The sequence below is a fragment of the Methylobacterium sp. J-078 genome (assembly GCF_022829285.1).
GTDB lineage: Bacteria > Pseudomonadota > Alphaproteobacteria > Rhizobiales > Beijerinckiaceae > Methylobacterium.
In genome coordinates, this window is sequence record NZ_JAKSYI010000141.1 from 56,850 (window position 1) to 114,520 (window position 57,671).

The 57,671-nt window shown below is 70.0% G+C and carries 48 protein-coding genes and 1 riboswitch (1 of these 49 only partly in view); of the genes, 23 read left to right on the forward strand and 25 right to left on the reverse strand.

Annotated elements, in window-relative coordinates:
• Positions 1–67: 67 nt before the first annotated feature.
• From MKK58_RS25045 to MKK58_RS25055, 3 genes are all read right to left on the reverse strand, one after another.
• A complete protein-coding gene (locus tag MKK58_RS25045) occupies positions 68–394 on the reverse strand; it encodes a DMT family transporter (protein ID WP_243915663.1) in 327 nt (108 codons plus the stop codon).
• On the reverse strand, positions 391–1,545 hold the full coding sequence (locus MKK58_RS25050; protein ID WP_243915664.1) for an SDR family oxidoreductase: 1,155 nt from the start codon (positions 1,543–1,545) through the stop codon (positions 391–393). Before MKK58_RS25050 ends, MKK58_RS25045 begins: the two co-directional genes overlap by 4 nt.
• A 346-nt stretch (positions 1,546–1,891) precedes the next feature.
• Positions 1,892–2,101 carry a multiprotein-bridging factor 1 family protein gene (locus MKK58_RS25055; protein ID WP_243915665.1) on the reverse strand — a complete coding sequence of 70 codons (210 nt, stop codon included), beginning with the start codon at positions 2,099–2,101 and terminating at the stop codon, positions 1,892–1,894.
• Positions 2,102–2,305: 204 nt separating this feature from the next.
• Here MKK58_RS25055 and MKK58_RS25060 point away from each other — a divergent pair, with 204 nt between their 5' ends.
• Both MKK58_RS25060 and MKK58_RS25065 read left to right on the forward strand, forming a co-directional pair.
• A complete protein-coding gene (locus tag MKK58_RS25060) occupies positions 2,306–2,665 on the forward strand; it encodes a c-type cytochrome (RefSeq protein WP_238278186.1) in 360 nt (119 codons plus the stop codon).
• A 274-nt stretch (positions 2,666–2,939) separates the two neighbouring features.
• Positions 2,940–5,366 (forward strand): MASE4 domain-containing protein, encoded by a 2,427-nt coding sequence (locus MKK58_RS25065; protein ID WP_243915666.1) that lies wholly within the window; start codon positions 2,940–2,942, stop codon positions 5,364–5,366.
• 27 nt (positions 5,367–5,393) lie between these two features.
• Here the strand turns inward: MKK58_RS25065 and MKK58_RS25070 are convergent, their stop codons facing one another.
• Complete coding sequence (locus MKK58_RS25070; RefSeq protein ID WP_243915667.1) at positions 5,394–6,620, reverse strand: acyl-CoA dehydrogenase family protein; 1,227 nt, start codon at positions 6,618–6,620, stop codon at positions 5,394–5,396.
• A gap of 242 nt (positions 6,621–6,862) precedes the next feature.
• On the opposite strand from MKK58_RS25070, the gene MKK58_RS25075 reads away from it, so the two are divergent.
• From MKK58_RS25075 to MKK58_RS25090, 4 genes are all read left to right on the forward strand, one after another.
• Positions 6,863–9,202, forward strand: coding sequence for an ATP-binding protein (locus MKK58_RS25075; RefSeq protein ID WP_243915668.1), 2,340 nt, complete (start codon positions 6,863–6,865; stop codon positions 9,200–9,202).
• A 27-nt stretch (positions 9,203–9,229) separates the two neighbouring features.
• Positions 9,230–9,694: a response regulator gene (locus tag MKK58_RS25080; protein WP_243915669.1), complete on the forward strand. Its 465-nt coding sequence runs from the start codon at positions 9,230–9,232 to the stop codon at positions 9,692–9,694.
• Positions 9,676–11,454, forward strand: a complete 1,779-nt coding sequence (locus MKK58_RS25085; protein ID WP_409565317.1) for a response regulator — start codon at positions 9,676–9,678, stop codon at positions 11,452–11,454. The genes MKK58_RS25080 and MKK58_RS25085 overlap by 19 nt, the downstream gene beginning before the upstream one ends.
• A 133-nt stretch (positions 11,455–11,587) precedes the next feature.
• The gene (locus MKK58_RS25090) at positions 11,588–12,694 is read left to right on the forward strand and encodes an alkene reductase (protein WP_243915670.1); all 1,107 of its coding nucleotides are present in this window, start codon (positions 11,588–11,590) and stop codon (positions 12,692–12,694) included.
• Positions 12,695–12,928: 234 nt separating this feature from the next.
• On the opposite strand, the gene MKK58_RS25095 is transcribed toward MKK58_RS25090, so the two are convergent.
• The gene (locus MKK58_RS25095) at positions 12,929–13,234 is read right to left on the reverse strand and encodes a hypothetical protein (protein ID WP_243915671.1); all 306 of its coding nucleotides are present in this window, start codon (positions 13,232–13,234) and stop codon (positions 12,929–12,931) included.
• Entirely contained in the window at positions 13,231–15,528 is a 2,298-nt protein-coding gene (locus tag MKK58_RS25100) for an FdhF/YdeP family oxidoreductase (protein ID WP_243915672.1), read from the reverse strand. The genes MKK58_RS25095 and MKK58_RS25100 overlap by 4 nt, the downstream gene beginning before the upstream one ends.
• A 304-nt stretch (positions 15,529–15,832) precedes the next feature.
• Here MKK58_RS25100 and MKK58_RS25105 point away from each other — a divergent pair, with 304 nt between their 5' ends.
• On the forward strand, positions 15,833–16,138 hold the full coding sequence (locus MKK58_RS25105; protein ID WP_243915673.1) for a hypothetical protein: 306 nt from the start codon (positions 15,833–15,835) through the stop codon (positions 16,136–16,138).
• A gap of 93 nt (positions 16,139–16,231) precedes the next feature.
• Complete coding sequence (locus MKK58_RS27020; protein WP_313899300.1) at positions 16,232–17,296, forward strand: hypothetical protein; 1,065 nt, start codon at positions 16,232–16,234, stop codon at positions 17,294–17,296.
• Between the two features lie 111 nt (positions 17,297–17,407).
• Here MKK58_RS27020 and MKK58_RS25115 read toward each other — a convergent pair whose 3' ends face one another.
• Entirely contained in the window at positions 17,408–18,496 is a 1,089-nt protein-coding gene (locus MKK58_RS25115; protein WP_243915674.1) for a quinone-dependent dihydroorotate dehydrogenase, read from the reverse strand.
• A 30-nt stretch (positions 18,497–18,526) separates the two neighbouring features.
• Positions 18,527–18,886, reverse strand: coding sequence for a DUF952 domain-containing protein (locus tag MKK58_RS25120; protein ID WP_243915675.1), 360 nt, complete (start codon positions 18,884–18,886; stop codon positions 18,527–18,529).
• A 206-nt stretch (positions 18,887–19,092) separates the two neighbouring features.
• On the opposite strand from MKK58_RS25120, the gene MKK58_RS25125 reads away from it, so the two are divergent.
• The 3 genes from MKK58_RS25125 to MKK58_RS25135 all read left to right on the forward strand — a co-directional run bounded on the left by MKK58_RS25125 (position 19,093) and on the right by MKK58_RS25135 (position 22,081).
• The gene (locus tag MKK58_RS25125; RefSeq protein WP_243915676.1) at positions 19,093–19,725 is read left to right on the forward strand and encodes a helix-turn-helix transcriptional regulator; all 633 of its coding nucleotides are present in this window, start codon (positions 19,093–19,095) and stop codon (positions 19,723–19,725) included.
• Positions 19,726–19,813: 88 nt separating this feature from the next.
• Positions 19,814–20,929, forward strand: coding sequence for an ATP-binding protein (locus MKK58_RS25130; protein ID WP_243915677.1), 1,116 nt, complete (start codon positions 19,814–19,816; stop codon positions 20,927–20,929).
• 141 nt (positions 20,930–21,070) lie between these two features.
• Positions 21,071–22,081: a TIM44-like domain-containing protein gene (locus MKK58_RS25135; RefSeq protein WP_243915678.1), complete on the forward strand. Its 1,011-nt coding sequence runs from the start codon at positions 21,071–21,073 to the stop codon at positions 22,079–22,081.
• Positions 22,082–22,331: 250 nt separating this feature from the next.
• On the opposite strand, the gene rsmA is transcribed toward MKK58_RS25135, so the two are convergent.
• From rsmA to lptF, 5 genes are read right to left on the reverse strand one after another with little or no spacing between them, the layout of a single operon-like run.
• A complete protein-coding gene (gene rsmA, locus MKK58_RS25140; RefSeq protein WP_243915679.1) occupies positions 22,332–23,192 on the reverse strand; it encodes a 16S rRNA (adenine(1518)-N(6)/adenine(1519)-N(6))-dimethyltransferase RsmA in 861 nt (286 codons plus the stop codon).
• The gene (gene pdxA, locus MKK58_RS25145; protein WP_243915680.1) at positions 23,189–24,211 is read right to left on the reverse strand and encodes a 4-hydroxythreonine-4-phosphate dehydrogenase PdxA; all 1,023 of its coding nucleotides are present in this window, start codon (positions 24,209–24,211) and stop codon (positions 23,189–23,191) included. Before pdxA ends, rsmA begins: the two co-directional genes overlap by 4 nt.
• Before the next feature lie 34 nt (positions 24,212–24,245).
• Positions 24,246–26,846, reverse strand: a complete 2,601-nt coding sequence (locus MKK58_RS25150) for an LPS-assembly protein LptD (protein ID WP_243915835.1) — start codon at positions 26,844–26,846, stop codon at positions 24,246–24,248.
• Between the two features lie 56 nt (positions 26,847–26,902).
• Complete coding sequence (gene lptG, locus MKK58_RS25155; RefSeq protein WP_243915681.1) at positions 26,903–27,991, reverse strand: LPS export ABC transporter permease LptG; 1,089 nt, start codon at positions 27,989–27,991, stop codon at positions 26,903–26,905.
• A 16-nt stretch (positions 27,992–28,007) separates the two neighbouring features.
• Positions 28,008–29,177 carry an LPS export ABC transporter permease LptF gene (gene lptF, locus MKK58_RS25160; protein WP_238278766.1) on the reverse strand — a complete coding sequence of 390 codons (1,170 nt, stop codon included), beginning with the start codon at positions 29,175–29,177 and terminating at the stop codon, positions 28,008–28,010.
• A gap of 291 nt (positions 29,178–29,468) precedes the next feature.
• On the opposite strand from lptF, the gene MKK58_RS25165 reads away from it, so the two are divergent.
• The 4 genes from MKK58_RS25165 to msrP all read left to right on the forward strand — a co-directional run bounded on the left by MKK58_RS25165 (position 29,469) and on the right by msrP (position 34,547).
• Positions 29,469–30,965: a leucyl aminopeptidase gene (locus MKK58_RS25165; RefSeq protein ID WP_243915682.1), complete on the forward strand. Its 1,497-nt coding sequence runs from the start codon at positions 29,469–29,471 to the stop codon at positions 30,963–30,965.
• Between the two features lie 5 nt (positions 30,966–30,970).
• Positions 30,971–31,675 carry a hypothetical protein gene (locus tag MKK58_RS25170; RefSeq protein ID WP_243915683.1) on the forward strand — a complete coding sequence of 235 codons (705 nt, stop codon included), beginning with the start codon at positions 30,971–30,973 and terminating at the stop codon, positions 31,673–31,675.
• Between the two features lie 85 nt (positions 31,676–31,760).
• Complete coding sequence (locus tag MKK58_RS25175; protein WP_243915684.1) at positions 31,761–33,455, forward strand: AMP-binding protein; 1,695 nt, start codon at positions 31,761–31,763, stop codon at positions 33,453–33,455.
• A gap of 135 nt (positions 33,456–33,590) precedes the next feature.
• Positions 33,591–34,547 carry a protein-methionine-sulfoxide reductase catalytic subunit MsrP gene (gene msrP / locus MKK58_RS25180; RefSeq protein WP_243915685.1) on the forward strand — a complete coding sequence of 319 codons (957 nt, stop codon included), beginning with the start codon at positions 33,591–33,593 and terminating at the stop codon, positions 34,545–34,547.
• Between the two features lie 366 nt (positions 34,548–34,913).
• On the opposite strand, the gene MKK58_RS25185 is transcribed toward msrP, so the two are convergent.
• The 8 genes from MKK58_RS25185 to carA all read right to left on the reverse strand — a co-directional run bounded on the left by MKK58_RS25185 (position 34,914) and on the right by carA (position 44,754).
• Positions 34,914–35,804: a LysR family transcriptional regulator gene (locus MKK58_RS25185; RefSeq protein ID WP_243915686.1), complete on the reverse strand. Its 891-nt coding sequence runs from the start codon at positions 35,802–35,804 to the stop codon at positions 34,914–34,916.
• A gap of 232 nt (positions 35,805–36,036) precedes the next feature.
• The gene (gene trxB, locus MKK58_RS25190) at positions 36,037–37,011 is read right to left on the reverse strand and encodes a thioredoxin-disulfide reductase (protein WP_243915687.1); all 975 of its coding nucleotides are present in this window, start codon (positions 37,009–37,011) and stop codon (positions 36,037–36,039) included.
• 15 nt (positions 37,012–37,026) lie between these two features.
• The gene (locus MKK58_RS25195; protein WP_243915688.1) at positions 37,027–38,058 is read right to left on the reverse strand and encodes a mitochondrial fission ELM1 family protein; all 1,032 of its coding nucleotides are present in this window, start codon (positions 38,056–38,058) and stop codon (positions 37,027–37,029) included.
• Positions 38,059–38,139: 81 nt separating this feature from the next.
• Positions 38,140–38,667, reverse strand: coding sequence for a hypothetical protein (locus MKK58_RS25200; RefSeq protein WP_243915689.1), 528 nt, complete (start codon positions 38,665–38,667; stop codon positions 38,140–38,142).
• Positions 38,668–38,674: 7 nt separating this feature from the next.
• Entirely contained in the window at positions 38,675–39,151 is a 477-nt protein-coding gene (gene greA / locus MKK58_RS25205) for a transcription elongation factor GreA (RefSeq protein WP_181017364.1), read from the reverse strand.
• Between the two features lie 124 nt (positions 39,152–39,275).
• Positions 39,276–42,761, reverse strand: a complete 3,486-nt coding sequence (gene carB / locus MKK58_RS25210) for a carbamoyl-phosphate synthase large subunit (protein WP_243915690.1) — start codon at positions 42,759–42,761, stop codon at positions 39,276–39,278.
• Positions 42,762–42,921: 160 nt separating this feature from the next.
• Entirely contained in the window at positions 42,922–43,299 is a 378-nt protein-coding gene (locus MKK58_RS25215) for a hypothetical protein (protein WP_243915691.1), read from the reverse strand.
• A gap of 213 nt (positions 43,300–43,512) precedes the next feature.
• On the reverse strand, positions 43,513–44,754 hold the full coding sequence (gene carA / locus MKK58_RS25220; protein ID WP_243915692.1) for a glutamine-hydrolyzing carbamoyl-phosphate synthase small subunit: 1,242 nt from the start codon (positions 44,752–44,754) through the stop codon (positions 43,513–43,515).
• 210 nt (positions 44,755–44,964) lie between these two features.
• Between carA and MKK58_RS25225 the strand changes: the two genes are divergently transcribed.
• The 8 genes from MKK58_RS25225 (at position 44,965) to MKK58_RS25260 (ending at position 54,252) form a co-directional block, all read left to right on the forward strand.
• Positions 44,965–45,426: a GatB/YqeY domain-containing protein gene (locus MKK58_RS25225; protein WP_238278742.1), complete on the forward strand. Its 462-nt coding sequence runs from the start codon at positions 44,965–44,967 to the stop codon at positions 45,424–45,426.
• An 86-nt stretch (positions 45,427–45,512) separates the two neighbouring features.
• On the forward strand, positions 45,513–47,447 hold the full coding sequence (gene dnaG / locus MKK58_RS25230; protein WP_243915693.1) for a DNA primase: 1,935 nt from the start codon (positions 45,513–45,515) through the stop codon (positions 47,445–47,447).
• 203 nt (positions 47,448–47,650) lie between these two features.
• Positions 47,651–49,645 (forward strand): RNA polymerase sigma factor RpoD, encoded by a 1,995-nt coding sequence (rpoD, locus tag MKK58_RS25235; RefSeq protein ID WP_243915694.1) that lies wholly within the window; start codon positions 47,651–47,653, stop codon positions 49,643–49,645.
• Positions 49,646–49,845: 200 nt separating this feature from the next.
• Positions 49,846–51,096: an adenylate/guanylate cyclase domain-containing protein gene (locus MKK58_RS25240; protein ID WP_243915695.1), complete on the forward strand. Its 1,251-nt coding sequence runs from the start codon at positions 49,846–49,848 to the stop codon at positions 51,094–51,096.
• A gap of 46 nt (positions 51,097–51,142) precedes the next feature.
• Positions 51,143–51,270: riboswitch (TPP riboswitch) on the forward strand.
• A gap of 77 nt (positions 51,271–51,347) precedes the next feature.
• Positions 51,348–52,556: a glycine oxidase ThiO gene (gene thiO, locus MKK58_RS25245; protein ID WP_409565318.1), complete on the forward strand. Its 1,209-nt coding sequence runs from the start codon at positions 51,348–51,350 to the stop codon at positions 52,554–52,556.
• On the forward strand, positions 52,553–52,765 hold the full coding sequence (gene thiS / locus MKK58_RS25250; RefSeq protein ID WP_243915696.1) for a sulfur carrier protein ThiS: 213 nt from the start codon (positions 52,553–52,555) through the stop codon (positions 52,763–52,765). The genes thiO and thiS overlap by 4 nt, the downstream gene beginning before the upstream one ends.
• A 4-nt stretch (positions 52,766–52,769) precedes the next feature.
• Complete coding sequence (locus MKK58_RS25255) at positions 52,770–53,561, forward strand: thiazole synthase (RefSeq protein ID WP_243915697.1); 792 nt, start codon at positions 52,770–52,772, stop codon at positions 53,559–53,561.
• A 34-nt stretch (positions 53,562–53,595) separates the two neighbouring features.
• Positions 53,596–54,252 (forward strand): thiamine phosphate synthase, encoded by a 657-nt coding sequence (locus MKK58_RS25260; protein WP_243915698.1) that lies wholly within the window; start codon positions 53,596–53,598, stop codon positions 54,250–54,252.
• Positions 54,253–54,556: 304 nt separating this feature from the next.
• On the opposite strand, the gene MKK58_RS25265 is transcribed toward MKK58_RS25260, so the two are convergent.
• The 4 genes from MKK58_RS25265 to MKK58_RS25280 all read right to left on the reverse strand — a co-directional run.
• Positions 54,557–55,312 carry a peptidase gene (locus MKK58_RS25265; RefSeq protein WP_243915699.1) on the reverse strand — a complete coding sequence of 252 codons (756 nt, stop codon included), beginning with the start codon at positions 55,310–55,312 and terminating at the stop codon, positions 54,557–54,559.
• A 29-nt stretch (positions 55,313–55,341) separates the two neighbouring features.
• Positions 55,342–56,169: a transglutaminase family protein gene (locus tag MKK58_RS25270; protein WP_243915700.1), complete on the reverse strand. Its 828-nt coding sequence runs from the start codon at positions 56,167–56,169 to the stop codon at positions 55,342–55,344.
• Between the two features lie 37 nt (positions 56,170–56,206).
• Complete coding sequence (locus MKK58_RS25275; protein WP_243915701.1) at positions 56,207–57,151, reverse strand: alpha-E domain-containing protein; 945 nt, start codon at positions 57,149–57,151, stop codon at positions 56,207–56,209.
• Positions 57,152–57,279: 128 nt separating this feature from the next.
• Positions 57,280–57,671, reverse strand: the end of a protein-coding gene (locus tag MKK58_RS25280; protein WP_243915702.1) for a circularly permuted type 2 ATP-grasp protein. It continues 1,048 nt past the right edge of the window; the window shows 392 of its 1,440 coding nt (coding positions 1,049–1,440); its start codon lies off the right edge, out of view; it ends in the stop codon at positions 57,280–57,282.

Consider the following 57,671-nt stretch of genomic DNA (forward strand, 5'->3'; position numbering starts at 1 on the left):
GTGCGGCACTGGCCTCGGGTCGCACCGCGTCGAATTTGAGGCGCGGGGCGATGCGGCGCCTTTCGCCTCAGTGGCTCGTCTGTGCGGAGGCCAGGATCGCGACCCCGACCGCGATCACGCCGATGCCGACGATCATCGTCGGGCTGACCGGCTCGTCGAACAGGAGGGCGCCCCCGAGCGCAGCCCCGACCATGCCGACGCCCGCCCAGATCGCGTAGACGACCCCGATCGGCAGCATGTCCATGCTGGTGGACATCAGCCAGAGGGCCGTGCCGTAGCCCAGCGCCACCAGCACGGTCGGTCCCGGCCGGGTCAGGCCATCGGCCGCCTTGAGGGCGAGGGTGGCGGTGATCTCGGCGCCGATGGCCAGGGAGAGGATGAAGAAGGGGTTCACGCGATGGCCGTCAGCGCCGCGGGCGCGCTCGGCACGGGGGCCGTGAACATCTCGAGGTCGTCGGCGAACTGCTCGACGATCTCGCCCGAATTGGCGAGGCAGGTGGCGAGGTAGGCCGGCAGGGACGGCGGCGGCGCGAAGCCCTCCGCCAGGAGCCGCGTGTTGTCGAAGCTGAGGTCGAGGGAGCAGAACGCGTAGTAGGCCCGGGTCGCGCGCAGCATCGCCTGCTTGAGGGAGCCGTCGAGCCCGAACACCTCCGCGAAGCGGGCGCGCAGGGTGGCGCGGTCGGACAGGTCGAAGCGCCGGAAGGCCCGCACGCCGTCGGACGGCTCGGCCGCCTCGAAGGCGCCGATGAGGTCGCGCCAGGAGGCGCTGGACGCCGCCCCGCCGGAGACGTGGTAGAGCCGGTGCGCGAGGTTCGGCTTGAACAGCAGGCCGTGCAGGGTCTCGGCGACCCAGTCGGAGGGCACGATGTCGACCCGGCTCTCGTCGCTGCAGGGCAGCATGCGCAGGCGGTCGGCGGCGCGGACCACCCACAGGATGCTGGAGCTCGGGCCCGCGCCGAGGGTGGAGTGGCCAACCACGATGGAGGGCCGGGCCACCACGACCGGCAGATCGGAGAAGTGCTCGGCGAGCGAGGTCTCGGCCGCCGCCTTCGACACCGTGTAGGCCACGAGGTGGCGGGCATCGACCGCCGGGTAGGCGGCCTCTTCCACCTGATGGGGCGCGTTGGCGCCGCAGATCATCGCGGTGCCGACGTGGAGGAAGCGTTCGAGCCCCGCCATGGCGCGGGCGCGCCGGGCCAGGGCCAGGGTTCCGTCGTGGTTGGTCCGGTTCACCCGCTCGTCGCCCCACCAGGACGTGTCGGCGGCCAGGTGCAGGATGTGGGTGACGTCGTCGAGGCGCGGATCCATGTCGAGGTCGGCGCGGGTGAAGTCGCCGGGCACGATCTCGACCTTGCGGGCGAGGCGCTGGGCCGTGAACGGATCGGTGAAGCGGGCGAGGCGGGCCGCGACGCGCTGCCGGCCCTGATCGATGCTGGCGCAGCGCACGAGACAGACCCACGTGACGGCATCGTCCCGGTCCAGGGCCTGATGGAGCACGGCGCCCCCGATGAGACCGGTCGCGCCGGTGAGCAATACGCGTTTCAAGTGACGCCCCCCTGATTTGCAGGGGTATGTGCCAGAAAAAATTAGAAATAATCCGTGCGGTTGCGGCCCATTTCGGAATTAAATCGCATAGATGCAAATATGCATCATCGGCTCACGGGTTCGTGTCCGCGCCGGCTCGTGCCGCCTTCGCGGATCGCCGGGCGATCGGCGTTTTCCGCGGGCGATCCCGACTGCCGCCGAGGGGCCGGCGGGTCACCGCGCGGACCGCACGCCTCCGCTCTCGGTTCGAAGGCGGGACGGGCCCGGTCCTTTCGCGTCGTCCCGGGGTTTGGGGCCTGCGGTGGCGAATCGGATGTCCTGACTGCGCGCCGTGGCCAGGGCGCGGTCAATCCGATCGCGATGTGGGGGCTCCGGCGCGGGGATCGTGCGCGAAGAACGTCTCCAGCGCCGCCTGAAGCTGCGGATTGGGCTTCTTCAGCCCCGTGATGAACCGCGAGATGCGCGGCTGGTTGATCCCCAGCGTCCAGGCAAGCTGCGCCTGACTCCAGCCGGAGCGATCGAGAAACCGGGAGACGTCGGCTGGCTGGATCGGCATGGCCCCACCCCTTCGATGCGCCATCGTGCGATGCGAGATCGGTGGAAAAACTCTATGGGCGATGCCGGCGCTTTCCAGGGACGATCGCGGCTAATCCCGGCGCTCTTCTTCAAATTACCGTGATATCGCCGGGCGTTCGGATACGTTTCCGGGGCTGCGCCTTAGGTTCCTCAGCGCAACGACAATCATCGGAGAGGAAACCCCATGCGGTACATCATGCTCGGCGCGATCGTGGCGGCACTGCTTCCCATGGCGGCGCAGGCCGAGGGCGATGCGGCGGCCGGCGAGAAGGCCTTCGCGCCCTGCAAGGCCTGCCACGCCTTCGGCAAGAACGGCGTCGGCCCCAACCTCACCGGTGTCGTGGGCCGCAAGGCGGCGTCCGAGGAGGGCTACACCTACTCGGCGGCGCTGAAGGGCTCGGGCATCACCTGGGACGAGGCCAACCTGCACGAGTGGCTGAAGAACCCGAAGGCCAAGGTGCCCGGCACCAAGATGGTGTTCGCCGGCTACCCCGACGACAAGAAGATCGACGACGTCATCGCCTACCTCGCCTCGAAGAAGTAAGCCCGCTTCGCTCCGCCCTGGCGGCGCGCGGTCGGCCCTTCCCGGAGGGAGAGACCGGCGGCCTGCGACCGGGGCGGAGTCTCTGTTCCGGCGTGCTTCGCGTGACGGGCCCGGCCGGACGTCTGTCTCGCGGCGGCAACAGCCCCCGCACGGCATGGTCGCGCGACGCGTGAACCGATGCTGCCGGCATGGCGCGGAATCCGGAAGGTGCTAGACTCGCCTCGGTCCTGACGGCCGGGCGACCTGCCCGTGAGCACGGCCCGGAGCCCTCCTCGTGCCGGAAGCGTCTGGACGCCTCGACCTCTCCACCCTCGCGACCGCGGCCCCGAGCCGTCGGAACAGGCGGTTCGCGGTCGCCGTCGCGGTCGCCTTCGGGCTTCTCACCCTCGTGCTCGTCCCGATCGCGGGAAGACCCATCGGGGCGATGCCGGGCTTCGTGGCGAGCTATCAGACCGCGCTGATCACCGTCTACGCCGTCACGACCGCCCTGCTGTTCACCCAGTACCGGCGCACCCGCTCGGTCTCGCTCCTCGTCCTCGCCGCCGGCAGCCTCTACACGACGCTCATCGTCGCGGTGCAGCTTCTCAGCTTTCCCGGCATCTTCGCGCCGGGGCGCATCCTCGGGGCCGGCCCGGCGACGACGACGTGGCTGTGGACCCTGTGGCACCTCGGGCCGCCGCTCTTCGCGCTGCCCTACGCGATCATGGAAGGCGACCGGCGCCGGCGCTTCGTGCCCGCCGGCTCCGAGGACCGGGTCGGCACCCGCGCGGCCCTGGCGATCCTGGCGGCGGTCGGCGTCCTGTCGTGGATCGTGATCGACTTCGTGGACTACCTGCCGCGCACCGTCGCGGGCGACGATTACTGGCTTCTGACCACGTCGGGCATCGGGCCGGGCGTCGTCTTCCTCACCGTCCTGGCCCTGGCGATCCTGTGCTGGACCACTCGCCTGCGCAGCGTGCTCCACCTCTGGCTGGCCGTCTCGCTGCTGCTGCTGGTCTTCGACAACCTCGTCACCCTGCCGGGCGCGGCGCGCGGCACCGTGGGGTGGTTCGCGGGACGCCTGGAGGCGCTCGCCGCCGGCATGATCCTCCTCGGGGTCTACCTCCGGGAGGTCGACGGGCTCTACGGCGCGGCCGAGCAGGCCGCGGAAGGCCGCGAGCGGGAGCGGGCCGAGCTCGCCATCGCCCGCGACAACCTCCTGGTTGCCCTGGAGGCCGCCGACATGGGCGACTGGCGCCTCGACCTCGCCACGGGCCGGGCCGAGCGGACCCTGCGGCACGACCGGATCTTCGGCTACGACACCCTGCTGCCGTCCTGGGGGCTGTCGGATTTCCTGCGCCACGTGGTCGCCGCCGATCGCCCCGCGGTCGCCGCCGCCGTCGCGCGGGCGCAGCGCGAGGGGCATCTCGAGGTCGAGTGCCGGATCACGCGGGCGGGCGACGGCGCCGAGCGCTGGATCAATGTGCGCGGCCGCGCCTACCGGGACGAGGGCGGCCCCCCGATCCGGATGATCGGCGTGGTCATCGACACGACGGAGCGGCGCGAGGCCGACCAGCGCCTGAGCCAGTCGCAGAAGATGGAGGCGATCGGCCAGCTCACCGGCGGCGTGGCGCACGACTTCAACAATCTGCTGACCGTGATCGTCGGCAACCTCGACATGATCGTGCGCCGTCCGGACAACCCGCAGCGGGTCGAGCGCCTCGCCACCTCGGCGATGCTCGCCGCCCGGCGCGGGGCCGAGGTCACCGAGAAGCTGCTCTCGTTCTCGCGCCGGCAGGTGCTGCGGCCGGAGACGGTGAACCCGAACCACCTCCTGAAGGACTTCCAGGGCCTGCTGCAGCGGGCGCTGGGCGAGGCCGTCACCCTCGTGCTCGACCTCGACACCGCGCTCGATCCGGTCCGGCTCGATCCCGGCCAGTTCGAGAGCGCCATCCTCAACCTCGCGGTGAACGCGCGCGACGCGATGCCGGGCGGCGGCACCCTGACGATCCGCACCGAGAATTTCGCCGTGACGCCGGAGCGCGCCGCCGCGTGGCCCGACCTCAACGCGGGGGATTACGTCCGCGTCTCGGTGCACGACACCGGGTCGGGCATGGATGCCGCCACCGCCGCGCGGGCGTTCGAGCCGTTCTTCACCACCAAGGACGTCGGCAAGGGCACGGGGCTCGGCCTGAGCCAGGTCTACGGCTTCGCGCGCCAGGGCGGCGGGCAGGTCCGGGTGGCGAGCACGCCGGGCCTCGGCACCACCATCACCATCGACCTGCCGCGCTCGGCCGAACCGGTCGCCGCCGCACCGCGCCCCGACGCCCTCCTGCCCCTGCGCCGGGCCGCGGAGGGCGAGGTCGTCCTCGTGGTGGAGGACGAGGCCGCCGTGCTGGAGATGGCGGTGGAGAGCCTGTCGGAGCTCGGCTACCGCACCCTCACGGCCACTCGCGCCGCCGAAGCGCTGGAACGCCTGCGGGGCACGGAGCGCATCGACATCCTGTTCTCGGACGTGGTGATGCCGGGCGGCCTCAACGGCATCGAGCTCGCCACCCAGGCGCGCCAGCTGCGCCCCGGCCTGCGGATCCTGCTCGCCTCCGGCTATACCGGCTCGGCGCTGGGCGAGCAGGGCGTGCCCGTGGACCTGCCGCTCCTGAGCAAGCCCTACCGGCGCGAGGATCTTGCGAGCAAGCTGCGCCTCGTGATGGGCGGGCGCTGAGCCCCGAGACTCACTGGGCCCCAAGGCTCACGGCTTCGGCAGAATCCGGTCGCTGATGATCCGGCGCTGGATCTCGCTGGTGCCCTCGAAGATCGTGGTCAGGCGGGCGTCGCGCCAGTAGCGCTCGACGCGGCGCTCCGTGGTGTAGCCGTTGCCGCCATGGAGCTGCATGGCCTGATTGGTGACCCGGACCGCCATCTCGGTGGCGACCAGCTTCACCATGGCGGACTCACTCTCGGCCGGCTCGCCGATGTCGAGGAGGTGGGCCACCTGGTGCCAGAAGGCGCGGGCCTGCGCGATGTCGGCCGCCATGTCGGCGAGTGCGAAGCGCAGCGCCTGGAAATCCCCGATCGGGTGGCCGAACTGCTCGCGCTCCTGGAGATAGGCCTGGGTGTCCTCCAGGGCCGCGCGCGCCACGCCGACCGCGCGGGCCGCCGTGTGCACCCGCGCGATGTTGAGGCCGCGCTGGACCGAGGCGAAGCCGCCCGCATCCGCGTCCGCGCCCTGGTCGCCGTAGAGGCCGGTGAGGCGGTCGCTCTCCGGCACCCGCACGCCGTCGAGGTCGAGCTCGAAGGTCAGGAAGCCGTGATAGCCGATCTTGTCGATGACCCGGCCGGTCATGCCGGGCGGAAAGGTGCCGGGCTCCTTGACCACCAGGAAGGGTTCGAGCCCGGCCGAGCGCGGCTCGCCGGGTTCCGGGTCGCGGGTGCGGGCCAGGACCTCGATGAAGTCGGCGGCCTGGGCGAAGCCCGCCCAGCGCTTGGTCCCCGTGAGCACCCAGGTGTCGCCCTCGCGCACGGCGCGGGTCTTGACCCCGGCGAGGTCCGAACCGGCCGTGGGCTCCGACAGGGCGATGCTGCCGATCCAGCGGCCGCGCGCGGACTTCTCGAGGAGGTCGCGCCGGCGCTCCGGATCGAGGGTCTGCGTGCCGAGGCCCTGGCCCCGCGCCAGGATGCTGCCGACGGAGAGCCAGGCCCGCGCAAGCTCCTCCGAGATGAGGCAGTATTCGAACACCCCGAGCCCGAGGCCGCCCTGCTCGGACGGGATCGTGATCCCGAACCAGCCCTTCTCGGCCATCCGGTCGATGAGGGCGCGGGGCATCTCCGCCTTCTGCGGGTCGAGGGTATCGGCGAGCGGCATCACCACGTCGCGGGCGAAGGTCCGGGCCTCTGCCTGCAGGGCCGCCCGCTCGGGCGTGTGCCAGGGCGCCGGCAACTCCGGTGGGCGCGGCTCCACGCGATCGGGCTTCGACATGCTTCGGCTCCTGCCCCCCGGCGGACTTGCACGCTCGCGCGATCCCGGGTCACGCGACGAAGCTAGGGCGGGACCATCCGAAGTCGACGGCGGCCGCCGGAGCGCTCGCCCGCGCCGCGGCGATTCTGCGCGCCGTCTGACGAATCCGTCATTTCGGATCGCGTTGCGCCCCGGTCGCGTTGGGCCTAGTCACGAGGCCGGAGCAGCCATCCGGGCTGTTCCGGCGGCACGGAGCAGATGACTTGGCCTCGACCGCTTGGTCCCCGCGCGGGGTCGAACTGACCGCCTGCGACCGGGAGCCGATCCACCGCCTCGGCACGCTCCAGCCACATGGCTTCCTCATCGCCTTCCGCCTACCGGACCGGCGCATCGTGCAGGCCAGCGCCAACGCGCCCCGCCTGCTCGGGTCCGGAGACGCGATCGGACTGGACGCGGCCGCCTACGTTCCGAGCCTCGCCGACGAGGTCGAAGGCGGGATCGCACCGGAGCGCGACGGCGCGCAGTACCTGCGCACGGTGACCCTCGACACCCGCGAGGGACCCCGCGCCTACGATCTGGCGGCGCATGCCTGCGGCGATCTCACGATCCTGGAATTCGAGGCGGTGGCGAGCGCGTCCGCCTCGGACCACAGTCTCGACGCGCTCTATCCGCGCCTCAGCCGGTTCGTCGAGGGCCTGCACGGGGCCGGGTCGGTGGAGGATCTCTGCCATCTGCTGGCCGTCGACATCCGCCACATCACGGGGTTCGACCGCACCCTGGTCTACCGCTTCGACCGGGACTGGAACGGCACCGTGGTGGCCGAGGACGGCAACGGCGTCCTTCCGTCCTATCTCGACCTGCGCTTCCCGGCGACCGACATTCCGGCCCAGGCCCGCGAGCTCTACCGGCGCAACCGCCTGCGCATCATCCCCGACGCCGGCTACGTGCCGGTCCCGATCCTTCGCGCGCCGGACCTCGCCGAGGCGGAACCCCTCGACCTCAGCCAGTCGATCCTGCGCAGCGTCTCGCCGGTGCATGTCGAATACATGCGCAACATGGGCACCATGGCGTCGATGTCGGTCTCGATTCTGGTGGACGGGGCCCTCTGGGGACTGATCTCCTGCCACAACGAGACGCCGCGCCGCGTCCCCCTCCAGGCCCGCAACGCCTGCGACTTCCTCACCCGCATCTTCGCCCTCCAGCTCGCCGCCAAGGAGCGCGGCGCCGAGGCCGAGCAGCGCCTCGCCCTCGGGTCGATCCAGGCGCGGCTGCTCGGCTACATGGCCGAGGAGGAGACCTTCCTCGACGGGCTCCTGAACCACGCCGACGACGTCCTGGCGCTGGCGGGGGCCTCCGGCGCGGCGGTGATCTCCGCCGAGCGCTGCCGGTTGCTGGGCGCCACGCCGCCGGAGGCCGACATCTGGGGCATCTACCGCTGGCTCTCCAGCGGTCCGGGGGGCGCGGACCTCGTGGCCACCGACGCCCTGGGCGAGGTGTATCCACCGGCCCGCGCCTTCGCGGATCGCGCGAGCGGGCTCCTGGCGATCTCGATCTCGCAGAAATACGCGAGCTACGTGCTCTGGTTCAGGCCGGAGGTGGTGCGCACGGTGAAATGGGGCGGCGACCCCAGCAAGGCGGCGATTCCCGACCCGGCCGGCGGGCCGGACCGGCTCCATCCGCGCAAATCCTTCGAGATCTGGAAGGAGACCCTGCAGGGCCGCGCGCTGCCCTGGTCGCTGGCGGAGACCGAGGCCGTCAAGGAACTGCGCGGCTCGGTCATCGGCATCGTGCTCCGGCGCGCCGAGGAGCTGGCTTCCGTGAGCGAGGAACTCCAGCGCTCCAACAAGGAGCTGGAGGCGTTCTCCTACTCGGTGAGCCACGACCTGCGCGCGCCCTTCCGGCACATCGTCGGCTATTCCGAGTTGCTGCGCTCCCGCGAGGGGGCCCGGCTCTCGGACAAGGGGCGCCACTACGTCGATACCATCATCGAGGCGGCCTTCTCGGCGGGCACCCTCGTGGACAACCTGCTGCGCTTCTCGCAGATGGGCCGGCATTCCCTGAATCCGATCGCCGGCGACCTGAACGTCCTGGTGGAGGAACTGCGCCGCGCCGCCCTGCGCGATGTGCCCCCCGACCGGGTGATCCACTGGGCGGTGCAGCCCCTCGGGACCGTCTACGCCGACCCGATGATGCTGCGCCTCGTGATCGAGAACCTCCTCTCGAACGCGGTGAAGTACACGCGCACCCGCCCCGAGGCCCGGATCGAGATCGGCCGGCGCGACGCGCAGCCCTCGGACCCGCGGGGGGAGGGCGAGGCCGTCGACCACCCGGTCTTCTACGTGCGCGACAACGGCGTCGGCTTCGACATGGCCTATGTGGGCAAGCTGTTCGGGGTGTTCCAGCGCCTGCACCGGGTCGAGGAATTCGAGGGCACCGGCATCGGCCTTGCGAATGTCCGGCGGATCGTCGAGCGCCACGGCGGGCGGACCTGGGCGGAGGGGGCGATCGGCGAGGGCGCGACCTTCTACTTCACGCTGCCGTCGTCCACGGCGGTCCCGAATCCGAAGGCCGCGCCCCGGTCGCGGACGCCGTCGAACGCTTAGTCGAACGCTTAGGAGTCACGCCGAACCATGCCCGACCTGAAGCCGATCCTGCTCGTCGAGGACAACCCGAACGACATCGAGCTGACCCTGGCGGCCCTGGAGAAGAGCCAGCTCGCCAACGAGATCGTGATCTGCCGCGACGGTGCCGAGGCCCTCGACTTCCTCTACCGGCGCGGCGAGCATGCCCACCGGGACACCCGTGACCCGGCCGTCGTGCTCCTCGACCTGAAGCTGCCGAAGGTGGATGGCCTCGAGGTGCTGGCCAAGGTGAAGGGCGACCTGCGCACGCGGTCGATCCCCGTGGTGATGCTGACCTCGTCGCGCGAGGAAACCGACCTCGTGCGCTCCTACGACCTCGGGGTGAACGCTTTCGTGGTCAAGCCCGTTGGGTTCACGGAATTCTTCGAGGCGATCCAGGACCTCGGGGTGTTCTGGGCGGTCCTGAACGAGCCGCCACCGCACCGTGGGGGAGAATGGCCATCGAACACCTGAGGGACAGCATGGTGGACCCGACGCCCCCGGCCGGGTTCGGGCCGGATCCGCTGCGGATCCTGCTCCTCGAGGACAGCGATCTCGACACGGAACTGCTCTGCGCGGTCCTGGACGACCTCGGTCACCCCTACACCCTCGACCGGGTGATGACGCAGGCCGATTTCACCCGCACGGCGGAACCGGAGGCGCACCACCTTATCCTGGCGGACTACATCCTGCCGACCTTCGACGGGCTCGGCGCCCTCGCGATCGCCCGCGCGCGCTGCCCCGGCACGCCCTTCGTCTTCCTCTCGGGCGCCCTCGGCGAGGATGTGGCCGTGGAGGCCCTGAAGCGGGGTGCCACCGACTACGTCACGAAGCAGCGCCTCGACCGCCTGCCCCGCACCATCATGCGGGCGCTCGCCGAGGCCCGCGCCCGGGCCGAGCGCGAGCGTGCCCTGCGCGACCTGCGCGACCTGAACGAGACCCTGGAGGCGCGGGTCGAGGCCCGCACCCGCGAGCTGGAAGCCGCCAATGCCGAGCTTCAGCGCCAGGTGGTCGAGCGGGAGCGCGTCGAGGAGGCCCTGCGCCAGGCCCAGCGCCTGGAGGCGGTGGGCCAGCTCACCAGCGGCGTCGCCCACGACTTCAACAACCTGCTGACCGTGATCTCCGGCAACATCGAGTTCCTGGGCCGCGCCGTGTCCGACGAGCGCTCCAAGCGTCGCCTCGACATGATGCGGGGGGCGGCCGACCGGGGGGGGCGCCTCACCGCGCAGCTCCTCGCCTTCTCGCGGCGCCAGCGGCTGGCGCCGACCCCGGTGGAACTGAACCACACCGTCGCCTCCATGCGCGACCTCCTGCAGAGTTCCATCGGCGGCGCGGTGCGCATCGAGATGACGCTGCAGCCCGAGCTCTGGTCGGCCCTGGTGGACGCGACGCAGATCGAGCTCGTGATCCTCAACCTCGCGATCAATGCCCGCGACGCCATGGTGGTGGGCGGCTGCCTCACCATCGAGACCGCCAACGTCACGCTGACGGAAGCCCCCGCCCGCGCGGAGGAGCCGGCGCCGGGCGCCTACGTCATGGTGGCGGTGAGCGACACCGGCACGGGCATCGCGCCCGACGTGCTGGCGCGAGTCTTCGAGCCGTTCTTCACGACGAAGCCGGTGGACAAGGGCTCGGGCCTCGGGCTCGCCCAGGTCTACGGCTTCGTCAAGCAGTCGGGCGGCGGCGTCCGCATCGACACGCGGGTCGGCGAGGGCACCTCCGTGCGGGTCTACCTGCCCCGCGCCGAGGCCGATGCCCGCCCGGCCGCGGCGCCGGCCGCGCCCGTCGACTGCGCGGCCCGGCGCAGCCCGGACGACCGGCCCGTCATCCTCGTGGTAGATGACGACACCGCCGTGCGGGAGGTGACGACCACCATCCTGAGCGAGAGCGGCTACACCATCCGCGAGGCGGGCTCGGGCCTCGCGGCCCTGCAATCGCTGGAGGCCGACCCTTGCGTCGACCTCGTCCTCCTCGATTTCGCGATGCCGGGCATGAACGGCGCCGAGGTCGCCTGCGAGATCCGCAGCCGCTGGCCGCAGCTCTCCGTGATCTTCGCCACCGGCTACGCCGACACGACGGCCCTGATGCGGGCCGGCGCGGTCGGGGCGGAGCGCATCGTGCAGAAGCCGTTCCAGGGGGGCGAACTTCAGCGCAAGGTGGCGGCGAACCTTCCCGACGCGCCGGCCCAGACCCCGGCCCTTCGCCTCGTTCCGGATCGCGCGCGCCGCGCCTGATGCGGCTGCGCGCGGGCCTGCCCGTGCGGCGACCTCCGATGCCCCGGCGGAACACCGTCCGGCCCCGCCGCTTGTCCCGGCTGAAGCCCGGCGCGCCCGCGCGCCCCGCCCCATCCAGGACACAGCCGAACGCATGAGCCCGATCCTCGAGCCCTTCACCCTGGGCGATCTCACCCTGAAGAACCGCGTCGTGATGGCGCCGCTGACCCGCAGCCGCTCCTCCACCGAGGGCGTGCCGCCGGACTTTGCCGTGGACTACTACGCCCAGCGCGCCAATGCCGGCCTCATCATCAGCGAGGCCACCAACATCTCGCCCCAGGCGGTGGGCTACGCCTACACGCCCGGGATCTGGAGCGACGCGCAGGTCGAGGCCTGGAAGCCCGTCACCGCCGGGGTCCACGCCAATGGCGGCCTGATCTTCCTGCAGCTCTGGCACACAGGCCGGATCTCGCATCCCGACGTGCAGCCGGACGGGCAGCTTCCCGTGGCGCCCTCCGCCCTCAAGCCCGAGGGCACGGCCTTCACCAAGTCCGGCATGCAGCCCCACGTCACCCCGCGGGCCCTGGAGACCGACGAGATCCCGGGAATCGTCGCGGATTACCGCCGCGCCGCCGAGAACGCCAAGCGCGCCGGCTTCGACGGGGTCGAGATCCACTCGGCCAACAATTACCTGCTCGAGCAGTTCGTACGCGATTCCACCAACCACCGCACCGACGCGTACGGCGGCTCGATCGAGAATCGCCTGCGCTTTCCGCTGGCGGTGGTGAAGGCGGTCACCGAGGTCTGGGGCGGCGGCCACCGCGTCGGCATCCGCCTGTCGCCGGCCACCACCGAGCCCGGCAAGACCCCCCTCGACAGCGACCCGAAGGCGACCTTCGGCGCCTACGTGGAGGCCCTGAACGCCTTCGGCCTGCTCTACGTCCACACCATCGAGGGCGTGACGCAGCAGACCCGCGACGTGCCGGATTCGGTCGATTTCGGCCAGATCCGCAAGCGCTTCAAGGGCGCCTATATCGGCAACAACCAGTACACCCTGGCGCTTGCCGAGAAGGACCTCGCCGAGGGCCGCGCCGACCTCTTCAGCTTCGGCCGCCCCTACATCGCCAACCCGGACCTCGTGCAGCGCCTGGAGACCGGCGCCCCGCTGGCCGAGGCGCCGAAGCAATACTGGTACGGCGGCGGCGCCAACGGCTACTCGGACTGGCCGGGCATGAACGGGCCTGTGGCGATCAAGCGCTGAAAGAGGGGCATGGCGCGCAGGGTGTCGTGCGCCACCCTCCCCCCGCTGCGGGGGAGGGTGCCTGCGGAGCAGGCGGGAGAGAGGGCGACCTCTCCGGACAAGGCACTCCCCCTCTCCCGACCCGCTTCGCGGGCCACCCTCTCCCGCAGAGGGGAAAGGGATCGCGCGGCGAGCACCCGCGATAGGCGGTCAGGTAGGCGCCGTCCGCGTGCGAAAAGGCTCGTTGCCCCGAAGTCACCCGTGCAGATGCGCCAACACGGTCTCCCCGGCCGCGCTGGGAGCGTAGTGCGTGCGCTGGGTCCGCGCGTTCCGGTCGGTCAAGGCGAGGAGCCCCGCCTCGCTCGCCAGCGTCTCCACCGCCCGCAGCACCAGGGCGTGCTCGATCCCGAACACCCGTGCGAAGCTGCGGCTGTCGCGGGCGAGGTCGAGATGGAGGGCGGCCATAACCCCGGCCTCCAGGGTGGAGAGGCCGGGCTGAAGGGCGGCCACCGAATCGGTCACCGCCAGGAAGGTCTCCGCATCGGCCGGCGGTTCGCTCACGCGGCCGCCGGGGTCCGCAGGCGGACCAGCACCGACTTCGAGGTCGGCGTGTCGCTCTCCTCCCCGAAGGTCGAGAGCGGCACGAGCACGTTGAGCTCCGGGTAGTAGCCGGCCAGCGACCCGCGCGGCATGTCGAAGGGCACGAGGCGGAAATCCTCGGCCACCCGCGTGACGCCGTCCGCATGGGTGCCGACGATGTCGACCCGGTCGCCGGTCCGGGCGCGGATCTCGGCGAGGTCGTCCGGATGAGCGAAGACCACCCGGCGCTCGCCGTAGACGCCGCGATAGCGGTCGTCGAGGCCGTAGATCGTGGTGTTGTACTGGTCGTGGCTGCGGAAGGTCTGGAGCACGAAGGTATCGGCCGCGCGCTTCGCCTGCTGGTGCTCCGTTGCCTCCGGGAGCGGGCCGGCGGAGAAGTTGGCCCGCCCGGTCGGCGTCTCGAAGCTGCGCTCGGCGGCGAGGTTCTTCAGCATGAAGCCGCGCGGGCGCCGGACGCGCAGGTTGTAGCCGGTAAAGCCCGGGATCGTGCGCTCGATCAGGTCGCGGATGCGGTCGTAATCGTCGGCGAGCGCCGCCCAGTCGACCCGTTCCGACCCAACGGTCGCGGCTGCCATGCCGGCGATGATGCCGATCTCGGAGCGCAGTTCGGGCGAGGCCGGCTTGTTGATCCCCCCTGAGCCGTGGACCATGCTCATGGAATCCTCGACCGTGACGATCTGGGTCTTGCCCTTCGAATTCCGGTCGATCTCGGTGCGGCCGATGCAGGGCAGCAGGTAGGCGACGCGGCCGGGCACGAGGTGCGAGTGGTTGAGCTTCGTCGCGATGTGGACGGTGAGTTCGCAGGAGGCCAGCGCCTTGGCCACCAGGGTCGTGTCCGGCGTGGCGCGAGCGAAGTTGCCCCCTAAGCCGATGAAGGCCTTCGACGAACCGTCGAGCATAGCGCCGATGGCGGCCAGCACGTTGTGCCCGTGCCGGCGCGGGGCGGCGAAGCCGAATTCCCGCTCCAGGGCGTCGAGCAGGGCGGCCGGGGGCTTCTCGTTGATGCCCACCGTGCGGTCGCCCTGCACGTTGCTATGGCCGCGCACGGGACAGAGGCCGGTGCCGGGGCGCCCGACATGGCCGCGCAGGAGCATGACGTTGGTGAGCTCGCGGATGGTGGCCACGGAGTGGCGGTGCTGGGTCACGCCCATCGCCCAGGTGCAGATCACCTTGTCGGCGCCAAGATAGACCTCGGCCGCGACCTCGATGTCGGCGCGCGTCAGGCCGGACTGGTCCTCGATGGCCGCCCAGGTCGTGGCATCCACCGCCGCGCGGTAGGCTTCGTACTCCGCCGTGTGGTTGCGCAGGAAGGTCCGGTCGAGGCGCGACGACTGGCCGGCGGCGAGCGCCGCGTCGTCGGCTGCGAACACCGCCTTGGCGATGCCCCGGAACGCCGCCATGTCACCGCCGAGACGCGGCTGGTAGTAGTGGCTCGCCACCGGCGCGCTGGCGCCGCGCAGCATCTCCACGGTGTTCTGCGGATCGGCGAAGCGCTCGAGCCCGCGCTCGCGCACGGGGTTGAACACCACGACCTTCGCGCCGCGATGGGCCGCCCGCCGCAGGTCGCCGAGCATGCGGGGATGGTTGGTGCCGGGATTCTGACCCACCACGAAGATCGCGTCGGCCTTCTCGAAATCCTCCAGGAGGACGGTGCCCTTGCCGACGCCGATGGCCGCCTGCAGGGCGATGCCGCTGGCCTCGTGGCACATGTTGGAGCAGTCGGGGAAGTTGTTGGTGCCGTAGTGCCGGGCGAAGAGCTGGTAGAGGTAGGCGGCCTCGTTGGAGGCGCGGCCGGAGGTGTAGAACTCGGCCTGGTCCGGGTGGTCGAGGCCGCGCAGAGTGGCGCCAATCTCCGCGAAGGCGGCGTCCCAGGTGGTGGGGACGTAGCGGTCGCTTCCCGCGTCGTAGCGCATCGGATGCGTCAGGCGGCCCTCGCCCTCCAGGGCGTAGTCGGTCCAGCCGCGCAGCTCGGTCACCGTGTGCTTCGCGAAGAACTTCGGCGGCGTGCGCTTGTCGGTGGCTTCCCAGGAGACCGCCTTGACGCCGTTCTCGCAGAACTCGAACGACGAGCCGTGTTCCGGGTCGCCCCAGGCGCAGCCGGGGCAGTCGAAGCCGTCGGGCTGGTTGGCCTTGAGCATGGCCCGCGCGCCCGAGAGCGGCGCCCGGCTGCCGAGCAGATGCTTGCCGCAGCTTTTCAAGGCGCCCCAGCCGCCGGCGGCGGACGAACGCTTCGGGGTCGCGACCGGGTGATCCATGAACGGGTCCTGGGACGGGCATGCGCGGCCGAGGATCGGTCGCGGAACGGGGCCTTGGCCGCCCAGCGATATCGCGATGCGAAGCGGACGCTCAATTGCGCGAAAACGCAGGCCAGTCATGCCGTTAGGGGTACCATGCGTTTTTTGCAGAGCCGCTGGTGAGCGGGTTGAAACCGTTCCAGGCCGCGATGCGGAAATCCAAGCCTTCGATCCCGGCCCACAGTCCCTGGTGAAGCGCCCGCCGATCGCCTAACCCTCGGGCCGAGTCGGAGGCGAGGACGCCCGGAATGAGGAAGCGCGGGAGATGAGAACGCCGGTGAGGATCTTCGCGGCGGCGGCCGTCGCCCTCGCGGTCGGCGTCGCGGTGATGGCCCATGATCGCCAGATCGGCGCCGGATGGGCCGTCTCGGCCGAGCAGATCGCCGACGCGCAGGCCTATGGCAAACCCGGCGTCGAGATCACTCCCGGGCGCATGGTGGTCGAACCCCTGCCGAGCGAACAGGCGGCCCGGCTTCCCCTGAAGTGGGTCCTCCTCGGCCTCGCGGCGGGGGCTGCCGTGCTGGTGGGAACGGGGCGGCGAACGCGTCCGTTCCGCCCGGACCGGCGGTAGCTTGCGCACGCATCGGGCGCGTTTCGCCCGCGCCGTGCTAGCCTTCGGCAAATCGAGATCGGATGTCCGGATCGGACGAGTCAGACGCTGCTCATGAAACTGCTACGCATCCTCCGAAAGCCTCGTCCGTCAGCCGTGGACAGCCACCTGCCGGGATTCGACGAAGCCTACTATCGCCTCTGGTATCCGGACGTGGCGCAGTTCGGCGGCACGCCGCTTCAGCATTATCTCCGGCACGGGTGGCGGGAAGGCCGCGACCCAAGCGCCGGCTTCAGCGGCAACGGCTATCTCACCGCCAATCCTGATGTCCGGGCGGAGCGCATCAATCCGCTCACGCACTTCCTAAAGCGCGGCTTGGCCGAGGGCCGGACGGGCTGGCACAAGGATCCGACCTCGCCCGCGCCGATCGGACGGTTCGACTACGGGTCGATCAGTCCGGCGCTGGGCTCCCACGTGGAGACTTGTCCGGTCTTCATGTACTGGACCCATCCCGAAATTCGGGAACCCGCGGCGGCCTCCGCATGGCGTCGGATCTATCACAGGTTCCGGGTCTTCTCGGACGACGACGTGATTCCCCTCCTGCCGGATCCGTTCGTCCCAGTGTTCCAGTCCATCCTGTTGCCGTCGGCCAAGTCGGACATCGCGCGCCTGTTCCTTCTGCGCGCGCATGGTGGCCTGTTCGTCGACGCGCATGTTGGTCCGGCACAGCCATCCGACCTCATGGAGACGCTCGGCCGGCTGAGCGACTACAACCTCCTGCTGTTCGGACAGCGATGGCTCATGCCGAAGGAAACGGATTTCAACCTCATGAATGGGGTTCTCGCCGCCCGGTGCGGTGCGCCCGAACTCGACGTCATCATCGATAGGCTTCTCCGCAATGTTCGCGATCAGAAGGTGAAGGAGGACGCGACGCCCGATCACGTACCCTACGACCTGCACGTTCTGACGGGCACCTACGTGATCGTTCAGGCGGTCTTCGACCTGGTTCCGCCGAGGCCGCGGCTGAAGCCGGAGTATCGGGACACGACCTTCGTCCATCTGCTGGACAACAACGCGGCCGCCGGCTTTCAGCTCTATGCGGACTACGTCTACCGACAGCCGGACAACCACTGGAGCGAGCGCCAGAAGCGTGAACGCTTCTTTCGGAAGAGCGGATGATGATTTCGCCACGATAGGCCGGGCGCCGCGACGGCGAGCGGCAACCCAGGTCGAGGGCGGGTCCGATCGACGGCTCTGCGTGGGCGAGCCCGTGCGACCCCGTTCCACCGTTCAGCGCCCTTGGACCTGCATCGTTGCCAGGGCCGCCGCGTCGCGCCCGACCACCGTCGCGAGGCTGGCGCCACCCTCGGCCTTCAGCCGATCGAGCAGGCCCGCCTTGATCTCGGGGATCAGGCCGGGGCCGGCATAGACGAGGCTGGAATAGAGCTGCACGAGGCTGGCGCCCGCGCGGATCTTGGTCCAGGCGGCCTCAGCCGAATCGATACCGCCGACGCCGACCAGCGGGATCCGATCGCCGACGCGCAGGTAGGTCTCGGCCAGAAGCCGCGTCGCGGCCGCGAAGAGTGGGCGGCCCGAGAGGCCTCCGGTCTCCTTGGCGAGGCCGGCCTCGCGCAGGCTCGCGGGCCGCGCGATGGTGGTGTTCGAGACGACGAGGGCCTGGACGCCCCGGCGCAGGGCGGTCGCCGCCATGGCGTCGAGGGCCTCCAGGGTGATGTCCGGCGCGATCTTCAGGAGGATCGCGGTCTCGGGATGCACCGCGTCGCGCGCCTCGACCACGCGGGCCAGCAATTCGTCGAGGAAGGCCTCGCCCTGGAGATCGCGCAAGCCCGGGGTGTTGGGCGACGAGACGTTGACGGTGACGAAGTCGACGAGCGGCGCAAGTCCACGCGTACAGGTGACGTAGTCGGCCAGCCGGTCCGTCGAATCCTTGTTCGCGCCGATATTGACCCCGATCCGGCCCCCGCGGCCCTGCCGGGCGGCGAGGCGCGCGCGCACGACGTCGAGGCCCTCGCTGTTCAACCCGAATCGGTTGATGACCGCGTTGTCGCGGGTCAGCCGGAACACCCGCGGGCGCGGATTGCCGGGCTGGGCTTTCGGCACCACGCCGCCCACCTCCACGAAGCCGAAGCCGAGGCCGAGGAGCGCGTCGGGCACCTCGGCGCCCTTGTCGAACCCGGCGGCGAGCCCGACCGGGTTCGGGAAGCGGCGCCCCAGCACGTCCACCGCGAGGCGCGGGTCGTCGGCCCGTGGACGGCGCGGGGGCAGGGCGGCCAGGCCCCGCAGGGTCAGGTTGTGGGCGGTCTCCGCGTCGAGGCTGTGCAGCAGCGGCCGGGCCAGGGGAAACAGCGCGTTGATCACGTTCGCACTCCGATCAGCGGGGAAGCGGCCTCACGCCGGGCCGCCGGCCCGCAGCGCATCCGGAAAGACATGTCTGCCATCCGCCCCGAGGGGCAGGTCCACCACCGCCCGCACCGCCGTCAGGGGCAGGTCGGCGTAGAGGTGCGGGAACAGGGCGCCCCCCCGCGAGGGCTCGTAGCGCAGGGCCGGGCCGAGCGCGTCGGCCTCCACCGAGACGAGGACGAGGTCGTCCGCGCCGGCGAAGTGCCGGGCCGCCGTCTCGATCGCCTGGTCGGCGGTCGAGAAGTGGATGTACCCGTCTGCGCGATCGACCGGCGCGCCGGTGAAGCGGCCGAGCGCCTCGGCGTCGCGCCAGAGTGCGCGGGGACAGATCTTGTAGATGAGCGGCATACCGCGCTCCCTAACGGGTTTCGGCAAGGCGATCAAACGGGCATCGGAAAGCGTCGCACAACCCTGGGGCGTAAGTCGATCGGGCCGTTTCGTCTGGAGCGCGACTGACTTTTCGGGGGCGGGCGGGCATTGCCATCCCAACAGATTAGTTCTACTTTCCTAGATCTAGGCTGGTCGTCTTAGCCGTAGCGCGTTTCGAGCCTCCGATGCTGTCTCACGAGCAGATTTGGACCGCGATCGACCGATTGGCCGAACGTCATGGTTTCTCCGCCTCCGGCCTCGCGCGCCGGGCCGGGCTCGACGCGACGAGCTTCAACCGCTCCAAGCGAATCGGCCCCGACGGCCGCAAGCGCTGGCCGTCCACCGAATCGGTCTCCAAGGTCCTGGCCGCGACGGGTGCCAGCCTCGACGACTTCCTGCGGCTGATCGAGGCGCGGGGCGGCCCGCCGCGTACGATGATCCCGCTCATCGGCATGACGCAGGCCGGCGCCGGTCGCCTGTTCACCGAGGAGGGCATGCCGACCGGCGGGCCCGGCTGGGAGGAGATCGAGTTTCCCGATCTCGGAGACGACCGGGCCTTCGCCCTGGAGGTGCAGGGCGATTCGATGATGCCGCTCTACCGCGACGGCGACATCCTCATCGTCTCGCCCACCGCCAGCGTGCGCAAGGGCGACCGCGTGGTCGTGCGCCTCTCCGCCGGGGAGGTCCTGGCCAAGGAACTCAAGCGCAAGACGGCGCGCACGATCGAGCTCGCCTCCCTCAACCCCGAACATGCCGACCGCCTCGTGAATGTCGGCGACATCGCCTGGATCGGCCGGGTGATGTGGGTGCGCCAGTAGGGCCTCACACAAGCTTTGCCGCGTCTGCGGTAAGGGGCTATGCCTTGCGACCGGAGGGGCGCCCGCGCCCCGCATCGGCGGACAGGCCATGGCATCGCCCGGAACGCACGACCCCGCTGCGCTGACGAGGCCGGAGGCGGGGCTCGCGGCGCTGCTCACCGCGTCGGCCGTGCCGGCTCTCCTGCTCGAGCCGGCCGAGGACGGACAGCGCGTCGTCCTGGCCAATCCGTCGCTCCTCGCCCTGACCGGGCGCGAGATGTCGGCCGTCACCGGCGGTGATCTCTGGGCGGCGCTGCGGCCGGACGGGGACCGCGAGACCCGCGCCGTCCTGCAGGCGGCCCTGGCCGGTGAGCGGCCCGAGGGCGTCGAGATCCTGGCCCATGCGGCGGGTGGCGCGGCCTGGTGGGCGCAGGTCCTGGTGGCGCCGGTGTCCGGGACGCCGTACCTCCTTGCCCAGGTCGTCGACGTCACGCGGCGGCGGGACGCCGAGGGCGCGCTCCTCCTCTCGCGCCAGCGCGAGGCGCTCGGTCTCCTCACCAACAGCGTGGCGCACGAGTTCAACAACTTCCTCCAGATCCTGATCGGCTACATCGACGGCCTGAAGCGCCGCCTCGGCGACCGGGAGGAGCCTTTCATCCAGCGGGCGATCCTGCGCTCCACCGACGCCGCCGAGCGGGCGACGATCCTGACCCGCCAGTTGCTCGCCTTCTCGCGCCGCATCGCCCCCGACGTCCGCCCGGTGGACCTGAACCGCCTGATCGAGGATTTCGGGGCGCGGGTCGGCCCGACCCTGCCGACGCGGATCACCCTGGAGATCCGGACATCGCCCGGCCTCGCCTGCGGGCTCGGAAATCCGACGCAGGTGGACCTGGCCTTGACCCACATCGTGGCCAATGCCTGCGAGGCCATGGCCGAGCCCGGGCGCATCGTCGTGGCGACCTTCGCGGTGCCGCCGGGCGACCGTGGCCTGCAAAGGCCCGGGGACGGCGCCGTCGGCATCACGGTGACGGACGAGGGGTCGGGCATGTCGCCCGAGATGGCGGCGCGGGCGCTGGCACCCTTCATCACCAGCCGGGAAGCCGGGCGGGGCACGGGGCTCGCCATCGTGCACGGGCTGATGAAGCGCCAGAACGGCACGGTCTCGATCGATTCGAAGCCCGGGGAGGGCGCCGTGGTCCGCCTCGTCTTCCCGGCCGTGGTCTGAGGGCGGGCGACCGGACGCCGGATCGCGCGGTCCGGAAGGACTAAAACCCGCGCTGGAACGTCACCATATGCAGGAGCGGCGTTCGCGCCGAGCCCGTTGCCAGGTCCTTGGACCGTCCCGTTCGTCACCAGAGGCGTCTTCATGCTCACCTCCACCACTCGTCGCAAGCGCGCGGCGTCCATCCTCGCGCTCGCCGCGGCGTTGGCCCTCGCTGCGCCCGTCGTCGAGGCGCGTCCCGGAAGCGGCAGCAGCGGTGGCATGGGCTCGCGCGGATCGCGCACCTACGCGCCGCCCTCGGCCACGACTACCGCGCCCGGCGCCCCGGCCCCGATCCAGCGCTCGCAGACCCAGCCCGGCCCGGCCATGGGCAATCCCGGCATGACCCAGGCCGCCCAGCCCGGCCGTCGCTTCGGCGGGGGCTTCATGGCGGGTCTGCTCGGCGCGGGTCTCCTCGGTGCCCTCCTCGGCGGCGGCTTCTTCGGCGGCCTCGGCGGCATCATGTCCTTCCTCGGCCTGATCCTCCAGGTCGGCCTCGTCGTCATGCTGGTGGCCTTCGCGGTGCGCTGGTTCCGCCGCCGTCAGGGCGCGCCGGCCGCGGCCGGTCATGCCCGCCAGAACCTCGACGCTCCGGGCCCGATGGGTGGGCCCATGAACGGTCCGGTCAACGGTCCCTCGGGTGGCCCGATGGGGGGCGCGCCCCTCGGCGGAAACGCCCAGCGCGGCCCGGCGCCGGTGCAGCCTCCGGCGGCGCGTCCGGTCCAGATCGGACCCGGCGACTTCCAGAGCTTCGAGATCGCCCTCAACGACATCCAGGCGGCCTATGGCCGTGAGGACGCCGCGGCGCTTCGCAACTTCGCGACCCCCGAGATGGCCGGCTACTTCATCGAGGAGCTGCAGGCCAACCAGGCGCGCGGCGTCGTCAACCGGATCTCGGACGTGAAGCTCCTCCAGGGCGACCTGTCGGAGTCCTGGGGCGAGGGCAATGCCGAGTACGCCACCGTGGCGATGCGCTACGCCATCAAGGACGTGACCGTCGACCGCCGCACCGACCGCGTGGTCGAGACCGGCGAGCCGGAGGCCGTGGAGCTCTGGACCTTCGTGCGCGAGCGCGGCGGCCGCTGGATCCTCTCGGCCATCCAGCAGGGGCGCTGAGCGCCACGGTTTACCGAAGATCGAACCAGAGGGGCCGCGCGGACTGATCCGCGCGGCCCCTTTTTCGTTTCATACGGTTTCCAGTTGATGGCTTCGGTCATCCTGTACGCGACGCGCTCCCTCTCCTGGAAGGAGAGGGTTGGGGTGAGGTGTGGTCCATTTCCGGAGAGGTCACACACCTCACCCTGTCCCTCTCCTTCCAGGAGAGGGGACCCGCGCCAGAAACCGAACGATTCCGCCCGAAACCGTATCAGACGCTCTTCAGCGCCCGCGCCATCGCCACGAAGGCCGAGACCGGAACTTCCTCGGCCCGCGCGGTCTCGGGGATGCCGGCGGCGTCGAGAAGCCGGGCCGGGTCCGGAACGGCGGCCTTCAGGCTCTGACGCAGCATCTTGCGGCGCTGCCCGAAGGCCGCGCGGGTGATGGATTCCAGGGCCTGCACCGAGCAGGGCAGGGGATCGCGGCGCGGCGTCAGGCGGACGACGGAGGAGGTCACCTTCGGGGGCGGCACGAAGGCCGATGGGGCCACGTCGAACAGGATGTCGGCCTGCGTGCGCCAGCCGCAGAGGACGCCGAGGCGCCCGTAATTGGCCCGGTCGTTCTCGTCGGCCACGATGCGCTCGGCGACCTCGCGCTGGAACATCAGCGTCAGGGAATCCCACCACGGCGGCCAGGCCGCGCCGGCGAGCCAGCCGACGAGGAGCGGGGTGCCGATGTTGTAGGGCAGGTTGGCCACGATCCGGACCGGCCCGGACCCGATCAGCGGGGCGGGATCGAAGCGCAGGGCATCGGCGTCGACCACCTCCAGGCGTCCCGGATAATGCGCGGCGATCTCGGCCAACGCGGGCAGGGCCCGGGGATCGCGCTCGATGGCGACGACCCGGGCCGCGCCCTCGGCCAGCAGCGCCCGGGTCAGGCCGCCGGGTCCGGGGCCGATCTCCACCACGGTGACGCCGTCGAGGGGGCCGGCGGAGCGGGCGATCCGGCCGGTCAGGTTGAGGTCGAACAGGAAGTTCTGACCGAGCGCCTTCTTGGGCTCGAGGCCGTGCCGGCGCACCACCTCGCGCAGGGGCGGCAGGCCGTCCGCGCTGAGGCCGTTCCCCTCGCTCACGCTTCGGCCTTGGCGAGGCGGGCGGCGAGCCGCAGGGCGGCCATCAGGCTGTCGGGGCGGGCGATGCCCCGGCCGGCGATGTCGAAGGCGGTGCCGTGGTCGGGCGAGGTCCGGATGAAGGGCAGGCCCAGGGTGACGTTGACGCCGTCGTCGAACGCGATGGTCTTGATCGGGATCAGCGCCTGGTCGTGGGTCGGCGTCAGGGCGACGTCGTAGGTCGCGCGGGCCCGTTCGTGGAACAGGGTGTCGGCGGGCAGCGGCCCCCGGATGTCGATGCCCTCACCCTGCAACTGCATCACAGCCGGCTCCAGCACGTCGCGGTCCTCGCTGCCCATCGTGCCGTTCTCGCCCGCATGCGGGTTGAGCCCGGACAGGACGAGGCGGGGGCGCTCCAGGCCGAAGCGATGGCGCAGATCGTGGGCGACGATGCGGGCCGTGCGCACCACGAGGTCCTGGGTCAGGAGTTCGGGCACACGGCGCAGCGCCACGTGGATGGTCACCGGCACCACCGACAGGGTCTCGCTCCACAGCATCATCACGGGGAGCGGCGGCGTCTCGCCGGGCGCCACCGCGAGGGCAGCGAGGAACTCGGTGTGGCCCGGATGGGCGAAGCCCACCTGCGTCAGGACGTACTTGGCGATCGGGTTGGTCACCAAAGCGGCGGCGATGCCGCGCGTGACGAGGTCCACCCCGGCGGTGATCGATTCGAGGATCGCTCCGGCGCAGGCCGAGTCCGGCCGGCCGGGCTCGGCCTCGACCCGCATGCCGCTGGGCAGCGGCATCACCGGCAGCGCGCGGGGGAAAACCTCCTCGGCGAGGTCCGGACCGACATCGGCGACCGGGACCTGCAGGTTCATGGCGCTGGCGCGGCGCTCGATGAAGTCGGGATCGCCGATGAGGAAGAAGGTCGGGAGGCCGGGCCCGGCATCGCGCCGGAGCCACGCCATCAGGGCGAGTTCCGGGCCGATTCCGGCGGGATCGCCGAGGGTGAGGGCGATCGGCGCCAGTCGTCGGGTCATCGCCGGTTTCCTCGTCCCGGAACGCGGAAGCGCCTCAACGGACGGTCGAGATGCCGTCGGCCGTGACCGCGGTTCCGAGGTTCTGGCGGAAATCGGCCTCGCCGAGGGTCTTCAGTTCGAGCCGCAGCAGCACGGTGCGGTTGCGCTCGCTGGTGCCGAGTGCGGCGGCGGTGGGGGAGACGATGTAGTTCACCGACACCGTGGTGCACTCGTCCTGGTAGCCGCCGCCGATGCTCATGCCGGACAGGTAGAAGCGCCCGGGGTTGGAATAGACCGGCGCGTCGCCGACCGGGTTGGCGAGGTAGGAGGCGTAGGCGGTTTTGAAATTGTCGCGCACGTCGAGGTAGTGCGACATGTCGATGAGGGCCGAGCCCGTGACGAACCAGTTCGGCGTGACGTGGTAGGTCGCCGAGGCGGTCAGGCCCTCGCGGCGGTTGGCGAAGCCGAGGGCCGGCTGCGCCTTGTAGTAGGAATAGAAGGCCGAGAGGTCGATCGGCGCGAAGGGCGAAAGCCGCGCGATCACGCCGGTCTCGACCCGGTTCACTCCGAGATCCGCCTGGTCGAAGCGGCCGCGCGTGATGAAGGTGATGTTCTGGTTCGGCGAGACCTGGACCCGGCCGACGAAGTCCGACCGGCGGTTTTCCAACCCCGAATCGAGGCCCACATTGGCGATGTCGCCCCGGCGGAACGAGTTCACGCCCGCGATCTGGATCGACTCGCCGAACATGGCGTTCGCGTACCAGCCGGCCGGGGTCACCACGGAGTACTGCGCGCCGAGATTGGTACGCACGCCGCCCTCGACCCGGTCGTAGCCCGAGAACTTGTCCCACTCGAACAGCGAGGTGTCGTCGAAGATCAGGCTCTGCGCGTCCTCGTTCGGCAGGCGGCCGATACGGGTCTCGCTCGGGCGCGCGATGATCTGCGCGATCGGCTCGATCGTGTGGACGCCCAAGGGCCCGAAATTGCTGACGAAGGGATAGCGGTAGTCGATGCCCACCGCCGGCAGCACGCGGCCGGAGAAGTCGGCGTCCTGGCGGGCGATGTTCTGGACCAGGGCGTTCTGGTAGCCGGAATTGCGCGGGTCCACGAAGAACGCGTCCGTGCGCAGGTAGGCGAACGGCGTGAAGACCTGGCCCATGTCGTCGATGAAGGACCGCCGCCAGGAGAGCTGCGCCGAGGCGCGCGTGTTGGTGCCGGCCAGCCCGCGCACGACGCAGCGGCCCCGCTCGAACACCGTGCAGGTCTCGTAGAGGTTGTAGGTGCGGCCGTTGATGGTGGGCTGGAGCAGGTAGCCCGTGGGGCTCTGGACCGCCTGGAAATCGGTGGCCTGCCGGGTGAGGCTGGTGATGTTCGCCTCGAACCGGACCTCGCCGCCGAGCTGGCCCGGACCGTTGATGCGCTTGTCGTAGTCGATCACCGGCGCGACGAAGGGCTGCTCCTTCTGCCAGTCGAAGCTCGACAGGCCCTTGAAGTAGTAGCCGCGCGCCTCGAACCACGAGCGGTCGCCCTGGCCGATCAGGTAGGCCGTCGAGACCGCCTCACGGAAGTAGTCCGTGGTGATGCTCTGGTTGCGGATGCGGTAATTGTCGAGGAACCACTTGTCGGTCACCCCGACCACGTCCCAGCCGGTGCGCCAGCGGTCGTTGATGTAGAACTGGCCCTTCGACTCGATCGCGCCGCGAAAATCGCGGTCGCCCGCCCCGAGGGGGCCGGGCAGGAAGGCGCTCGGCGTGGTCTGGAAGATGCCCGACACACGCAGGTTGTAGGAGCCGGTCTCGAGGCGGTGCCGGAACTCGGCCTGACCGAGGACGCCCTGGTTGCTCAGGAAGGCGGGCGAGAGGGTGAGGTCGTAGTTCGGCGCCAGGTTCACGAAGAACGGCGTCGCGATTCCGGAGCCCAGCGCCGTCGAGGTGAGGAAGCGCGGCGTCAGGAAGCCAGTCTTGCGCTTCACCGTGGGGTCGGCGGTCTCGAAATACGGCAGGTAGGCGACCGGGATCCCGCCGATCTCGAGGGTCGATTCCTCGAACGCGACGGTGTGGGTCTCGTTGTTGTGGACGATCTTGGTGGCGCGGATCTGCCAGAGGGGCGGCGTCTCCGGGTTGTTCTTGCACGGCTCGCAGGCCGTGTAGGTCCCGTACTCGAAGCTCGTGGTGTCGCCCTCGATCCGCTCGGCGCGGGGTGCCGAGAACCGGGTGCGCACGGGCTGGCCGTTCAGCTCCACCGTCTGCTGCACCCGCAGGGCATCGATGAAGCCGCTCCGGAAATCGTCGGTGAGCTCCATCTTCTCGCCGGTGAGCACGGCGCCCGTGGCCTCGGTCAGCCGCACGTTGCCCTCCGCGAAGACGCGGCTCGCGTTGCGGTCGTAGGTCACCCGGTCGGCCTGCAGGGTGCGGGCGCCGTAATGCAGCTCCGCGTTGCCCCGCGCCGTCACCGTGTTGCGGTCGTTGTCGTAGATGAGCTCGGCGGCCTCCACGAGGAGGCGCTCGGCGGGCTTCTGGGTCGCGCCGGCCTTCTGGCCGGAGCCGGCTCCGGGCGCACCTTGGGCCAGGGCTTGTCCACCGAGCGCCGCGGGAGCGGCGACCGTGACCAGAGCCACGAAGCCCGTGGCGAACGCGATGTCGGCGACCCTACGCAACGCCAGTCCCAACTCCTGCCAAGGTTCCCGCTCCGTCCCCACCGTGGAGTCCGACATCAGCCGTCCTCCTGATAGAGAAGCGTGAGCGTACCGAGGAGACTCCCTACCACGGCCGGGAACCACGCCGCCACCGTCGGCGTCACGATTCCCGAGGCACCGAGGCCTTCCAGCACCTGTCGGGCGACATACAGCACGAACCCCGCCGCCACGCCGCCCAGCACCAGCTTGCCCACCCCACCAAAGCGGAAGAACCTTAAGGAAACGCTGGCCGCCACCAGCACCATGGCCAGGAACAGCACCGGCCGGGCGAGCAGCACGTCGTACTGGAGCCGGTAGCGGGTGGCGTCGAGGCCGGCCCGCTCGAACCGCGAGATCGTCTCGGGCAGTTGCCAGAAAGGCACGGAATCCGGCGGCGTGAAGCGCTGCCGGACCTGCGAGGGCACCAGGGTCGAGGCGATGAGATAGGTGTCGAAGCTCTCCGCCGGCTGGCCCAGCGCCATCACGCGGGCTTGGGTCAGCTCCCAGTAGCCGTCGTGCAGCGTCGCCCGCGCCGCCTCGATCTGCGCCGTGAAGATGCCCGCATCGTCGAAGGTGAAGACCGAGACGCCCGCCAGGGTGGTCGTGCCCTCGATGGCGGTGTCGGCGCGCAGGATCGCCTGTCCGTCGAGGCCGCGCTGGCGGATCCACAGGTCCTTGCCGGAATTGGCCTTGGTGGACCGAGAGAAGATCTTGGCCTCGATCTCGGTGGAGCGCTGCTTCATCAGCGCCGAGACCGGATTGTAGACGCCCACCGTGAAGGCGCCGATGGCGAGCGCCACGAAGGCGCCCGGCTGCAGGAACTGCCAGGCCGAGATGCCGGCGGCGCGCGCCACCACGAGCTCGAGCTTGCGCGACAGCTGCAGCAGGGTGGCCATCGAGCCGAACAGGATCGCGAAGGGCAGCACGCCCTCGGCCACCGCCGGGGTGCGGTAGAGCGAGAGCTGCGCCATCAAACCTGTGGACGCACCCTCGGCATCGCCCGCCCGGCGCAGGAGCTCGACGAAATCGAGGGTGTAGACGAGGGTGAACACCGTGAGGAACACGCCGAGGATCGTGCGCACGAAGCGCATGGCGAAGTAGCGGCCGAGGGTGGCGCCGATCAGCATGGCCGCGCGCTCCGCCTCACTGCACGCCGAGGCGCGGGCGCCGGCCGAGGCGGCCCGCGAGCCCGCTCATCGCCCGGGCCACGCGCGCGTTCCAGGACCGCACCGCCGCGCCGTTGAAGATCATCACCGCCGAGATCAGGATCGCCAGGAGGGGCACGGCGTAGACCGCCACCACCGCGCCCGCGCTGCGGGCGGCCGCACTCGAGGCGGCGAAGCCCCCGATGCGCACCACCACCACGGCGAGCACGGCGCCCGCCACCGCGAGGCCGCGCCCCTGGCGCGTGGTGCGCGGATCGCCCAGCGCCGCGAAGGCGATGAAGGTGAGGGCGAGGGGATAGAGCCAGGACGAGAGCCGGTCGTGCAGCTCCGCCCGGAAGCGGCCCTTCTGCTGCCGGTAGTAGGTCTCGCTGGTGTCGGGGAACAGGAGCTGCATCGTGGCACGCTCGCGCGGCTTGTAGACGAGCTCGGCATCCGGCGGCGTGAAGGCGGCCAGATCGACGGTGTAGCGCTCGAAGGTGATGATCGAGGCGTCGCGCGAGCCTTTCTGCTGCCGGTGGATGCTGCCCTTCTGCAGGGCGAGGTAGCTCTGGCCACCATACTCCATCGCCTGGCCCCGCTCGGCGAGGTAGACCACCGACTTTCCCGCCTCGCGCTTGTCCTGGATGAAAAGGCCGAGCAGGGCCCCGCCGGGCCCGCGCTCGCGGAAGTGGAAGGTGATGCCGCTGTCGAGGCTGGTGAACTGGCCTTCCTTGACCACGTTGGCGATGAAGTCGCCCCGCACGCGGGTGAGCACGTCCCGCAATTCCTGGAACGAGGACGGCATGACCTGGATCGTCAGGAACGCCACCGCGAGGCTGACGGCGAGGCCGAGGCTGAGGAAGGGGCGCAGGATCTGCCGGGGCCGCATGCCGGCGGCCGACATCACGATGAGCTCGGAATCGCCGTTGAGCTTGTTGAGCGCGTAGACCACCGCGATGAACAGCGCCACGGGCGCGATCACGGTGATCAGGGTCGGCAGCGACAGCCCCGTGATCAGGAAGAAGATCACCAGGGTCTGGCCCTTGGCGGTGATCAGGTCGAGCTCGCGCAGGGCCTGGGTCACCCAGATCGTGCCGGTCAGCCCGACCAGGCAGGCCAGGAACGCCCCGAGCGCGATTCTGAAGATGTAGCGCTCGATCTGCGTCATCGGTTCTCGTGGATCGGCGTCGTGCGGAATTGCCCCCCGCATCGGCCAGAGCGCGTCGACGCCCCGTCCGTCTCTCTAGCCGCCCCACCCCCCGGCGGTCGACTGCGATCGGGGCGCGCCAATTCGGGCGGTTTCGCGGCATCGTGATCGCGTTGCGTTCTCTGCCTCAACGGGTACACAGAAGCCCTCGGAGCGGCGCGTCCCAGCGCGTGCCGCTTCGCACACGATTTTGCGCGCACCATCGATCGAACGCATTCCATCGTTCGAGCCAAACTCTCGGAAAGCAGCGTCATGGCGGACGGTATCACGATCGCGTTCGGACCCCTGGGTCCGGTGGGCCGGGGCGACGTCGTCCTCTTCGTCGGCGACGATCTCGCCCTGGCCCCGGCGGTCGCCCAGGCCATCGGCGGCGGGGTGGCCGATCTCGTGGCCCGCGCGGCGGCGAGCGAGCGCTTCAAGGGCAAGTCCCTGTCGGCCCTGGCGCTGCCCGCCCCGGCGGGCCTCGAGGCCGACCGTCTCCTCGTCGTCGGTCTCGGCTCGGAGAAGGACCGCGCCAAGATCGACTGGGCGGCGCTGGGCGGCTTCACCGCCGGCAAGGTCTCCGGGCGCAGCGCCGGTGTGGCGCTGATCCCCTCCGGCCTCGACGTCACCGCCGCGAACGCGGCCGACTTCGCCCTCGGCGCCCGCCTGCGCCACTACAGCTTCGACCGCTACAAGACCAAGAAGAAGCCCGAGGGCGAGGACGCGAACGGCACCGCCCTGACCCTGATGGTGGCCGATGTCGCCGCCGCCGAGGCAGCCGCGAAGGTGTCCGAGGCCGTCGCCGACGGCGTCATCCTGGCCCGCGAGCTGATCAACGAGCCGCCGAACGTCCTCTACCCGGAGGAGTTCGCGCGGCGCGCCGAGGCTCTGACCGGGCTCGGCGTCGAGGTCGAGGTGCTCGGCCCGGGCAAGCTCGAGGCGCTGGGCATGGGCGCGCTTCTGGCCGTGGCCCAGGGCTCGACGCGCGAGGCCCGCGTCGTGGTGATGCGCTGGAACGGCGCGACCGATCCGAACGAGGCGCCCATCGCCTTCATCGGCAAGGGCGTGTGCTTCGATTCCGGCGGCATCTCGATCAAGTCGGCCGGCGGCATGGAGGACATGAAGGGCGACATGGGCGGAGCGGCCTGCGTCGTCGGCACGCTGCACGCGCTCGCCAGCCGCAAGGCGAAGGTCAACGTGGTGGGCGCCATCGGCATCGTCGAGAACATGCCGGACGGCAACGCCATGCGGCCGAGCGACATCGTCACCTCGATGTCGGGCCAGACCATCGAGATCATCAACACCGACGCGGAAGGGCGCCTCGTTCTCGCCGACGTGCTCTGGCACATCCAGAGCGCCTACAAGCCGAAGTTCATGATCGATCTGGCCACCCTGACGGGCGCCATCATCGTGGCCCTGGGCCAGGACATCGCCGGCATGTTCTCCAACGACGACGCCCTCTCGGCCAAGATCACGGCGGCCGGCGAGGCCACGGGCGAGGCCGTGTGGCGGATGCCGCTGATCCCGGCCTACGACAAGGCGATCGACTCGAAGTTCGCCGACATGAAGAACACCGGCGGCCGTCACGGCGGTGCCGCCACGGCCGCCTCCTTCCTGAAGCGCTACGTCAACGACGTGCCCTGGGCCCATCTCGACATCGCAGGCGTCGCGATGTCCTCCTCGGCGAGCGAGATCAACCGGAGCTGGGGCGCGGGCTGGGGCGTGCGGATGCTCGACCGCCTAGTGCGCGATCACTACGAGGCCTGAGCCGCATGCTGGCGGCCGTGATCCCGCTGGCGGCCGCGATCCTGGCGGTCGCCCTCGCGTTCGCCACGGGCTTCGACCAACGCTGGACACTGCCGCCCGAACTGGACGCCCGGTTCTACGGCTTCTTCCTCGATCGCTATCCGCTCTTCGCGGTGGCGATCGTCTACGGGCTCGCCTGTCTCGGTCTTCGCATCGTCCGGCCGGGACCGGCCGGCTGGCCCCGCCGCCTCGTCGGCGGAGGGCTCGCCCTCGCACTGTTCCTCGCAATCTGCCTCTATCCCACCTTCGGCGGCGTGACCCTGCGCCTCGCCTTCGCCAGCGGCGGCACGGCCTTCCTCACGCAGCAGGCGATGCCGGCCGCCTACGCCCTCGGCTCGGCACTGGCCGCCACGGTGTTCGCCGGGGCGCTCGGCGTCGGCGCCCTGCTGATCGGCAACCGGACGGCGCAGCACCCCCGGCGCTGGCTGCGCCCCATCGGCGAGGCTTTGGCCCGCACCCTCGCCCTCTGGTTCGCCCTGGCGGTCCTCGGCCTCGCGCATGCGGCGGGCTTCGGGATCTGGCCGCGCCGGTCGATGACGGCGGGCGACGCCCTGTTGGCCGCGGCCCTGGCGGGTATCGCCTTCCTGCCGCATGTCGCCTGCACCCGTTTGGGCTGCACCGGACTGACGACGCGGCGGGATCGTTCCCACCGCCTACACGCCGCCGCTTGATCCGGTCGCCGGGATGGCCGAGGATGGTTTAGATGTGAACTAAGGAGGCAGGAAGCCGCCGGGTCGCATCACAGGGAGGATCCACATGGCCGAAACCCGGAGCGCCGCGCGCCCGTGGCTGTCCGCTTATCCGCCGAGCATTCCGGCGGACCTCGCGATCGACCGTCTCGGAACGCTGGTCGACCTGTTCGAGGACTGCATGGCCCGCTCGGCGCCACGTCCCGCCCTGATGAGTTTCGGCGTCCCGGTTTCCTACGCGGCCCTCGGCGCATCGTCCGAAGCCGTCGCCGCCTGGCTCGCCGCGCAGGGCCTCGCCAAGGGCGACCGGGTCGCGATCATGATGCCGAACGTGGCGGCCTATCCGGCCGCGATCTTCGGCGCGCTGCTCGCCGGCTGCACCGTCGTCAACGTCAACCCGCTCTACACCCCGCGCGAGCTGACGGCGCAGCTGAACGATTCGGGTGCGCGCATCCTCTTCGTCCTCGAGAACTTCGCCCATACGGTGATGCAGGCCCTGCCCGACCTCGCCCTCGACCGGGTGGTCCTGGCCGGACCGGGTGACGGCCTCGGCCTGAAGGGGCGGCTGATCACCCTGGCCTCGCGCCATCTCAAGAAAGCGGTGCCGGCCTATCGCTTTCCGGACGGGCTCGCACTCCGCTTCGACGCGGTGATCCGGGCAGGCACCGGCAAGCCCAAGGTCCGCGTGCCCGTGGGCCCTGAAGATCTCGCGTTCCTGCAATATACCGGCGGTACCACGGGGGTCGCCAAGGCGGCGATGCTCACCCACCGCAACATCATGGCCAATGTCGAGCAGAGCCGGGTCTGGTTCCGCGTCTCGGCCGACGACGGCCGGATGCGCGTCATGGTCACGGCGCTGCCGCTCTACCACATCTTCGCGCTGACCTGCTGTTTCTTCTTCTTCATGAAGGTCGGCGGCTGCTGCCTGCTGATCGCCAACCCGCGCGACGCGGACGGCTTCATCAAGACGCTGAAGGGCACGCGCTTCACCCACTTTTCCGGTGTGAACACCCTGTTCAACCTGCTGATCAACCATCCCAAGATCCACGAGGTCGATTTCTCGAAGCTCGACTTCGTCATCGCGGGGGGCATGGCGGTGCAGGCCACCGTCGCCGAGCGCTGGAAGGCGATCACCGGCTCGGCCATCGTCGAGGGCTACGGCCTGTCCGAGACCTCGCCGGTGGTCTGCGTCAACCCGCCGGACCTCGCCGAATGGAGCGGGACCATCGGCTATCCCGTGCCCTCCACCGACGTCTCGATCCGTGGGCTCGACGGGCGGGAGGTCGGGATCGGCGAACCCGGCGAACTCTGCGTGCGCGGGCCCCAGGTCATGGCCGGATACTGGAAGCGCCCGGACGAGACCGCCCGGGCGACGACGGCGGACGGCTACTTCCGCACCGGCGACGTGGCGGTGCTGAACCCCGATGGGCAGGTCCGCATCGTCGACCGGATGAAGGACATGATCCTGGTCTCGGGCTTCAACGTCTATCCGAACGAGATCGAGGACGTGCTCGCGAGCCATCCGGGCGTGCTCGAATGCGCCGTGGTGGGGGCCGTCAACGACGAGACCGGCGAGATGGTCGTGGCCCACGTGGTGCGCAAGGACGAGGCGATGACCACCGACGCGCTGCGGACCTTCGCGCGCTCTCAGCTCACCGGCTACAAGGTGCCGCGCCGGGTCGTCTTCCACGACGCCCTGCCCAAGACCAATGTCGGCAAGGTGCTGCGCCGGGCCCTGCGCGACGATTCCCCTCCGCCCTGAGGTCCGAGTCCCCGTAACCTTCGGCGGTCCGCCGGCGAAGGGTGACATCGCGACGGCTTGCGCGCGTGCCGCGTCCGGCCAATGTCATGGCAACGAGCCGGCGCGCAGCGATCCGCGCCGCACGGAGGGATCGACATGCATATCAGGCGAACCCGGGCATGGGAGATGCCCGAACATCTGGCGACGCCGGAGAACGTCTTTCTCGACCGGCGGCGCCTGCTCGGCGGCGCGGCGGGCCTGGCGGCGGCCTCCTTCATCGGGATTGAGGGCGCGCAGGCGGCCTCCGACCCCACCGCCGACCTCTACCCGGCCAAGCGCAACGAGGCCTACACCCTCGACCGCCCGCTGACGCCGGAGAAGTTCAGCGCCGACTACAACAACTTCTACGAATACGGCACCTCGAAGTCGGTCCTCCCGGCGGCCAACGCCCTGAAGACCCGGCCCTGGACGGTGGCGATCGACGGTCTCGTCGAGAAGCCGATGACCCTCGGGATCGACGACCTGATCCGCAAGATGCCCCTGGAGGAACGCCTCTACCGGCACCGCTGCGTCGAGGCCTGGTCGATGTCGGTGCCCTGGACCGGCTTCCCGCTGGCGAAGCTCGTGGCCTTGGCCAAGCCCACCGCGGGGGCGAAGTACATCCAGATGCAGACCTTCCTCGACCGCGCGATGGCGCCGGGGCAGAAGTCGTTCCTGTATCCCTGGCCCTACACGGAGGGCCTGACCCTGGAGGAGGCCGGCAACGACCTCGCCTTCGTCGCCACCGGCGTCTACGGCAAGCCGCTCGCCAACCAGTTCGGCGCGCCGATCCGCCTCGTGGTGCCGTGGAAGTACGGCTTCAAGTCGGTGAAATCGATCACCAAGATCTCGTTCGTGGCCGAGCGGCCGAAGACCTTCTGGGAAGGGCTGCAGGCCGCCGAGTACGGCTTCTGGGCCAACGTCAACCCGGCGGTGTCGCATCCGCGCTGGAGTCAGGCGACGGAGCGGGTGCTCGGCACCGACCAGCGCGTGCCGACCCTGATCTACAACGGCTACGGCGAGCAGGTCGCCGGCCTCTACAAGGGGCTGGAGAAGGAGCGCCTGTTCGTCTGATATTGTCTCTGGTCGATTGCCTCGGATTGGCTGCGCGCGACAGGCTCGCCCTCCCGGGCGGGCCAAGCATATTCACTCATCTCCGAAGTGCTTTGGCATCCACCCCTGTCATTCCGGGGCGCCGCAGGCGAACCCGGAACCCAGAACCGCCGAGGTGGCAGGTTGAAGGCCTGTCGGCGGTTCGGGATCCCGGGTACTGCTTCGCAGCCCCGGGATGACGGCTCTGGAGCGAAGAGCGATCGGCCCCATCGAAACGCGTGAATCCCCTCGCCCGAAGGTGAGAGGACGCGCGCTCGCCAGAGACCGAACGGGTCGACCGGAGACAGGATGATTGCGACGGGTGGGGTGCCGCCCCGTCCCCGGTCCTCAGTAGGTCCAGCGCTGAGCCTTCGCCACGAGGAAATCCCGGAACGCCTGCACGCGGGCGACGGTGCGCATCTCCTCGGCGTAGACGAGATAGCTTTCCATGTGCGGCATCTCGGTCTCGCGCATGACCTGCACGAGACCGCTCTGCCCCTCCGCCGCGTAGTCGGGCAGGATGCCGATGCCGGCGCCGGTGTCGATGGCCTGCTGCAGGGCGGTGATGTTGTTGACCGTGAAATGGATCGTCCGGCGCTCCTGGCCCTCGCGACCCACCGTCGAGAGCCAGTGCGTGGCCAAAAGGTAGGACGGCTCGTTGCCGCCGAACGAGACGAGGCGGTGATTGTCGAGGTCGGCGATGGATTTCGGCTCGCCGAAGCGCTTCACGTAATCCTGCGACGCGAAGGCGTGATAGTGCACCGTGAACAGGCGGCGCTGGATCAGGTCCGGCTGGGCCGGGCGCCGCATCCGGATGGCTACGTCCGCCTCGCGCATGGCGAGATCGAGCTCCTCGTTGGTGAGGATGAGCTCGACGCGGACATCCGGGTAGAGGTCGAGGAATTCGGCGATGCGCTGGGCGAGCCAGGCCGTGCCGAGACCCACCGTGGTCGTCACCTTGAGGTCGCCGGTCGGCCGCTCGCTGGTCTCGACGAGACGCGCCTTGGTGTTCTCCAGCCGCAGCTTCATGTCGCGCGCCGCGCGGAACAGGAGGTCGCCCTGCTCGGTCAGGATCAGGCCGCGGGCGTGGCGGTGGAAGAGCGGCGCCTTCAACTCGCGCTCGAGGGCACTGATCTGCCGGCTCACCGCCGACTGACTCAGGCCGATGTCGTCGCCGGCGCGGGTGAAGCTGCCGGCCTCCGCGACGTTGAGGAAGATGCGGATCTTGTCCCAGTCCAAGGCGACCACTCCCGTACGCAACCCGACGCCGACTGGTTCCGCACCGTGAATGGTGCGGTCAGGCCCGGCGGACCCGGCTCCGGTCACCCGCGTGTCGGTGGGGAATCGGAGGATGAGTCATGCGGCAAGCGCCGACGGCTCATGCCGCCAGCGCTTAGGTTAGGGGAACGACCTTGCGATTGTCTTGACGTCCCGCGCAAGGCGCAGGCCGCGTTCATCCGCCAGATTCTTCCTATTCGGCGGCCGCTTGCTGCGGCGTTTCGCCGACTTCGAGGGCAGCCAGGTACTTCTCCGCGTCGAGGGCAGCCATGCACCCCATGCCGGCGGCGGTGATCGCCTGCCGGTAGACGTCGTCGGTGACGTCGCCCGCCGCGTAGACGCCCGGGATCGCCGTGTGGGTGGTGCCCGGCGCGGTCTCGATGTAGCCGCCGTCGCGCATGGCGAGCTGGCCCTCGAAGATCGCGGTGGCGGGCTGGTGCCCGATGGCGATGAAGACGCCGTCGGTCTTGCGCTCGGTGATCTCGCCGGTGCGGGTGTCCTTCAGGCGGACATGGGTCACGGACGGGGGCTTCTCGCCGCCGCAGATCTCCTCCACCGCGTGGTGCCAGACCACCTCGACGTTGGGATGCTTGAACAGGCGCTCCTGCAGGATCCGCTCGGCTCGGAACTCGCCACGGCGGTGGACGACGATCACCTTGGCGGCGAGGTTGGCGAGGTAGAGCGCCTCCTCCACGGCGGTGTTGCCGCCGCCCACCACCACGACCTCCTTGCCGCGGAAGAAGAAGCCGTCGCAGGTGGCGCAGGCCGAGACGCCGAAGCCCTGGAACCGGGCCTCCGACGGCAGGCCCAGCCACTTGGCCTGGGCGCCGGTGGCGATGATGACCGCGTCGGCCGAGTAGGTCTCGCCGGAATCGGCCTCGAGCCGGAACGGCCGGACCTGGAAATCGACCTTGGTGATGTACTCGGACACGATCTTCGTGCCGACATGCTCGGCCTGGGCGCGCATCTGCTCCATCAGCCAGGGTCCCTGAATCGCCTCGGCGAAGCCCGGATAGTTCTCGACGTCGGTCGTGATCATGAGCTGGCCGCCGGGCTGGAAGCCCGAGATCATCAGCGGCTCCACCATGGCGCGGGCCGCGTAGATCGCCGCGGTGTAGCCGGCGGGACCGGAGCCGATGATGATGAGTTTGGCATGCGTATGGGCCATCGTGTCCGTCCTCCTTCAGGCCCAGTTCGCGCGGTGATCCGCGTAGGCCTTGGCCATCGCGTCGGCGATGGCGGGTGTCGCATCCAGGGGCTGGTAGTGCATTTCCTCGAGGCGGCCGACGAAGGGCTTCAGGGCGCCCGCCATCGCGAGCCCCGCGAAGAGCCGCCTGTGCCGGATATAAGTCTTCGGCAGGTTGAACAGGAGGACGGGCGCCCCCGTGCTCACGGCCTCGCCGACCATGTTGGCGGAATCGGAGGTGACCACGATTTGCTCGGCGAAGGCCAGCATCCCCACATAGGGATTGCTGCCGGTCCCGTCCCAGAAGAAACCGCCCTTGGCCGCCACGAGGTCGCGCAGGGCCTTTCGCAGGTTCTCCGGCGTGCGCCGGGAGACCGTCACCATCAGCGAGCAGCCGCCATCCGCGAGCTTGGTCAGCTCGGCCAGCAGGCGGCGCATGTCGGCGGCGCGGTAGCTCAGGTGCCGGCTGTCCCCGCCCACCAGCACGGCGATGCGGGGCCAGGGCAGGTCGACGAGGCGCGGATCGGGCGCATTGCGCGCGGCCTCGATCCGGGCGGCCGAGACCGGATGCGGGGGGGTGAGGGTGGTGAAGACGTTGGGCCCGCGCAAATCGTCGTAATCGGGCACCCAGACGAAGTTGGCCGTGTCGTGCCCCGTGCGCGGGTCCTTGAGAAAGGCCGTGAAGGTGCGCCCGCCGGAGGCCTGCCGGACGGCCCGGAGATACGGCACCGCGCGTCGGCCCGAGGCGATCAGCAGGTCGGGCAACGGACCCGCGAGGGCGCCCCTGCGTCCGCCCGGCTGGTCACGCGGGTCGATCGGCCCCCAGGGCGCCATCCAGCCGAAGGGGGGGCGGGGCGTCACCCGCCGACGCTCGAAGGCGACGCCGAGGGTTTCCGCGATGGCGACGCACTGGTTCTCGTCGCCGGCCTTGCCGTCGGTGACGATCCAGGTTCGGGCCCGGGCGAGGTCGGGAAGGGAGTTCGGCGCGGCCGCGCCGGAAGCGGAGGTCATCGCGGACGCTGCCGACATCGGACGATCCAGGTCAATCCTCGGAGGCGGCCAATCCACCAGGAGGATCGCTCCCGGACAGGTCGACCGCGCGATGAGCGCTCAATCCCGCGGCAGCGCCCGGCGCAGCCAGCCCGCATAGTGCCCGGCGATGGCGGCGACGCGCCGCCGCTCGGATTCGGGGTCGTACCAGGCGCCGCCGGAACTCGCGGGCGTCGCCGAGAGCTGGGGATGGCGCGCCAGCACCTCGCCGCGCCGCCCGACGAGAAGGGCATCCCCGTCGAGGTAGTCCGTCTGCCCGCCACCGCCGAATCGTCCGCGTCCGCCCTCCCCACCCGCGTAAGGGTTGATCGAGAGTCCCTTGATCCGCACCACCAGAACCGGCCCGGGTCCACCGAGCCGGTCGGCGAACTCGGCGCGCAGGGCCGCCGTCAGGTCGTCGCGCAGGGCCAGGGCCTGCGCACCAGCGCCTTGGGCGAGCAGCGGCTGAACGTCGACGCGGATGCCGGAGAGCCCAGCCGCCGCGAAACCTGCGGACGGTTCGGCCCGCGTCGGTCCCGGAGCACTGATCCACAGCAGGAGCGCGAGCCCGATCGCCGCCCCGGCCGCGTGCCGCCTCTCCGGCCGCATCGGCGGATCAGCCGCCGTACTGGACGGCGACGACCTCGTAGGACTTGCCGCCACCGGGGGTCGTCACCTCGACGGTGTCGCCGACGCCCTTGCCGATCAGCGCGCGGGCGATGGGCGACGTGATCGAGACCAGGCCCGAGCGGACATCCGCCTCGGGCTCGCCCACGAGCTGGTAGGTCTTTTCCTCCTCGGTGTCCTCGTCGAGGAGCTTCACGGTGGCGCCGAACTTGATCTTCGTGCCCGAGAGCTTCGAGACGTCGATCACCTCGGCGCGCGAGATCATGCTCTCCAGTTCGAGGACGCGGCCCTCGTTGTGGGACTGCGCCTCCTTGGCGGCGTGGTACTCGGCATTCTCCGACAGATCGCCGAGGGCGCGGGCCTCGGCGATGGCTTGGATGATTCGCTGGCGCTCCACCTGCTGGCGGTGCTTCAACTCCTCCTCCAGCGCCGCGTAACCGCGCACCGTCATCGGAACCTTGTCTATCGTCATCGTCTCGCGCCACAATGAATAGGCCCGGCCAGGAGCATTGTGCTCCCTCCGGGCCAGAGTAAGAAAGTCCTGAACACGAACGGCACGGCGTCCGCACGAAACGGATGCCGCGCGAAAGTCAGGCCGCGAAGTATTCCTGCAAGGCGCGGACCTTAAGATCGCCTCCGAGATAGGCCTTGATTCCCTCGGCCGCCGCCATCGCCCCAGCAAGAGTGGTGTAGTACGGCACTTTATGCAAGAGGGCCGCGCGCCGGAGCGAACGCGAGTCCGAGAGGGCGCCCGCACCCTCGGTGGTGTTGAAGACGAGCTGGATGTCGCCGTTCTTGATCGAATCGACCACGTGGGGCCGGCCCTCCAGCACCTTGTTCACCCGCTCGGTCACCACGCCCTGGTCGGCGAGGTAGCGCTGCGTACCCCCGGTCGCCACGATGGTGAAGCCGAGCTCCGACAACAGGCGGATCGCCGGCAGGATGCGCTCCTTGTCGGCATCGCGCACCGAGACGAACACCGCGCCGCCCTTCGGCACCAGGGTGCCGGAGCCGAGCTGGCTCTTGGCGAAGGCGACGCCGAAGCTCGAATCGAGGCCGATGACCTCGCCGGTGGAGCGCATTTCGGGCCCGAGCAGCACGTCGACGCCGGGGAAGCGCGCGAAGGGAAACACCGCCTCCTTGACGGCGATGTGATCGAGGACCTTGGCCTTGAGACCGAAGCTCGCGAGCGGCTCGCCGGCCATCACGCGGGCGGCGATCTTGGCGATGGGCTCGCCGATCACCTTGGCGACGAAGGGGACGGTGCGGGAGGCGCGCGGATTCACCTCCAGCACGTAGATCGTGCCGTCCTTGATCGCGTACTGCACGTTCATCAGGCCGCCGACCTTGAGGGCAAGCGCCATGGCCTTCGTCTGCCGCTCCAATTCCGAAATGATCTCGGGCGAGAGCGAGCGGGAGGGCAGCGAACAGGCGGAATCGCCCGAATGGATGCCCGCCTCCTCGATGTGCTCCATGATGCCGGCGATGAACACGTCGGTGCCGTCGCAGATGGCGTCCACGTCGATCTCGGTGGCGTCCGACAGGTAGCGGTCGAACAGGAGTGGGTTCTTGCCCAGGACCGTGTTGATCTGTCCCGTCTTGTCGTTGGGGTAGCGCGCCTTGACGTCCGACGGGATCAGGCTCGGCAGGGTGTCGAGGAGGTAGTCGGCGAACTGCGCCTCGTCGCGGATGATCGCCATGGCCCGGCCGCCGAGCACGTAGGATGGCCGCACCACGAAGGGCAGGCCGAGATCGGAGGCGATGAGCCGGCTCTGCTCCACCGAGTAGGCGATGCCGTTCTTCGGCTGCTTCATCCCGAGCTTGTCGAGGAGGCGCTTGAACTGGTCGCGGTCCTCGGCGAGGTCGATGGCATCCGGCGAGGTGCCGAGGATCGGCACGCCGGCGGCCTCCAGGGCACGGGCGAGCTTCAGCGGGGTCTGGCCGCCGAACTGCACGATGACGCCGTGGAGCGTGCCGGCCTGACGCTCGGTCTCGATGATCTCGAGGACGTCCTCCTCGGTCAGGGGCTCGAAGTAGAGCCGGTCCGAGGTGTCGTAGTCGGTCGAGACCGTCTCCGGGTTGCAGTTGACCATGATGGTCTCGTAGCCGGCCTCGGTGAGCGCGAAGCAGGCGTGGCAGCAGCAATAGTCGAACTCAATGCCCTGGCCGATCCGGTTCGGACCGCCGCCGAGGATGATGATCTTCTTGGCGTCGGTGGGCCGCGCCTCGTCCACCACGGTCCCGGCGAAGGGCGCCACGTAGGTCGAGTACATGTAGGCCGTCGGCGCCTTGAACTCGGCCGCGCAGGTGTCGATGCGCTTGAAGACCGGGCGCACGCCGAGCGCGCGGCGGGCGGCGCGGACCTCGTCCTCGGAGGTCTTGGCCAGCACCGCGAGGCGCGCGTCGGAGAAGCCGGCGGCCTTGAGCTGGCGCAGGGCGCCGGGGGTGTTCGGGATGCCGTGCGCCTTGACCCGGTTCTCCAGGTCGATGATCGCCTGGAGCTGCTCCAGGAACCACGGATCGATCTTGCAGGAGGCGTGGACCTCCTCGTGGCTGACGCCGAGGCGTAGCGCCTGGCCGACCTTGAGCAGGCGGTCGGGCGTCGGGGTGCCCAGCGCCGCCTTAATGGCGTTGTGGTCGTCGCCCTTGCCGAGGCCCTCGATCTCGATCTCGTCGAGGCCGGTCAGCCCGGTCTCCAGGGAGCGCAGGGCCTTCTGGAGCGATTCGGCAAAGCAGCGGCCGATCGCCATGGCCTCGCCGACCGACTTCATGGCGGTGGTCAGGGTCGGCTCGGCGCCGGGGAATTTTTCGAACGCGAACCGGGGGATCTTGGTGACGACGTAGTCGATCGACGGCTCGAACGAGGCCGGGGTCGCGCCGCCCGTGATGTCGTTGGCGATCTCGTCGAGGGTGTAGCCCACGGCGAGCTTGGCCGCGACCTTGGCGATCGGGAAGCCCGTGGCCTTGGAGGCCAGCGCCGAGGAGCGCGACACGCGCGGGTTCATCTCGATGACGATCATCCGGCCCGTGGCCGGGTCGATGGCGAACTGCACGTTCGAGCCGCCGGTCTCGACGCCGATCTCGCGGAGCACCGCGAGCGACGCGTCGCGCATCACCTGGTATTCCTTGTCGGTCAGCGTCAGCGCGGGCGCGACCGTGATGGAATCGCCGGTATGGACGCCCATCGGGTCGATGTTCTCGATGGAGCAGACGATGATGCAGTTGTCGTTCTTATCGCGAACGACCTCCATCTCGTATTCCTTCCAGCCGAGGACCGACTCCTCGATCAGGACCTCGTTGGTCGGCGAGGCGTCGATGCCGCGCTCGACGATGTCCAGGAACTCTTCCCGGTTGTAGGCGATGCCGCCGCCGGTGCCGCCCATCGTGAAGGAGGGGCGGATGATCGCCGGCAGGCCGACCTCGGCCAGCGCGATCAGCGCCTGCCCGATGGCGTGCTCGCCGTAGCGCTTGCGCCGCTCGGACTCGCCGCGGTGCCAGGTCTTCTCGAAGGCCGCGAGGGCGGCCGTCCGGGCCTCGCCCTCGTTGGCGGCCTCGATGCGGGCGATCTCGGCGAGGTACTTCGCGCGATCGGCCTTCTTGGCCGCGGAGGCGTTGGCGAGCGCCGATTTCGGCGTCTCCAGGCCGATCTTCGTCATCGCGTCGCGGAAGAGGTGGCGGTCCTCCGCCTTGTCGATCGCCTCGGTGGTGGCGCCGATCATCTGGACGTCGAACTTCTCGAGCACGCCCATCTTCTTGAGGGAGAGGGCGCAGTTCAGCGCGGTCTGGCCGCCCATGGTGGGCAGTAGGGCGAAACCGCCCGGCACCGCGTAGCGCTCCTTCTCGATGATCTTGGCGACGATCTCGGGCGTGATCGGCTCCACGTAGGTGGCGTCCGCCATGTCCGGGTCGGTCATGATCGTCGCCGGATTGGAGTTCACCAGGACGATCCGGTAGCCCTCCTCGCGCAGCGCCTTGCAGGCCTGGGTCCCGGAATAATCGAACTCGCAGGCCTGACCGATGACGATCGGCCCCGCACCGATGATCAGGATCGAGGAAATGTCGGTGCGTTTCGGCATCGGGCGCCTTGGCTGCAAGCACGCGCGCCCGGCCAGGCACTGTGCCGGAGCGGCACGGGCCTAGGGGCGCTAGCGGCGTGGATTATCGTTGATCTTGGCACTTACACGCAGCCCGCTTCCATTGGAAGGGCGCGGGCCGATGGTGGAGCGCCGACGGGGCTCAGACGCCGAGATAGAGGGCCGAGACCGCGCGGTCGATGGACAGGTAGAACACCCCGAAGGCGACGAGGGCGGCGGCAGCGAATTCGAGGGCCGCGTTGGAGAGGGTCTGGCTCCGGCGCAGCATCTCGCGGCCGAAATACAGGCCGATCCAGGCGAGCGTCATCACCACCGGCAGCGCGAACAGGAAGGACCAGGTGCTCTCGACGCGGTCGAGCCCGGTCGCGGGGTCGATCAGCGCCCGGATGTTGCGGACCCAGGGTGCGTAGCAGGCCGAGAACAGGGCTGTCATCCAGGCGAGGCCGACGGCCACCCCGAGATGGAACGTGAAGAGGCGATGCAGGCGCGAGAAGTCGTCGCGCGCGTCGTCGAACGTCATGTGGAAATCCCCGCCTGAACCCGGATGCGAACCCGCCACGATGCTCGGAGGTCGTGGTGAACGGGTCGTTGACGGGGGCGGGGATGCCCGGGAATGCCGGATTTTTTGTGACCGGGCGGGAACCATTTCGTGGTTCGCATTTTTCGGAGTGCAGGGCAGGCTTGCATCCGGAGCGACGCCGGACGGCGATAAGCCCGCCCGGCGTTCGCGGGATCAGTCGGCGGTGGCGATCAGGGTCTCGGGCTTGCCGGCCTTCATCAGGGCGACGAAGCGCTCGAACAGGTAGTGGCTGTCGCGCGGGCCCGGCGAGGCCTCGGGGTGGTGCTGCACGGAGAAGGCCGGCCGGTCGGTGAGGGTGAGCCCGCAATTCGAGCCGTCGAACAGCGAGACGTGGGTCTCCAGGGCGGTCTCGGGCAGGCTCGCCGGGTCCACCGCGAAGCCGTGGTTCATCGAGACGATCTCGACCTTGCCGGTGGTCTTGTCCTTCACCGGGTGATTCGCGCCGTGATGCCCCTGGGCCATCTTCACGGTGCGGCCGCCGAGCGCCAGGCCCATCAGCTGGTGTCCGAGGCAGATGCCGAAGGTCGGGACCTTTTCCTGCAGGAGCGCCCGGATCACCGGCACGGCGTATTCGCCGGTGGCGGCCGGATCGCCGGGGCCGTTCGACAGGAACACGCCGTCCGGCTTCATGGCCATGATCTCCTCGGCGCTCGTCGTGGCGGGCACCACGGTGACGTCGCAGCCGGCTTCCGCCAGCAGGCGCAGGATGTTGCGCTTCACGCCGTAGTCGATCGCCACGACCTTGAGGCCGGTGCCGGGCTGGCGGTCGCCGTAGCCGGTCTTAACGCCCCAGGTGGTCTGCGACCATTCCGAGCGCGCGCGGCTCGTCACCGGCGGAACGAGGTCGAGGCCCTCCATCGGTGCCAGCGCCGCGGCGCGGGCCTTCAGAGCCTCGCGGTCGAAGCGGCCGTCCGGATCGTTGGCGATGATCGCGTTCGGCATGCCGTGGTCGCGGATCAGCGCGGTCAGGGCGCGGGTATCGACCCCGGTGATGCCGACGATGCCGCGTGCCTTGAGCCAGGCATCGAGGTGGCTCGACGAGCGCCAGTTCGACGGGTTGGTGACGGCCGAGGCGATCACGGTGCCGCGGACGCCCGAGGCCGGCGCCGCGTCGAGGCTCTCGAGATCCTCGTCGTTGGTGCCGGTGTTGCCGATATGCGGGAAGGTGAAGGTGACGATCTGGCCGGCATAGGACGGGTCGGTCAGGATCTCCTGATAGCCCGTCATCGCGGTGTTGAAGCAGACCTCGCCATCCGCGATTCCGGTCTGCCCGATGCCGAATCCCTCCAGCACGGTTCCGTCCGCCAGGACGAGGAGGGCGGTCACGAGGGGCTCGGCCCAGGGAGCCGGGGGTGCGGGCACGGCAGGCGTGTGGACGCCTTCATCTTGCAGCATCGGCGTGATCTCGCTTATGTCCGGCCGATCCCGGCGCCGTTCAGCGGCGCGTGCGGGCGGCTTGTCGTGCGGCGCTCATAGCGAGCGCGCCGCGTCAGGGTCAATGTGGCCCCGGCGTCGGCGCGTCTCAAGAACCCCGGTTCGCGCAGCAATTCGCAGACCACGCCGTCGATCCGCCCTCCGGGGTCCCGCTTTTTCAGGAGTCACACCATGCTGCGCGCCCGTCTCACCACCGAGATGAAGGAAGCCATGAAGGCCGGCGACAAGGCGAAGCTCGCCACCGTCCGGATGATCCAGGCCGCCCTGAAGGACAAGGACATCGAGGCGCGCGGCCTCGGCAAGGAGCCGGCCTCCGAGGAGGACATCCTCGCGCTCCTCCAGAAGATGATCAAGCAGCGCAACGAATCGGCCGCCGTCTACGACCAGGGCGGCCGGCCCGAACTCGCCGAGAACGAGCGCAACGAGGTCGCGATCATCCAGGGCTTCCTGCCCCAGCAGATGGACGAGGCCGAGACCCGCGCGGCGATCGACAAGGCCGTGGAGGAGACGGGTGCGGCCGGCCCCAAGGACATGGGCAAGGTCATCGCCGCGCTGAAGGGGGCCTATGCCGGCCGCATGGACTTCGCCAAGGCGAGCGGCCTCGTGAAGGACGCGCTGAACGCCAAGGCGTGAGGGCGTCCCGGCGCCGCGCGTCGGCGTTGGGGACTCCTTAAGCCCGGGCTGCTAGTCTCGACGGCCGCAGAGGTCCGGTTCCCGCCGTGCGTTACCCGCCCCACATCCTCGAAGAGATCCGCGCGCGCCTGCCCGCCTCCGACATCGTCGGGCGGCGCGTCCGGCTGAAGAAGGCGGGCCGCGAGTGGCGCGGGCTTTCGCCGTTCAATGCCGAGAAGACGCCGTCCTTCTACGTGAACGATCAGAAGCAGGCATATTTCTGCTTCTCCTCCGGCAAGAACGGCGACGTCTTCACCTTCCTGATGGAGACGGAGGGCCTGAGCTTTCCGGAAGCCGTGGAGCGCCTGGCGGCGGAGGCCGGCGTGTCCCTGCCGGCGCCGAGCGCCGATGCCCGCGAGCAGGAGACCAAGCGCGCCGGGGCCTTCGAGGTCATGGAGATGGCCGCCGCCTTCTTCGAGGAGCAGCTGCGCGGCCGCGCCGGTACGGAAGCCCGCGCCTATCTCGACCGGCGCCAGCTCGGCCCGGAGACCCGGACCCGCTTCCGCCTCGGCTACGCACCGGGCGACCGCTACGCACTGCGCGACCACCTCGCCGCCAAGGACGTCGACCGCGACCTGATGATCGAGCTCGGCCTGCTGGTGGCCGGCGAGGACATCCGCGTGCCCTACGACAAGTTCCGCGACCGGGTGATGTTTCCAATCTGCGATTCGCGCGGCCGCGTCATCGCCTTCGGCGGTCGGGCGATGCAGAAGGACGCCAAGGCGAAGTACATGAACTCGCCGGAGTCACCGCTCTTCCACAAGGGTCAGCTGCTCTACAACCTGCATCAGGCCCGCAAGCCCGCCCATGACCGCGGCGTGATCATCGCGGTGGAGGGCTACGTCGACGTCATCGCCATGACCCTGGCGGGTCATCCCAACGCGGTGGCGGGCCTCGGCACCGCGCTCACCGAGGAGCAGGTCGGCCTGCTCTGGCGCAATGCCGACGAGCCGATCCTGTGCTTCGACGGCGACGGCGCCGGCCAGCGGGCGGCTTTCAAGGCCCTCGACGTCGCGCTGCCCGGCCTGACGCCGGGCAAGTCCCTGCGCTTTGCCATGCTGCCCGAGGGGCAGGACCCCGACGACCTCCTGCGCGCCGAGGGCAAGGCGGCCATCGACCGGGTGCTCGACGCGGCGCGCCCCCTCGTCGAGGTGCTGTGGTCGCGCGCCACCGACGGGGCGCCCCTCGACACCCCCGAGCGCCGGGCCGGCCTCGCCAAGTCGCTGCGCGAGATGGTCGCCTCCATCCGCGACGAGACCGTGCGCGGCTTTTATCGCGACGAGATCGAGGGCCGTCTGCGGGCGCTGTCGCCCCAGGCGAGCCAGGGCCGGCGCGCCTGGGAGCCACGTGGCGGGGGAAGCGTCGGCGGTGGTCAGCGGCCAGCCTTCCAGCGCACCCCGCGCCCCGGCGATCCGCCGCCCTCGCCCCGGATCACCACGAAGTTCAACCCGCTCTATGCCGGCGAGACCAGCGTATCGGGCCCGGTGGCCTTCCGCGACCGGGAGGCGATGATCGTCTGCAGCCTCCTCGTCCACCCGGAACTCCTCGGGATCGAGGCGGAGGACCTCGCCGAACTCGAACTCGGCGATCCGGACGCGCAGGCCCTGCGCTCCCTCCTCCTCGACAGCCATGCCGACGCGGATCTGCCCGGTGTCGAGGTTCTGGCGAGCCGTCTGAAGCGCGCCGGGCTCACCGAAGCGGCGGCCCGGCTCGCCAGCCATGTGCGTCCGGGGGACCGGTGGGCCCTTGACGCGCATGCCGATCCTGTGCGTCTCGAAGACGCATTGCGTCAGGCCGTGATCTTGCACCGCAAGGCTGGAGCGCTAAATAGCGAACTTCGCTTGGCTGAACGGGCCCTGGTCGAGGACGAGACGGAGGCGAACTTCGCTTGGCTGTGCGACGTGAAGGCCCGTATGGCCGTCATCGCGGGTGCGGAGGCGGACGAGGTGGTGCCCGATGCGGATGCGGCATCGACACCTTAGAGAGGCGGGCGCCACGAACGAATTCGGCCGCCATTGGCGGCTCATGGTTAACAATCGGTCAAGCGTCTCGCTTGCATACCGGGATCTGACATCGACGCGGCTGTCACCTCGACGGTCCGCACATCACATGCATTTCGGCGTCGACGACGCGGAGTGAGCGACACGCTCCCGCGCGACGCTGACACGACAACCATAGGCGGACCATGGCGACGAAGGCAACGGAACGGGACGAGACGGATGCTGCTCCGGAGCAACAGACCGACGGGCCGCTCCTCGATCTGACGGATGCCTCCGTCAAGCGGATGGTGAAGCTCGCCAAGAAGCGGGGCTACATCACCTACGAGGAGATCAACGAGGTTCTGCCCGACGGCCAGTCTGACCCCGACCAGATCGAGGACGTGCTGTCGCAGCTCTCCGAGATGGGCATCAACGTCGTCGAGGCGGAGGAGACCGAGGAGACGACGGAGACCAAGGCCAACGGCGAGGCCGACGACGAGGACGGCGCCGAGGGAACCGAGGTCGCCGAGATCGCGCCGGCCAAGCCCCTGGCGGTCCGCGAGACGACGGCCAAGGAGCCAACCGACCGCACGGACGATCCCGTGCGCATGTACCTGCGCGAGATGGGCTCGGTGGAGCTCCTGTCGCGCGAGGGCGAGATCGCCATCGCCAAGCGCATCGAGGCGGGCCGCGAGGCGATGATCGCCGGCCTGTGCGAGAGCCCGCTGACCTTCCAGGCCATCATCATCTGGCGCGACGAGCTCGTCGACGGCCGGGTGCTCCTGCGCGAGATCATCGACCTCGAGGCCACCTATGCGGGCCCCGACGCCAAGAACGCGATGCAGATCGCCGACGGCGCCGAGGAGAGCGAGGAGGCCGAGGGGGATGCGCCGACGCCGCCCGAGGGCGACGACGACGACGACATGGAGAACAACGTCTCCCTGGCGGCCATGGAGACCGAGATCAAGCCGCGCGTCCTCGAGACGTTCGACAACATCGCCAACAACTATCGCAAGCTGCGCAAGCTGCAGATCGATCATGCCGACCTGAAAGCCTCGGGCGGCACCCGCAGCGATGCCCAGGAGCGCAAGCAGGACGAACTGAAGGACGCCGTCGTCACGGACGTGAAGTCGCTCTCGCTCAATGCCAACCGCATCGAGGCCCTGGTCGAGCAGCTCTACGACATCAACAAGCGCCTCATCTCGCATGAGGGCCGCCTGATGCGCTACGCCGAGACCCACGGCGTCGCCCGCGACGAGTTCCTGCGCCACTACCAGGGCTGGGAGCTCGATCCGAACTGGATGGAGCGCGTCGGCAGCCTCGGCGGGCGCGGCTGGAAGAACCTCGTCGAGAAGGGCTCGGGCGAGGTCGCCCGCCTGCGCGAGCAGATCCTGACCCTGGCCTCGGAGACGGGCCTGGAGATCGGCGAGTACCGCAAGATCGTCAACATGGTCCAGAAGGGCGAGCGCGAAGCCCGTCAGGCCAAGAAGGAGATGATCGAGGCCAACCTGCGCCTCGTGATCTCGATCGCCAAGAAGTACACCAACCGCGGCCTGCAGTTCCTGGACCTGATCCAGGAGGGCAACATCGGCCTGATGAAGGCGGTGGACAAGTTCGAGTACCGGCGCGGCTACAAGTTCTCGACCTACGCGACCTGGTGGATCCGTCAGGCCATCACCCGCTCCATCGCCGATCAGGCGCGCACCATCCGCATTCCGGTGCACATGATCGAGACGATCAACAAGATTGTTCGTACGTCGCGTCAGATGCTCCATGAGATCGGGCGGGAACCCACGCCCGAGGAACTGGCCGAGAAATTGGCCATGCCATTGGAGAAAGTTCGAAAAGTTCTGAAGATCGCCAAGGAGCCGATTTCCCTCGAGACGCCCATCGGCGACGAGGAGGACAGCCATCTCGGCGACTTCATCGAGGACAAGAACGTCGTCCTGCCCATCGACGCGGCGATCCAGTCGAACCTGCGCGAGACCACCACGCGCGTGCTCGCCTCGCTCACGCCCCGCGAAGAGCGGGTGCTGCGCATGCGCTTCGGCATCGGCATGAACACCGACCACACACTGGAAGAGGTCGGCCAGCAATTCTCGGTGACGCGCGAGCGTATCCGTCAGATTGAGGCGAAGGCCCTGCGCAAGCTCAAGCACCCGAGCCGGTCGCGCAAGCTGCGCAGCTTCCTCGACAACTGAGCCTGTCGCGGGCGATACCGGCCCGGGTTTCCGTCCCGGAGCGACGCCAGCGATCATCGCGATGAGCCGGATGATGACGCCCTCGGGCGTTTCGCCCGGCGGGTTCGAGAACCCGGCGTGGTCCTTTCTGCCATGGGAAGGACGGTGCCGGGCATTTCGCACCGGTTGTCGTATCCCGATACCGAACCCACCTTGGCCATATGCTCGACCGCGGCCCGCCCCAGCCACCGCCCACCGCCGAAGCCGACGGCTCGGAGGCGGCCGACGTTCCCTTCGGCGCGCTCCAGCAATGCGTCGCCCTGCGGGACTGGCTGCTCAGCGAGGGCGCGCGGATGCCCAAGGCCGAGGAACTGCTCTCCGGCCTCGCCGAGCGCCTGATCGCCCTCGACGTGCCGGTGGACCGCGCCACCACCGCCATCGATGCGCTCCACTCCGAATATTCCGGTGTGGGCCGGTTCTGGACCCGCGAGGCGGGCTCCACGGTGCGGCTGTTCCCGCACGGCGAAGCCTCGGAGAAGGCCTATCGCGAGAGCCCGTTCTTCCGGGTCCACGAGACCGGCGAATGGCTGTTCCTCGATCTTTCCGAGACCCCGGACGACGCCTACGCGGTGATTCCCGACCTCAAGGCGGAGGGCTACCGGCAGTACATCGTCGCGCCGCTGTTCTTCACCAACGGCACCCGCAACGGCATCTCGTTCGCCACCCGCGCCGAGACTGGGTTCCGCGATGAGGACGTGGCGATCCTGCGCTTCGTCATGCCGACGCTCGCCGCCGTGATGGAGATGCGCAGCGTCAACAAGCAGCTCGACCACGTCCTGCGGATCTACGTGGGCGACGAGCCGCACAAGGCGATCCTGGGCGGCTCGATCCGGCGCGGTCACGTCCAGCGCATCCGCTCGGCCATCCTGTTCGCCGACATGCGCGATTACACCCGCATCTCCGCGGACATGACGCCGGAGGAGGCCGTCGACCTCCTCAACATCTTCTTCGATTGCCTCGTGCCGGCGATCGAGCGCGAGGGCGGCGAGGTCCTGAAGTACCTCGGTGACGGCCTCCTGGCGATCTTCCGCGAGCCGGGGGACGATCTCGGAGGCGCCGCCAAGGGGGCCCTGACAGCCGCTCAGAGCGCCATGGCGGCGCTCGCCGAGGCCAATGCCCTGGGGCGATTCGCCAATCCGGTGGCGGCCGGCATCGCCCTGCATCACGGGGAGGCGGCCTACGGCAATGTCGGCTCCGGCGCGCGGCTTGACTTCACGGTGATCGGCCGCGACGTGAATCTCGCGAGCCGCGTCGCCCGCCTGAACCGGACGCTCGGCGAGCCCATCCTGATGTCGAAGCCCTTCGTCGATTTCCTCTGGGACATGCCCGAGCCCCTCGGCGACCACGTCCTCGACGGTTTCGCGGAGCCGATGGGCGTCTACCGGCCCGGGCGACCGCCCGCCACGGCCTGAACGCCACGGCGGGGATTGACCGGAGCGGGCCGGCGGCCCACATCAGGAGCGTTCCAGGGAGATCCCCGGCAAGGGGCTGAGAAACCGATGGCGTCCGTTCGCGGATGGCGGCGCGGAAATCCTTCGAACCTGACCCGGTTCATACCGGCGTAGGGATTGGACCGCGGGTTTCCGTCACGAGCCCGGCACGCTTCTCTCGATGAAGCTGCAGCCCACCAATCTCGGCGCCGCTCGCGGAGATTGCGTTGGACGTGCCCCCGAATTCCCCCCTGAACCTGCGCCGCACGCGCGGCGATGCGCTCACCGCCGCGACGCTGGCGGCGCGCAGCGACGTGGTCGTGGTCGGCGCCGGCCTCATCGGTCTGTCGGCCGCGTGGCGCCTCGCGCAGGGTGGCCGGACCGTGACCGTGCTGGAACGCGAGACCGTCGGCGCCGGCGCGAGTCTGGCCGCCACCGGCATGCTGGCACCCGCCGCCGAGCACGAGCCCGGCTCCGATCCGCTCCTGCCGCTGGCGCTGGAGAGCCTCGCGCGCTGGCCGGGCTTTCGCGATGACCTCCAGGCCGCGTCCGGCCTCGACATCGACTACCGCGAGGAGGGCACCCTGGTGCTCGCCATCGGCCGCGACGAGGTCGAGCGCCTGCGCTTTCGGCACGATCTCCAGACGCGCTCCGGCCTCGAAGCCCGCTGGCTCTCCGGCCCGGAGGTGCGTGCCCGCGAGCCGGGCCTGCGCCCCGGGATCAGCGCCGGCCTCCACTGCGCGCACGATCATCAGGTCGATCCGAGCCTCGTCATGGCCGCCCTCGTGCGGGCCTGTCTCGGCGCCGGGATCACCATCGTGGAGGCCTGCCCCGTCGAGGCCCTGGACTGGAGCGGGGGACGCGTCACCGGCGTCCGGACCGCCCGGGGGGCCGTGCGGGCGGACGTCGTGCTTCTCGCCTCCGGGGCCTGGAGCGGGCAGGGCGGCCTCCTGCCCGAATCCCTGGCCCTTCCGGTGCGCCCCCTGCGCGGCCAGTCGCTCGCCCTGCGCACCACGGCGCGGACCGGCACGCTGAGCCACATGGTCTGGACCGAGCAGGTCCACATGGCGCCCAAGGGCGACGGCCACCTCATCGTCGGGGCCACGGTGGAGGATTGCGGCTACGTCCCCGGCGTCACCGCCGGCGGCCTCTACGCCCTGCTCGAAGGCGCGCGCCGCGTCCTGCCCGGCATCGAGGAGATGGCGGTCGAAGCCCTCTGGAGCGGTTTTCGCCCGACATCCGACGACGACGCGCCGATCATCGACACCCTGGCGCCGGGCCTCATCGTCGCCACGGGCCACCATCGCAACGGCTACCTACTTGCGCCCGCCACCGCCGACGCCGTGGCGGGCCTGGTCGGGGCGGGGGAACTGCCCGGCTATGCCCGAGCCTTCGGTCTCGCCCGGTTCGGGCAGGCCGCCGAGCGGAGGGCTTCCGCATGAGGCTCACCGTCAACGGAGAAGCCCGCGAGAGCGCGGCCGCCGATCTCGATGCGCTGTTCCGCGCCGAGGCCGAGGAGACCGGCATCGAGAGTCCGCAGGGCATCGCCATCGCGCTGAACGGTTCGGTCGTCCGCCGCCGGGACTGGGCGGCGACGCCCCTCGCGGAGGGCGACCGCGTCGAGATCGTCCGCGCCATGCAGGGAGGTTGAAGGCATGACCGAGACCCAGACCGAGATCCCGGGCGACGCCCTCGTCATCGCCGGCATTCCCCTGCGCTCGCGCCTCTTCATCGGCACGGCCGGATATCCGACCCAGAGCATCCTGTTCGACGCGGTCGCGGCCTCCGGCGCCGAGGTCGTCACGGCCTCGATCCGCCGGGTTTCGCTCCAGGGCCACGGCTCCGACACCCTGCGGCGGCTGAAGGGGCACCGCTTCCTGCCGAACACCGCCGGCTGCGAGACCGCCCGCGACGCGATCATGACGGCGGAGTTGGCCCGCGAAGCCCTCGACACGACCTGGATCAAGGTCGAGGTCATCGGCGACCGCGAGACGCTCTATCCGGATGTGGCCGAACTGCTGGAAGCCTGCCGGCACCTCGTGGACGACGGTTTCACGGTGCTGCCCTATTGCAACGACGATCCCGTCGTCTGCCAGCGCCTCGCCGATCTCGGCTGCGCGGCCGTGATGCCGATGGGCTCGCTGATCGGCTCCGGCATGGGGGTCGCGAACCCGGCCAATCTCGAACTGATCTGCCGGCGCTCCCCCGTGCCCGTGATCGTCGATGCGGGCATCGGCACCGCTTCGGACGCGGTGATCGCCATGGAACTCGGTGCCGCCGGCTGCCTCCTCAACACCGCCGTGGCCAAGGCGGACGATCCCGTGCGCATGGCCCGCGCCATGCGGAGCGCGGTCCAGGCGGGCCGCGACGCCCACTGCGCCGGACGCATCCCGAAGCGGGGACGCGCCGAACCGTCGAGCCCGCAACTCGGCCTCGTGGGCTCGTGAGGCCGCGCCTTCGCCGCGCGCCGGCAATGCGCGGATGAGCGGGCTGCCGGCGCCCCTGCTCGCCGTGACGGAGCGGCCTTCCGATGACGGGAAGGGATCGGGGGAAGCCCTCCTGCGGACCCTCGATGGTCTCCTGGGGGCCGGCATCCGCTGGGTCTGGTTTCGTGAGCGGGACCTTGCGTTCGAGCCGCGTCGGGCCCTCGGCCGGGCGGTGGCCGAGCGCGTGCGCGCGCATCGCGGCACCCTCACCGTCGGTGGCGATCCAGCGCTCGCCGCATCGCTGGGCGCCGATGGCGTGCATCTGCCGGGTGGCGCCACCGCCACGGAGATCGAGCACGCGCGTCACCTGTTGCCGAAGGGGCTGCTCGGCGTCTCGGCGCACGGGATCGATGAGGTGCAGGCCGCCGCCGCCGCGGGCGCCGACTACGTCACCCTGAGCCCGATCTTCCCGACCGCGAGCAAGCCGGGTTACGGCCCGGCCCTCGGTCCGGTCTGCCTGCGACGGGCGGCCTCGTTCGGCTGTCCCGTGATCGCGCTGGGCGGAATCACGGAGGATCGCGTCGCCGATTGCATGCGTGCCGGGGCGGCGGGTATCGCCGTGATGGGCACGCTGATGCGCAGCCCCGATCCCGCTTCGGAGACGCGGCGCTACCTCGCCCGCCTGGAGGCCGCATCACGACGGGTTGAATAGAAGCGGATCAGGCGATGTGGGTCGGGGCCGTTTTCTCGACCTCGTCGCGGTCGCCGAGGCGGGCGGCTTCCGCTTCCTCGGCCTGTGCCGCCCTGACGCCGGCAGGCATACGCACCGGGGTGGCAGCCATCCAGGCGCGGATTGACCGGCCCTCGAACCCGAAGCTCTTCCGTCATGGCACGGCGCGATCTCGGCGCTCTGGTCGGGTCGCCCCGGCGCGCGAGGCGGAAACCGGCGCGCTGATCCGTCGTCACGCCGAGGACGCCCTCGCGCTCCTCGAGCGCGGGCGGCCTTCAGGCCCTGACTACTTCGCGGCCGGCGACGGTCCGTAGGGCGGGCGCGGAATGGCCCGGTGGGCGGCCCGAAGGGCCGCCGACCAGCGCTCGCGCAGATCGTGGAAGTAGCTCTCGCCGGCCTCGATCCGATGGTTCACTTCGAGGTCGAGGGCGTTGCGGCGGGCCACCGCGATGTCGATGGGCAGGCCGACGCCGAGATTCGAGCGCATGGTCGAATCCATCGAGACGAGTCCGACCTTGAGGGCATCGTAGAGGTCGGTCTCGTACTTCACCGCCCGGTCGAGGATCGGCTTGCCGTACTTGTGCTCGCCGATCTGCAGGAAGGGCGCGTCGCCGCTGCACTCGATGAAATTGCCGGCCGAATAGATCAGGTAGAGCTTCATCGGCTCGGGGCCGATCTGGCCGCCGAACAGGAGCGAGACCGAGAAGCGCAGGTTGGCCGCCTCGAAGCCCGCCTTCTCGATCTCGCGCACCCTGCGGATGGCGCGGCCCACGAGTTGCGCCGCCTGGAACATCGTCGGCGCCTCGACGAGCTTCATCTTCGGCTCGCCGGCATCCCCCTCGACGCCTTCGGCCAGGAGGCTGAGGACCGATTGCGTGATCGAGAGGTTGCCGGCCGAGGCCAGCATCATCACCCGCTCGCCCGGAACGTTGAAGTGGTGGAGCTTGCGATAGGTCGAGATATCGTCGAGCCCGGCATTCGTCCGGGTGTCGGCGATCATCACCAGGCCCTCTTCCACGAGGACGCCGACGCAATAAGTCATGACTTGGTCTTTCCCGCGTCTGTCCGCGATCAGGACTGGACGGTAGCCTGTGCCTGCTCGACGCGCAGCGTCACGTCGAGCGTCTCTGTTCCGCCGCCCATGCGGCTGCCCCGAATCGGCGCCGCGCCGAGGTAGTCGAGGGCCACCGCCACGCGGATATGCGCCTCCGTGGTGGCGATCCCGTTGGCGGCGTCGAAGCCGACCCACCCGAGGCCCGGCACCAGGGATTCCGCCCAGGCGTGGCCGGAGCCCTGGTCCGTCTCGCCGTCGGAGTGATGGAAGTAGCCCGAGACGTAGCGGGTCGGAATCTCGAGGTGCCGTGCGGCCGCGATGAAGAGGTGGGTGAGGTCCTGGCAGACCCCCGTCTCCTGCGCGAAGGCCTGGGCCGCGTTGGTGCTGGCACTGGCGGGCCCCGGCACGAAGGCGACCCGCGCGTGCACCGCCGCCAGGAGCCGGTGCAGGCAGGGCAGGGGCGCCGGATCGCCGGCTGCCGCAACCTCGCGGGCGAAGACCTGGATCGCGTCGTTGGCCAGGGCGAGGTCGGAATCGCGCAGGTAGAACACCTCGGGCAGGCGCTCGATGGTCCCGCGCACGATGCCGTGCATCTCGATCGTGTCGACCTCGCCGGTGACGCGGATGGAGAGCGCCTCAGCCGGTTCGTCGGCGGTGAACCAGTGCACCACGTTGCCGAAGCCGTCCTCGCGCTCGCTCACCCGCCCGTCCACCGAGGGCTCGATGCGCCAGCGCCGGACATACTGGCCGTCATGGTCGCGCGGGCGCAGGCGCAGAACCTGGATCAGGCCGCGGGCCGGCTGCTCGTAGGTGTAGTTGGTCTCGTGGAAGACGCGGATTCGCATGCGGCGACCTTTGCGCGGCGTCGGGCTCGGGCCGGCCCTATACCAGATATTGCTCGATGACCGCGGCGCCGAGTCGATTGTTCTCGGCGATGAACTCCGTCACGAACTCATGCAGACCCGAGGAGAAGATCCGATTGATGTTCTCGCCCTCCAGGCGTGCCAGCGTGTTGCTGGCCAGGCGCTGGCTCGCGCCGCGCCGGCCATAGGCGTCGGCGATGAGGTCGAGGTGTTCCACCAGCATGCCGTAGCAGTTGGTGAAGGAGCGCGGCATCTGCCGGTTGAGGATGAGGAGGTCGGCCACCAGCAGCGGCTTCACGCTTTCCCGGTAGACCCAGTGGTAGGCGTTGAAGGCCGAGACCTCGCGCAGGATCGTGGTCCACTGGAAATAGTCGAGGCTGCCCCCGACCTTCTCGGTCGCGGGGAGCAGGATGCGGTACTTCACGTCGAGGATGCGGGCGGTGTTGTCCGCCCGCTCGATGGCGGTGCCGAGGCGCGTGAACCAGTACGCGTCGTTGCGCAGCATGGTCCGGTAGGCCGACCCGTCGAAGGCGAGCGAGACGCCCTTCACCCAGTCGAGGAAACGGGTGAACTCGTCGCGGTTGAGTTCGCGCCCCTCGTAGTTCCGCAGTTCGAGCCAGGCACCGTTGATCGCGTCCCACATCTCGGTGGTCAGCGCCGTGCGGACGCTGCGGGCGTTCTCGCGGGCGGTCTCGATGCAGGAGCGGATCGAGGAGGGGTTGTGCGGGCTGAAGGCCAGGAAGTCGCAGACCGTTGCCTCGGTGACGCTGTCGTAGAGCGGCTTGAACACCTCCGGATCGCCGGCCGAGGCCAGGGCCGAGGCCCATTCGTTGGTCTCTCCGCCGCCGTAGCTCGAGGGGAGCGCGGCGAGGCGCAGGGCGGCATCGAGGATGCGGGCGACGAACTCCGCCCGCTCGGCGTAGCGCGAGAGCCAGTACAGGTTGTCGGCGGTCCGGGACAGCATGGGGTTCCGTTGAGTCGCCGGCCGGGCGCGAGCGCGGCGGCCGCTGGGCTGAAGGGACTATGCCGTGGGCGGCAGGCGATTGGGAAGGTCCCCGGCGCGGATCCGCGCGGCGGAGACCCGGCATTGTCTCAGGCGTCGAGGACCCAGGTGTCCTTGGTGCCGCCGCCCTGGCTCGAATTGACGACGAGGGAGCCTTCCTTGAGGGCGACCCGGGTCAGCCCGCCGGGCACGATGCGGATCTCGTCCGAGCCGCAGAGCACGAAGGGGCGCAGGTCCACGTGCCGGGGCGCGACCCCGGAGGCGACGAAGGTCGGACAGGTGGAGAGCGCCAGGGTCGGCTGCGCGATGAACCCGTCGGGGGCGTGGCGGAGCTTGCGCCCGAATTCCTCGATCTCGCGCTTGGTGGCGTGGGGGCCGACCAGCATGCCGTAGCCGCCCGAGCCGTTGACTTCCTTCACCACGAGGTCGCCGAGGTTGTCCATGACGTAGGCGAAGGCGTCCTTCTCGCGGCAGCGGTAGG

Bases quoted from the DNA above. Each gene is read 5' to 3' on its own strand.
- MKK58_RS25055 (WP_243915665.1), bottom strand. From the start codon at position 2,101: ATGCCGATCCAGCCAGCCGACGTCTCCCGGTTTCTCGATCGCTCCGGC.
- MKK58_RS25060 (WP_238278186.1), top strand. From the start codon at position 2,306: ATGCGGTACATCATGCTCGGCGCGATCGTGGCGGCACTGCTTCCCATG.
- MKK58_RS25070 (WP_243915667.1), bottom strand. From the start codon at position 6,620: ATGTCGAAGCCCGATCGCGTGGAGCCGCGCCCACCGGAGTTGCCGGCG.
- MKK58_RS25080 (WP_243915669.1), top strand. From the start codon at position 9,230: ATGCCCGACCTGAAGCCGATCCTGCTCGTCGAGGACAACCCGAACGAC.
- MKK58_RS25085 (WP_409565317.1), top strand. From the start codon at position 9,676: ATGGCCATCGAACACCTGAGGGACAGCATGGTGGACCCGACGCCCCCG.
- MKK58_RS25090 (WP_243915670.1), top strand. From the start codon at position 11,588: ATGAGCCCGATCCTCGAGCCCTTCACCCTGGGCGATCTCACCCTGAAG.
- MKK58_RS25100 (WP_243915672.1), bottom strand. From the start codon at position 15,528: ATGGATCACCCGGTCGCGACCCCGAAGCGTTCGTCCGCCGCCGGCGGC.
- MKK58_RS25105 (WP_243915673.1), top strand. From the start codon at position 15,833: ATGAGAACGCCGGTGAGGATCTTCGCGGCGGCGGCCGTCGCCCTCGCG.
- MKK58_RS27020 (WP_313899300.1), top strand. From the start codon at position 16,232: ATGAAACTGCTACGCATCCTCCGAAAGCCTCGTCCGTCAGCCGTGGAC.
- MKK58_RS25120 (WP_243915675.1), bottom strand. From the start codon at position 18,886: ATGCCGCTCATCTACAAGATCTGTCCCCGCGCACTCTGGCGCGACGCC.
- MKK58_RS25125 (WP_243915676.1), top strand. From the start codon at position 19,093: ATGCTGTCTCACGAGCAGATTTGGACCGCGATCGACCGATTGGCCGAA.
- MKK58_RS25130 (WP_243915677.1), top strand. From the start codon at position 19,814: ATGGCATCGCCCGGAACGCACGACCCCGCTGCGCTGACGAGGCCGGAG.
- MKK58_RS25135 (WP_243915678.1), top strand. From the start codon at position 21,071: ATGCTCACCTCCACCACTCGTCGCAAGCGCGCGGCGTCCATCCTCGCG.
- pdxA (WP_243915680.1), bottom strand. From the start codon at position 24,211: ATGACCCGACGACTGGCGCCGATCGCCCTCACCCTCGGCGATCCCGCC.
- lptG (WP_243915681.1), bottom strand. From the start codon at position 27,991: ATGCTGATCGGCGCCACCCTCGGCCGCTACTTCGCCATGCGCTTCGTG.
- lptF (WP_238278766.1), bottom strand. From the start codon at position 29,177: ATGACGCAGATCGAGCGCTACATCTTCAGAATCGCGCTCGGGGCGTTC.
- MKK58_RS25165 (WP_243915682.1), top strand. From the start codon at position 29,469: ATGGCGGACGGTATCACGATCGCGTTCGGACCCCTGGGTCCGGTGGGC.
- MKK58_RS25170 (WP_243915683.1), top strand. From the start codon at position 30,971: ATGCTGGCGGCCGTGATCCCGCTGGCGGCCGCGATCCTGGCGGTCGCC.
- MKK58_RS25175 (WP_243915684.1), top strand. From the start codon at position 31,761: ATGGCCGAAACCCGGAGCGCCGCGCGCCCGTGGCTGTCCGCTTATCCG.
- msrP (WP_243915685.1), top strand. From the start codon at position 33,591: ATGCATATCAGGCGAACCCGGGCATGGGAGATGCCCGAACATCTGGCG.
- trxB (WP_243915687.1), bottom strand. From the start codon at position 37,011: ATGGCCCATACGCATGCCAAACTCATCATCATCGGCTCCGGTCCCGCC.
- MKK58_RS25195 (WP_243915688.1), bottom strand. From the start codon at position 38,058: ATGTCGGCAGCGTCCGCGATGACCTCCGCTTCCGGCGCGGCCGCGCCG.
- MKK58_RS25200 (WP_243915689.1), bottom strand. From the start codon at position 38,667: ATGCGGCCGGAGAGGCGGCACGCGGCCGGGGCGGCGATCGGGCTCGCG.
- carB (WP_243915690.1), bottom strand. From the start codon at position 42,761: ATGCCGAAACGCACCGACATTTCCTCGATCCTGATCATCGGTGCGGGG.
- MKK58_RS25215 (WP_243915691.1), bottom strand. From the start codon at position 43,299: ATGACGTTCGACGACGCGCGCGACGACTTCTCGCGCCTGCATCGCCTC.
- carA (WP_243915692.1), bottom strand. From the start codon at position 44,754: ATGCTGCAAGATGAAGGCGTCCACACGCCTGCCGTGCCCGCACCCCCG.
- MKK58_RS25225 (WP_238278742.1), top strand. From the start codon at position 44,965: ATGCTGCGCGCCCGTCTCACCACCGAGATGAAGGAAGCCATGAAGGCC.
- rpoD (WP_243915694.1), top strand. From the start codon at position 47,651: ATGGCGACGAAGGCAACGGAACGGGACGAGACGGATGCTGCTCCGGAG.
- MKK58_RS25240 (WP_243915695.1), top strand. From the start codon at position 49,846: ATGCTCGACCGCGGCCCGCCCCAGCCACCGCCCACCGCCGAAGCCGAC.
- thiS (WP_243915696.1), top strand. From the start codon at position 52,553: ATGAGGCTCACCGTCAACGGAGAAGCCCGCGAGAGCGCGGCCGCCGAT.
- MKK58_RS25255 (WP_243915697.1), top strand. From the start codon at position 52,770: ATGACCGAGACCCAGACCGAGATCCCGGGCGACGCCCTCGTCATCGCC.
- MKK58_RS25260 (WP_243915698.1), top strand. From the start codon at position 53,596: ATGAGCGGGCTGCCGGCGCCCCTGCTCGCCGTGACGGAGCGGCCTTCC.
- MKK58_RS25265 (WP_243915699.1), bottom strand. From the start codon at position 55,312: ATGACTTATTGCGTCGGCGTCCTCGTGGAAGAGGGCCTGGTGATGATC.
- MKK58_RS25270 (WP_243915700.1), bottom strand. From the start codon at position 56,169: ATGCGAATCCGCGTCTTCCACGAGACCAACTACACCTACGAGCAGCCG.
- MKK58_RS25275 (WP_243915701.1), bottom strand. From the start codon at position 57,151: ATGCTGTCCCGGACCGCCGACAACCTGTACTGGCTCTCGCGCTACGCC.